This window comes from Lyngbya aestuarii BL J, assembly GCF_000478195.2.
GTDB lineage: Bacteria > Cyanobacteriota > Cyanobacteriia > Cyanobacteriales > Microcoleaceae > Capilliphycus > Capilliphycus aestuarii.
Map to the genome: position 1 here is coordinate 1 of NZ_AUZM01000036.1, position 57,671 is coordinate 57,671.

The 57,671-nt window shown below is 40.6% G+C and carries 48 protein-coding genes, 1 pseudogene and 1 CRISPR repeat array (1 of these 50 running past the window's edge); of the genes and pseudogenes, 27 read left to right on the forward strand and 22 right to left on the reverse strand.

Translation table 11 applies throughout. The features are described from left to right. A pseudogene (locus tag M595_RS15560) lies at window positions 1–588 on the reverse strand (hypothetical protein); the annotation flags it as partial. 50 nt (window positions 589–638) lie between these two features. Next, window positions 639–1,646 carry a LysR family transcriptional regulator gene (locus M595_RS15565; protein ID WP_023067318.1) on the reverse strand — a complete coding sequence of 336 codons (1,008 nt, stop codon included), beginning with the start codon at window positions 1,644–1,646 and terminating at the stop codon, window positions 639–641. Between the two features lie 15 nt (window positions 1,647–1,661). On the opposite strand from M595_RS15565, the gene M595_RS15570 reads away from it, so the two are divergent. From M595_RS15570 to M595_RS15605, 9 genes are all read left to right on the forward strand, one after another. Then, entirely contained in the window at window positions 1,662–1,877 is a 216-nt protein-coding gene (locus tag M595_RS15570; protein WP_023067332.1) for a hypothetical protein, read from the forward strand. Window positions 1,878–1,966: 89 nt separating this feature from the next. Then, on the forward strand, window positions 1,967–3,904 hold the full coding sequence (locus M595_RS15575; protein WP_023067289.1) for a carbamoyltransferase family protein: 1,938 nt from the start codon (window positions 1,967–1,969) through the stop codon (window positions 3,902–3,904). A 174-nt stretch (window positions 3,905–4,078) separates the two neighbouring features. After that, window positions 4,079–4,489 (forward strand): SxtJ family membrane protein, encoded by a 411-nt coding sequence (locus tag M595_RS15580; RefSeq protein ID WP_023067320.1) that lies wholly within the window; start codon window positions 4,079–4,081, stop codon window positions 4,487–4,489. Next, a complete protein-coding gene (locus M595_RS31850; RefSeq protein ID WP_009782541.1) occupies window positions 4,489–4,653 on the forward strand; it encodes a DUF5989 family protein in 165 nt (54 codons plus the stop codon). Before M595_RS15580 ends, M595_RS31850 begins: the two co-directional genes overlap by 1 nt. A gap of 111 nt (window positions 4,654–4,764) precedes the next feature. After that, complete coding sequence (locus M595_RS15585; RefSeq protein ID WP_023067284.1) at window positions 4,765–5,973, forward strand: SGNH/GDSL hydrolase family protein; 1,209 nt, start codon at window positions 4,765–4,767, stop codon at window positions 5,971–5,973. After that, on the forward strand, window positions 5,970–7,202 hold the full coding sequence (locus tag M595_RS15590) for an SGNH/GDSL hydrolase family protein (RefSeq protein ID WP_238987084.1): 1,233 nt from the start codon (window positions 5,970–5,972) through the stop codon (window positions 7,200–7,202). Before M595_RS15585 ends, M595_RS15590 begins: the two co-directional genes overlap by 4 nt. A gap of 6 nt (window positions 7,203–7,208) precedes the next feature. Then, a complete protein-coding gene (locus M595_RS15595) occupies window positions 7,209–8,564 on the forward strand; it encodes a hypothetical protein (RefSeq protein ID WP_023067324.1) in 1,356 nt (451 codons plus the stop codon). A gap of 56 nt (window positions 8,565–8,620) precedes the next feature. Further along, window positions 8,621–9,958, forward strand: a complete 1,338-nt coding sequence (locus M595_RS15600) for a hypothetical protein (RefSeq protein WP_023067326.1) — start codon at window positions 8,621–8,623, stop codon at window positions 9,956–9,958. Window positions 9,959–10,038: 80 nt separating this feature from the next. Continuing rightward, window positions 10,039–11,238 carry a sensor histidine kinase gene (locus tag M595_RS15605; protein ID WP_023067329.1) on the forward strand — a complete coding sequence of 400 codons (1,200 nt, stop codon included), beginning with the start codon at window positions 10,039–10,041 and terminating at the stop codon, window positions 11,236–11,238. A gap of 70 nt (window positions 11,239–11,308) precedes the next feature. Here the strand turns inward: M595_RS15605 and M595_RS15610 are convergent, their stop codons facing one another. From M595_RS15610 to M595_RS15620, 3 genes are read right to left on the reverse strand one after another with little or no spacing between them, the layout of a single operon-like run. Next, window positions 11,309–12,385: an SGNH/GDSL hydrolase family protein gene (locus M595_RS15610; RefSeq protein ID WP_023067333.1), complete on the reverse strand. Its 1,077-nt coding sequence runs from the start codon at window positions 12,383–12,385 to the stop codon at window positions 11,309–11,311. Between the two features lie 26 nt (window positions 12,386–12,411). Next, the gene (locus tag M595_RS15615) at window positions 12,412–13,638 is read right to left on the reverse strand and encodes an alginate O-acetyltransferase AlgX-related protein (protein WP_023067319.1); all 1,227 of its coding nucleotides are present in this window, start codon (window positions 13,636–13,638) and stop codon (window positions 12,412–12,414) included. A gap of 59 nt (window positions 13,639–13,697) precedes the next feature. After that, window positions 13,698–15,026 carry a hemolysin family protein gene (locus tag M595_RS15620; protein ID WP_023067292.1) on the reverse strand — a complete coding sequence of 443 codons (1,329 nt, stop codon included), beginning with the start codon at window positions 15,024–15,026 and terminating at the stop codon, window positions 13,698–13,700. Window positions 15,027–15,100: 74 nt separating this feature from the next. On the opposite strand from M595_RS15620, the gene mfd reads away from it, so the two are divergent. After that, on the forward strand, window positions 15,101–18,559 hold the full coding sequence (gene mfd, locus M595_RS15625; RefSeq protein ID WP_023067323.1) for a transcription-repair coupling factor: 3,459 nt from the start codon (window positions 15,101–15,103) through the stop codon (window positions 18,557–18,559). 261 nt (window positions 18,560–18,820) lie between these two features. Continuing rightward, window positions 18,821–20,702: direct repeats of the CRISPR family, unit length 37 nt; unit sequence CTTTCCAAAGCTAAATTCCCCGCAAGGGGATTGAAAC. A 52-nt stretch (window positions 20,703–20,754) separates the two neighbouring features. On the opposite strand, the gene M595_RS15630 is transcribed toward mfd, so the two are convergent. The 3 genes from M595_RS15630 to M595_RS15635 form a co-directional block, all read right to left on the reverse strand. Next, entirely contained in the window at window positions 20,755–23,001 is a 2,247-nt protein-coding gene (locus M595_RS15630) for a protein-arginine deiminase family protein (RefSeq protein ID WP_040484192.1), read from the reverse strand. After that, window positions 22,892–23,407: a WD40 repeat domain-containing protein gene (locus M595_RS29335; protein WP_023067310.1), complete on the reverse strand. Its 516-nt coding sequence runs from the start codon at window positions 23,405–23,407 to the stop codon at window positions 22,892–22,894. Before M595_RS29335 ends, M595_RS15630 begins: the two co-directional genes overlap by 110 nt. A 192-nt stretch (window positions 23,408–23,599) precedes the next feature. Then, window positions 23,600–24,232, reverse strand: a complete 633-nt coding sequence (locus tag M595_RS15635; protein ID WP_023067312.1) for a VWA domain-containing protein — start codon at window positions 24,230–24,232, stop codon at window positions 23,600–23,602. A 390-nt stretch (window positions 24,233–24,622) separates the two neighbouring features. On the opposite strand from M595_RS15635, the gene M595_RS15640 reads away from it, so the two are divergent. From M595_RS15640 to M595_RS15650, 3 genes are all read left to right on the forward strand, one after another. Beyond that, window positions 24,623–25,807 carry a DUF8738 domain-containing protein gene (locus M595_RS15640; protein WP_023067306.1) on the forward strand — a complete coding sequence of 395 codons (1,185 nt, stop codon included), beginning with the start codon at window positions 24,623–24,625 and terminating at the stop codon, window positions 25,805–25,807. A gap of 50 nt (window positions 25,808–25,857) precedes the next feature. Beyond that, window positions 25,858–26,235: a hypothetical protein gene (locus M595_RS15645; RefSeq protein ID WP_023067337.1), complete on the forward strand. Its 378-nt coding sequence runs from the start codon at window positions 25,858–25,860 to the stop codon at window positions 26,233–26,235. A gap of 151 nt (window positions 26,236–26,386) precedes the next feature. Next, window positions 26,387–26,752 carry a DUF1622 domain-containing protein gene (locus tag M595_RS15650; RefSeq protein WP_023067334.1) on the forward strand — a complete coding sequence of 122 codons (366 nt, stop codon included), beginning with the start codon at window positions 26,387–26,389 and terminating at the stop codon, window positions 26,750–26,752. A 36-nt stretch (window positions 26,753–26,788) separates the two neighbouring features. Here the strand turns inward: M595_RS15650 and M595_RS15655 are convergent, their stop codons facing one another. Continuing rightward, window positions 26,789–28,699 carry an N-acetylmuramoyl-L-alanine amidase gene (locus tag M595_RS15655; RefSeq protein WP_023067322.1) on the reverse strand — a complete coding sequence of 637 codons (1,911 nt, stop codon included), beginning with the start codon at window positions 28,697–28,699 and terminating at the stop codon, window positions 26,789–26,791. 462 nt (window positions 28,700–29,161) lie between these two features. On the opposite strand from M595_RS15655, the gene M595_RS15660 reads away from it, so the two are divergent. The 3 genes from M595_RS15660 (at window position 29,162) to M595_RS31855 (ending at window position 31,368) form a co-directional block, all read left to right on the forward strand. Then, entirely contained in the window at window positions 29,162–29,692 is a 531-nt protein-coding gene (locus M595_RS15660; protein WP_152983585.1) for a gamma-glutamylcyclotransferase, read from the forward strand. 193 nt (window positions 29,693–29,885) lie between these two features. Further along, window positions 29,886–30,944 (forward strand): DNA cytosine methyltransferase, encoded by a 1,059-nt coding sequence (locus tag M595_RS15665; protein WP_023067297.1) that lies wholly within the window; start codon window positions 29,886–29,888, stop codon window positions 30,942–30,944. Further along, complete coding sequence (locus M595_RS31855) at window positions 30,883–31,368, forward strand: hypothetical protein (protein WP_203419090.1); 486 nt, start codon at window positions 30,883–30,885, stop codon at window positions 31,366–31,368. Before M595_RS15665 ends, M595_RS31855 begins: the two co-directional genes overlap by 62 nt. 36 nt (window positions 31,369–31,404) lie before the next feature. On the opposite strand, the gene M595_RS15675 is transcribed toward M595_RS31855, so the two are convergent. Continuing rightward, window positions 31,405–32,844 (reverse strand): FAD-binding domain-containing protein, encoded by a 1,440-nt coding sequence (locus M595_RS15675; protein ID WP_023067321.1) that lies wholly within the window; start codon window positions 32,842–32,844, stop codon window positions 31,405–31,407. A gap of 48 nt (window positions 32,845–32,892) precedes the next feature. Continuing rightward, window positions 32,893–33,444, reverse strand: a complete 552-nt coding sequence (locus tag M595_RS15680) for an NUDIX hydrolase (protein WP_023067311.1) — start codon at window positions 33,442–33,444, stop codon at window positions 32,893–32,895. 173 nt (window positions 33,445–33,617) lie between these two features. Here M595_RS15680 and M595_RS15685 point away from each other — a divergent pair, with 173 nt between their 5' ends. Together M595_RS15685 and M595_RS15690 are read left to right on the forward strand one after the other, a co-directional pair. After that, complete coding sequence (locus tag M595_RS15685) at window positions 33,618–35,321, forward strand: alpha/beta hydrolase (protein WP_052001790.1); 1,704 nt, start codon at window positions 33,618–33,620, stop codon at window positions 35,319–35,321. A 238-nt stretch (window positions 35,322–35,559) separates the two neighbouring features. Then, window positions 35,560–36,318 (forward strand): LmeA family phospholipid-binding protein, encoded by a 759-nt coding sequence (locus tag M595_RS15690; RefSeq protein WP_023067330.1) that lies wholly within the window; start codon window positions 35,560–35,562, stop codon window positions 36,316–36,318. A 34-nt stretch (window positions 36,319–36,352) separates the two neighbouring features. Here M595_RS15690 and M595_RS15695 read toward each other — a convergent pair whose 3' ends face one another. The 3 genes from M595_RS15695 to arsS all read right to left on the reverse strand — a co-directional run bounded on the left by M595_RS15695 (window position 36,353) and on the right by arsS (window position 38,836). Continuing rightward, the gene (locus M595_RS15695) at window positions 36,353–37,042 is read right to left on the reverse strand and encodes a TVP38/TMEM64 family protein (RefSeq protein WP_023067288.1); all 690 of its coding nucleotides are present in this window, start codon (window positions 37,040–37,042) and stop codon (window positions 36,353–36,355) included. 6 nt (window positions 37,043–37,048) lie between these two features. Further along, window positions 37,049–37,726: a TVP38/TMEM64 family protein gene (locus M595_RS15700; RefSeq protein WP_052001794.1), complete on the reverse strand. Its 678-nt coding sequence runs from the start codon at window positions 37,724–37,726 to the stop codon at window positions 37,049–37,051. A 114-nt stretch (window positions 37,727–37,840) separates the two neighbouring features. Then, window positions 37,841–38,836: an arsenosugar biosynthesis radical SAM (seleno)protein ArsS gene (gene arsS / locus M595_RS15705; RefSeq protein WP_040484194.1), complete on the reverse strand. Its 996-nt coding sequence runs from the start codon at window positions 38,834–38,836 to the stop codon at window positions 37,841–37,843. Between the two features lie 402 nt (window positions 38,837–39,238). Between arsS and M595_RS15710 the strand changes: the two genes are divergently transcribed. Then, a complete protein-coding gene (locus M595_RS15710) occupies window positions 39,239–40,585 on the forward strand; it encodes an ion transporter (protein ID WP_023067336.1) in 1,347 nt (448 codons plus the stop codon). A gap of 46 nt (window positions 40,586–40,631) precedes the next feature. Here M595_RS15710 and M595_RS15715 read toward each other — a convergent pair whose 3' ends face one another. Together M595_RS15715 and M595_RS15720 are read right to left on the reverse strand one after the other, a co-directional pair. Beyond that, window positions 40,632–40,919 (reverse strand): hypothetical protein, encoded by a 288-nt coding sequence (locus M595_RS15715; RefSeq protein ID WP_023067291.1) that lies wholly within the window; start codon window positions 40,917–40,919, stop codon window positions 40,632–40,634. A 110-nt stretch (window positions 40,920–41,029) separates the two neighbouring features. Further along, window positions 41,030–42,493 (reverse strand): slr1306 family protein, encoded by a 1,464-nt coding sequence (locus M595_RS15720; protein ID WP_023067286.1) that lies wholly within the window; start codon window positions 42,491–42,493, stop codon window positions 41,030–41,032. A gap of 109 nt (window positions 42,494–42,602) precedes the next feature. Here M595_RS15720 and M595_RS15725 point away from each other — a divergent pair, with 109 nt between their 5' ends. Together M595_RS15725 and M595_RS15730 are read left to right on the forward strand one after the other, a co-directional pair. After that, the gene (locus M595_RS15725; RefSeq protein WP_023067301.1) at window positions 42,603–43,688 is read left to right on the forward strand and encodes a metallophosphoesterase family protein; all 1,086 of its coding nucleotides are present in this window, start codon (window positions 42,603–42,605) and stop codon (window positions 43,686–43,688) included. A gap of 161 nt (window positions 43,689–43,849) precedes the next feature. Beyond that, window positions 43,850–45,868 (forward strand): DICT sensory domain-containing protein, encoded by a 2,019-nt coding sequence (locus tag M595_RS15730; RefSeq protein ID WP_023067290.1) that lies wholly within the window; start codon window positions 43,850–43,852, stop codon window positions 45,866–45,868. Here the strand turns inward: M595_RS15730 and M595_RS15735 are convergent. The 3 genes from M595_RS15735 to M595_RS32375 form a co-directional block, all read right to left on the reverse strand. Further along, on the reverse strand, window positions 45,865–46,809 hold the full coding sequence (locus tag M595_RS15735) for an Hpt domain-containing protein (protein ID WP_023067308.1): 945 nt from the start codon (window positions 46,807–46,809) through the stop codon (window positions 45,865–45,867). The genes M595_RS15730 and M595_RS15735 overlap by 4 nt on opposite strands. A 228-nt stretch (window positions 46,810–47,037) precedes the next feature. Beyond that, window positions 47,038–47,976, reverse strand: a complete 939-nt coding sequence (locus M595_RS15740; RefSeq protein ID WP_275044465.1) for an MATE family efflux transporter — start codon at window positions 47,974–47,976, stop codon at window positions 47,038–47,040. A gap of 12 nt (window positions 47,977–47,988) precedes the next feature. Beyond that, window positions 47,989–48,390, reverse strand: a complete 402-nt coding sequence (locus tag M595_RS32375; RefSeq protein ID WP_023067287.1) for an MATE family efflux transporter — start codon at window positions 48,388–48,390, stop codon at window positions 47,989–47,991. 218 nt (window positions 48,391–48,608) lie between these two features. On the opposite strand from M595_RS32375, the gene M595_RS15745 reads away from it, so the two are divergent. From M595_RS15745 to M595_RS15765, 5 genes are all read left to right on the forward strand, one after another. After that, window positions 48,609–49,577 carry a glutathione S-transferase family protein gene (locus tag M595_RS15745; RefSeq protein ID WP_023067293.1) on the forward strand — a complete coding sequence of 323 codons (969 nt, stop codon included), beginning with the start codon at window positions 48,609–48,611 and terminating at the stop codon, window positions 49,575–49,577. A gap of 277 nt (window positions 49,578–49,854) precedes the next feature. Continuing rightward, on the forward strand, window positions 49,855–51,225 hold the full coding sequence (locus tag M595_RS15750; protein WP_023067335.1) for an ABC transporter substrate-binding protein: 1,371 nt from the start codon (window positions 49,855–49,857) through the stop codon (window positions 51,223–51,225). A 44-nt stretch (window positions 51,226–51,269) separates the two neighbouring features. After that, entirely contained in the window at window positions 51,270–52,178 is a 909-nt protein-coding gene (locus M595_RS15755) for a carbohydrate ABC transporter permease (protein WP_023067309.1), read from the forward strand. 106 nt (window positions 52,179–52,284) lie between these two features. Continuing rightward, window positions 52,285–53,055 (forward strand): carbohydrate ABC transporter permease, encoded by a 771-nt coding sequence (locus M595_RS15760; protein WP_023067314.1) that lies wholly within the window; start codon window positions 52,285–52,287, stop codon window positions 53,053–53,055. A gap of 51 nt (window positions 53,056–53,106) precedes the next feature. Next, window positions 53,107–54,171: an ABC transporter ATP-binding protein gene (locus M595_RS15765; RefSeq protein ID WP_023067299.1), complete on the forward strand. Its 1,065-nt coding sequence runs from the start codon at window positions 53,107–53,109 to the stop codon at window positions 54,169–54,171. A gap of 36 nt (window positions 54,172–54,207) precedes the next feature. Here the strand turns inward: M595_RS15765 and M595_RS15770 are convergent, their stop codons facing one another. The 3 genes from M595_RS15770 to M595_RS15780 all read right to left on the reverse strand — a co-directional run bounded on the left by M595_RS15770 (window position 54,208) and on the right by M595_RS15780 (window position 56,384). Beyond that, window positions 54,208–54,633 carry a hypothetical protein gene (locus M595_RS15770; RefSeq protein WP_023067296.1) on the reverse strand — a complete coding sequence of 142 codons (426 nt, stop codon included), beginning with the start codon at window positions 54,631–54,633 and terminating at the stop codon, window positions 54,208–54,210. A 102-nt stretch (window positions 54,634–54,735) separates the two neighbouring features. Further along, on the reverse strand, window positions 54,736–55,317 hold the full coding sequence (locus tag M595_RS15775; protein ID WP_023067302.1) for a hypothetical protein: 582 nt from the start codon (window positions 55,315–55,317) through the stop codon (window positions 54,736–54,738). 215 nt (window positions 55,318–55,532) lie between these two features. Beyond that, window positions 55,533–56,384, reverse strand: coding sequence for an alpha/beta fold hydrolase (locus tag M595_RS15780; protein ID WP_023067303.1), 852 nt, complete (start codon window positions 56,382–56,384; stop codon window positions 55,533–55,535). 81 nt (window positions 56,385–56,465) lie between these two features. Between M595_RS15780 and M595_RS15785 the strand changes: the two genes are divergently transcribed. Then, window positions 56,466–57,671, forward strand: partial view of a RecQ family ATP-dependent DNA helicase gene (locus M595_RS15785; RefSeq protein WP_023067317.1) — the 5' portion only. Its footprint extends 246 nt past the window's final position; only the first 1,206 of its 1,452 coding nucleotides appear in the window; its start codon is at window positions 56,466–56,468; its stop codon lies off the right edge, out of view.

Sequence of the window (57,671 nt, forward strand, 5' to 3'; positions counted from 1 at the left end):
TGCATAGGGACACCACATCAATTCCATCGTTGCCAGAGGCGGACGTTTGCCAATTTCCCGACGATAGGGAACCAAAGCGGCTGCCTCGGGAAAATGAGCGGGAAGATAGACAAACCCTAAATGAGTCGTCTCTAGAACCTGTTGAACCTGTTCAAAGGTTAGCGTTGTCCAGTCCACTCCCAACCGTTGCCAAATTTCAGTTAGGGTAATCCCTTCTTTGGTTGGCATGGTATCCCCCCCGTGTAATATCACCGGAACGCCTGCTGTTGCCACAATTAACGCGGTTAAAGGAGTAACAGGAGCGGTACGGGAGCGCCCATCGTAGGGACAATTCAAGAGTAAGGGAGGGGTCGAGAGCGGTTGAAGTTTGGACGCGAATTGATCGCAGCCATCTAACATTCCGGCTAATTCTTCGCTGGTGGGTCGTTTGATGCGGTGGGCTATTAAAAATGCGCCAATTTGGGCAGGAGTTGCTTCCTGTAATAGCATCATTTTCATCGCATCTGCGGCCTCGGTGCGATTGAGATTTTCGCCGGTATGAGGGCCACTGCCAATTTTACGAAGTAAGTCTCGAAAGCGATCGCTCATTACATCTGTTTAGAGGTGAAAACAACTAGGAAGTCTCTAGCATATCTGGTTTAAGAGGGACTTTCGGCAGTTATTTTGCCAACTTTTTCGAGAACGGGATCACAAGTTGGCGGAATAAACTCTTGGACTAATTTCCAGAAATATTCTATCGGGGGAATTTGCATTCGATCCGAAGTGGCGACCATAACGACTTCCCGACTCCAAGCCCGATCACAGGCGGATGGGGATAAATCGTTGGGTTTTTTGGTGTTTGTTGGGTTGACCTCTGCGACACCAATTGGACGAATGGCTAAAGTCGAGTCAGTTTGAGATTCAATTAAGGCTGAACGGGGGAGTAAAGCCACTAATTCTCCCTGACGGACGACTCCTCGAAACCCATCTAGGGTGTTGAGTTCGAGAACTGCTTTGAGTTGGGCTTGGGTTTGATTAAATTTTTCTAAGACCCAACGCTGCATTCCATAACCGTCTTTGAACACCACTTGCGGATAAAGAACCAGTTCTGACCAAGGAACTTGGGTGTAACTGGCGAGGGGATGGGTAGCGGCCATCAATACTTCTATCGGTTCCCAATAGAGGCTTTGGACAATCAATTCTCCGGTTGCGGTAAATGAGCGGTTATTCATCACAATGGCGACGTCAACTAACCCATCTCGCAACACCTTGAGCGCCCGATCACTTCCGAGGGAGGTGACTCGCAGTTGAACTTCTGGGTAAGCGTAGCAAAATTTCTGCAACACGGGAGGTAGGTAAGAGGCACAAATTGAATGAATGGCTGCCACACAGAGTTCGGGTTGTTTTCCCGCGAGTAAGGAGGCTAATTCTTCTTTTGCACTGTCCCAGGTTTGACAAATTTTGCGAGCATAGGGCCAAAAGCGTTCTCCCCCAACGGTCAGCTTTGCTTGAGCGGTACGATGGAATAGAGGTAAACCGAGTTCGGCTTCTAATCCTTGCACTTGACGGCTGATCGTTGACTGAGTAACCCCACATTTGTGTGCGGCTTGTTGAAAGCTTCCGGTTTCAGCCACACACAGAAAAGATTGCAACTGCTCTAAGCGCATGAAAATTTGATTAAGATGGCTGTACTCTATCCAAATTTATGGTACTTGATCTACATTTTTAGTTTAGTAGAGGTTGATACAGCGTTTTCTCGAAGAATTATTGACATTCTTCCCGCCGCCCAATCTCCCAATCTCCCAATCTCCCAATCTCCCAATCTCCCCATTTCTCAAGAATTAATCTCTTTTTTCGGAATCTTCCGTCGGAGTCGGGCCGTCGTTGGTATAATCTGAAGATATTTTTGATGAGTAGTGTCAGCGCCCCCCGTGCCAAGCGATCGCCCAAGTCCGGATAGCGCAATTTGTGAGGAGATCTAAAATTTATGCACATACTGGGAATTTCAGCCTATTATCACGATAGTGCAGCGGCTTTAGTCCGAGATGGAGAGATTATCGCTGCCGCCCAAGAAGAACGATTTTCCCGAAAAAAGCACGATGCCCGCTTTCCTGAACACGCGATCCGCTACTGTTTACAACAAGCCAATATTACCCTTCTTGATGTTGATCATATTGTTTTCTATGACAAACCTTTAGTCAAATTTGAACGACTTTTAGAAACTTACCTCAGCTACGCCCCGAATGGGTTTCGTTCGTTTATAATGGCGATGCCTGTTTGGTTGAAAGAAAAACTTTACCTGAAAACGATCTTAAAAAAAGAATTTTCCAATTTACTCGGTGTTAAACGGGCAAAATTGCCAAAATTGATGTTTTCTGAACATCATCAGTCTCACGCGGCTTCTGCCTATTTTCCCAGTCCTTTTGAACGGGCGGCGGTTTTGTGTCTCGATGGTGTGGGGGAATGGGCGACAACAACGGTATGGTTAGGCGAAGGCAATACTCTAACTCCGCAGTGGGAGATTGACTTTCCCCATTCCTTGGGTTTGTTGTATTCTGCCTTTACTTATTATACCGGATTTAAAGTCAATTCTGGTGAGTACAAACTGATGGGGTTGGCGCCTTATGGTCAGCCGAAATATGTTGATACAATTCTCACCCATTTAATTGATTTAAAAGACGATGGTACTTTCCGGTTGAATATGGATTATTTCAACTATACCGTCGGCTTAACGATGACAAATAAAAAGTTTGATCAACTGTTTGCAGGGCCGCCTCGTCAACCGGAAACCAAACTCACTCAACGAGAAATGGATATCGCCGCTTCAATACAAGTGGTGACAGAAGAAGTGGTTTTACGGTTATCAAGAACGGTTCAAAAAGAACTGAATGTTGATTATCTTTGTATGGCGGGAGGGGTAGCGTTAAATTGTGTTGCAAACGGTCGTATTTTGCGCGAAGGGCCGTTTAAAGACATTTGGATTCAACCCGCAGCCGGAGATGCAGGCGGAGCGTTAGGGGCGGCTTTGGCGGTATGGTATCAATATCACAATCAACCTCGAACTGTTGAACCCGAAAAAGTATTTGCCGTGAGTACAACTGTAGAAAATCCGGCGATTAAAAACTCAACAATTGCGACGTTAGAACCTAAAATAAAGACGGTTTCTGCCCCGAAAGATCGGATGAAAGGAGCTTATTTAGGGCCAAGATTTAGTGATGAGGACATTCTACTTTATCTCGACTCAATTAACGCGGCTTATGTGCGATTAGAAGATGCGAAATTAATGCCCCGTTTGGCGGAAATTTTAGACGAAGGAAACGTTGTTGGGTGGTTTCAAGGTCGGATGGAATTTGGGCCGCGATCGTTGGGTGGACGTTCAATTATTGGCGATCCCCGCAACTCTAAAATGCAGTCGGTGATGAACTTAAAGATTAAATATCGGGAATCTTTTCGACCCTTTGCACCGTCTGTTTTAGCCGAACGAGTGTCTGATTATTTTGATATGAATTCAGCCAGTCCTTATATGTTGTTAGTGGCGCCTGTTAAAAAAGATGTTCGTATTTCCATGACGGCTGAACAACAACAATTATTTGGAATTGATCAACTCAAAATTCCGCGTTCAGAAATTCCTGCAATTACTCATGTCGATTATTCTGCACGGGTACAAACGGTTCATCAAGACACAAATCCTCGCTATCACGACCTGATTTCTCACTTTGAAAAACGAACCGGATGTGGTGTAATTGTCAATACTTCCTTTAACGTGCGAGGTGAACCCATTGTTTGCACACCGGAAGATGCTTATCGCTGTTTTATGCGAACCGAGATGGATTATTTAGTATTAGAAAACTATCTTCTCGCTAAATCCGATCAAACACCCTGGGAAAAAGATGAGTCTTGGAAACAGGAATTTGAGTTAGATTAATTTGAATCCCCCGATCATCCCGCGCCCCCGTGACCCCGAAAAAGAGGAACTTAGAACTCTAATTCCCCCCAGAATTGGGGGGCTAGGGGGGCGCATAATTGGGGGGCTAGGGGGGATAAAATGGGGCTTAACGAGACAATTTCAGCTTAGTTTTGTACACTCAATCAACAAACAATGGATCACGATATTCCTAAGCTTGATAAAAAAGGTTTGCGAGAGTTCGGACTCACAACAGGCGGCATATTTGCGGGGTTGTTTGGGTTCGTGCTTCCCCTCGTATTTCGACACTGGCCCCCTCCGGTTTGGCCCTGGATATTGGGGTCAATTTTGGCGGTGTGGGCGTTGATTATTCCCGGTACCCTTGATCCGATTTATCACGGTTGGATGCGGGTTGGTTTGGTTTTAAGCGGGATTAATACCAGGATTATTCTAGGGATGGTGTTTTACGTTATGATGACACCGATGGCATTGATTAAACGAATTTTCGGCAGCGATGCCATGCAGCGGGAATTGAACCCCAATCTCTCAACCTATCGGGTTGGAAGTCAAGTTAGAAATCGTGAAAGTATGGAGCGTCCTTTCTAGTGTTTGAAGCAACATTAGACTTTTTAAAAGATTTGTGGGCGTTTATGAAAGAACGCAAAAAGTATTGGTTATTGCCTCTGATTATTACTTTGGTTTTGTTGGGGGCGTTAATTGTTCTCTCTCAAGGTTCTGCGATCGCTCCGTTTATTTATACGTTGTTCTAAACTTGAACACATTGAAGACGGAAGCTATAAAAAACCAAGAAGTATTCTTGTAGAGATGTTCCTAATAATGTCTCTACAGAGCTTTATTTTTTTGAAGATAAGTAGACGAGAATGGGTAAACGCAAGGCTTGGATATTGAATCTAGGTTTAACACTAGGAAGTGTTTTATTTGGCGTATTGATGGGGGAAATTGGATTGCGTTTAGCTGGAATTGAAGGGTTAAAAAAGTTGCCTCAACCGGGTCATGGTAATTTTTCACCTTCTTTTTATACCATGTCTCATCCTGATTTGGGCTGGACAAATCGACCGGGGGCTTCTGGGTTATGGGAACAGGAAGGTGAAGCTTATATTAAGATTAATATTAATGGATTTCGAGATCAAATTTACTCTAAAAACAAGGCAAAAGATACAGTCAGAATTGCTGTTTTAGGGGATTCTTTTACGTTAGCGGTGCAGGTTGACGTTGAACAAACTTACTGGTCTACCATCGAAAAAGAATTACAAAACTGTGCCGGATTGAAAGGTAAAAAAGTAGAAGTGATGAATTTTGGGGTGGATGGTTATGGTACCGCCCAAGAATTATTAATGTTGCGTGAAAAGGTGTGGGACTATAACCCAGATATTGTGATTCTTTCCTTTTTTATTGGCAATGATATAATTGATAATTCAGCACAACTTGAAAGTAATCATTATCGACCGTTTTTTGTATATAAAGATGGGGAATTAGTGCCGGATTATTCCTTTAGAAACTTATCGCTTGAACATAGCGATCGCTATTGGATTACGGCTGTTGATCGGCTACCCAGTGGATTGGTTAATCATTCGAGAATTTTACAAGTTGCTAAAAAAGCAGAACGAGATTTAAAGCAAAAAAATTTACTGCAACATTTAAACAAACTTAATGCTAAAAACTTTCAAGAACCCACCGATCTTGTTTGGCAAGAAGCCTGGAATATTACTGAAGATTTAATCACTCTGATGAATCAGGAAGTTCAACAAAAAAATGCCGAATTTTTGTTAGTAACGATTGCTGATCCGATACAGGTTCATCCCAATCCAGCTTTTCGTCAATCTTTTATGAATACTTATCAAATAGAAGATTTATCTTATCCTGATCAACGACTCCAAAGATTAGGCGATCGCAAACGTTTTCCCGTGTTAAATTTAGCCGAACCCTTTCAAGCCTATTCAGAAGAAAATAACATCTGTTTACATGGGTTTGAAACAGCAGTTCCTTGTGCGGGACATTGGAACCCAGACGGACATCAATTTGCCGGAAAATTAATCGCAAATCAGTTATGTCAACAGGTGAAAAAATGATCAAGAAACTTAAACCTTTAGCTATTAATTTGGGCTTAGTTTGTGGAAGTTTTATCTTTGCAATTTTGATCGGTGAAATCGGTTTACGGCTAGCGGGAATTGAGGCACCATTACCGCCCGATCCTGAGTCAGAAACCCTCGCTTATCGGGTTGATGATCCCCACCGGGGTTGGGCGCCTCGGGCGAATGCAGTGACGGTGTGGGCGGGGGAAGGGGAAAGAACCGGAGTTCAGATGAATAGTAGCGGAATGCGCGATCAAGAACGAACCGTTAATAAGCCTGAAAATACCTATCGAATTGCGTTTTTAGGAGACTCATTTGTTGAGGCGATTCATGTTCCGTTAGAATATACCGCAGCAGCAATTATGGAACAAAAATTAGCCGAATGTTCAGCGTTAAACGGGAAGAATGTTGAGGTTTTAAATTTTGGAGTTCAGGGTTATGGTACCGCCCAAGAATTGATGACATTACGCCATCACGTTTGGCAATTTTCCCCAGATTTAGTATTGTTGGGTTTTTATCCAGGCAATGATATCCGTAATAATTATAAACCTTTAGAACATGATCATTTTCGTCCTTATTTTACCTTAGAAAATGGTCAATGGGTGATTGATAATTCTTTTAAAGATTTAACTCAACTGGAACGGGATTACTATTCAACTTCTAGACTCGATTATTTACCCCGTTGGTTGTTAGAAAATTCCCGAATTTTACAACTGATTCGACAAGCGGAAGCGACAGCAAAACAGCGTCAATTTGAACAAGATTACGAACAAACGAATATCAATTTCTACAAAGAACCCCCCGATGAAAATTGGGAAGAAGCTTGGAATATTACTGAAGGATTAATTTCGTTAATTCAGGATGAAGTTAAACAGCAAGGTGTTGATTTTATGGTGTTTACGATTAGTGATTCTTATCAAGTTCATCCCAAACTAGATAAACGCCAAGAGTTCATGGAAAAATACGATATTCAAGATTTATTTTACCCCGACAAGCGTATTCAAGCGTTAGGTGAACGAGAAGATTTTACTGTGTTTAGATTAGCCGAACCTCTACAAAAAGTAGCAGAAGAAAAAGGCGAGTGTTTGCATGGTTTTGAGAATGCGTTTCCCTGTGAAGGTCATTGGAATCGAGACGGAAATCGAGTTGCGGCTGAGTTAATGTCGAATCAAATTTGTCAGCGAATTACATCTCAGCAGGTACAAAAAACAAACCAAACACCCTAATTTTTTATGAAATTTTATCAGAGTCTTAAAAAATTACCTGTTATCAAACAAGTTAAACCTTGGGTAACTGTGGGTTTAGTTAACTTAGTTCTATTGTTTGTTTTAACAGAAGCCGTATTATTTTTATTGATTTGGATTACTGAAAAACGTATTATTTATTTTTCTCCTAAAAGAGTTGGTAATCATCCAGAATCTTTTGTTTTAACAAAATTATCTCAGAAAAAATCAAACAATGAATCTATTCTTGTTCGCTTTCATCCATTTTTTGGCTATGTTCTGAAACCCGGAGTCTATAACCATGAAAATTCTGGGTTAAAAGTGAATAATTATGGCTTTTTCTCGCCTTATAATTATCCCTATACCAAAACTCATTCTAATCAAGTTATTATTGGTATTTTTGGGGGTTCGGTAGCGAGTGATTTTAGTGTGAATGAAACGATTGATCCTTCTCATCCTCGAACTCTGATTCAAAAACTCCAATCTTTACCCCAGTTTAAAAATAAAGAAATTATTGTTCTAAACTTTGCCAACGGTGGATACAAACAACCCCAACAACTTTTAATTTTAAGTTATTTTTTATCGATGGGTCAAGAGTTTGATTTGGTGATTAATATTGATGGCTTTAATGAACTGGCATTATCTCCCTTAAATAACCAAGCAAAACTTAATTTTTCTATGCCAAGTTTTCAACATTTTCAACCGTTAACGAGTTTAGTTAATGCAGATTTATCGGCGATTGTTTCCATGGGAGAAATAATTAAAACTAAACAAAAATTAACTCAAGTCAATCAACAGTTAAATCAATGTCAACTGGCTTGGTGTTATGGGGTTAATCAGCTTAGAATAAAACATTTATCCAAAAGTTATCAGCAGCAAGTCAGTGATTTTGATCAACGTCAAATCCAGAAACAATCCACAGCAGGTCATTCTGAAAAAAGTCTGATTGCATTATCTAAAACATCAGAAGTATTAGAAGATACCGTTGCGGTTAATCAAGCCGTTAATAACTGGTTTGAATCTTCTCTGATGATGTCTCATTTACTTTCAATGCGTCAGATTCCCTATTTTCATTTTATTCAACCCAATCAACATTACCCAACTGAACGAATTTTTTCATCAGCAGAAAAGCAAATGATTCGGGAGAGTCCCTATCATCAAGCTGCTCGAAAGAACTATCCAGTTTTGATTTCCAAAGCTGAACAGATGCAAAAATATGGTATAAACCTATTCAATGCTGTTAAAATTTTAGATGAGACTTCCGAAACGGTTTATCGAGATAGTTGTTGTCATTATAATCAACTTGGACAGGATATCCTAACCGATTATGTCGCTCAGTCCATTATAAAAACTTTTCATCCCTAACAACTCTCAGATCGGTTTTGATTGCCTCTCAATATTACCTTAAAAAAAGATAAATGATGAAAAAATTAAACGTTAAATTAATTCAAGAAGGACTCAAGCTAACAGTTATTAATCTAGTGCTTTTATTTGTCTTTCTTGAACTGGGTTCTTTGGCGTTCTACTTAATTATAAACAAACAGTTTTTTTATACTCGTGAAAAATCAGAAAACTATCAAGATTTGGGGATTAATTTAGAAGGGGTGCGAGTCGGAGGAGAATCGATTGTCGAACGTTTACATCCTTTTTTCGGGTTCGTACAAAAACCTGGCCCTGATTTTAGACCGGGTTTTAAATATAATAATTATGGGTTTATTACTCCCTATGATTATCCTTTTGAAAAAACAAATGACAATCAAGTTATTGTTGGAGTTTTTGGAGGTTCTGTTGCTTCTAACTACTCAATTTATGAAGTCAAAAATAAACTTTTAGAAAAAATCCTTCAGCAAGTTCCCCAATATAAAAATAAGGAAATTATTATTTTGTCTTTTGCAATTGGTGGATATAAACAACCCCAACAGTTATTAATTTTAAACTATATGTTAGCTCGGGGTCAAAAGTTTGATTTGATTATTAATATTGATGGGTTTAACGAAGTCGCACTTTCTAATCTTAATAACCAACGTCAACTCGATTTTGCCATGCCAAGTCCCGCTCATATCGAACCTTTAACCGGACTTGCCAATAATAGTTTATCAGATAAAGCCCTAAGAACACTGCTAGAAATTAAAGAAAATAAAGAACAGTTAAGTGATAATCTTGAAACGTTACAAGACTGTAAACTTGCATCCTGTAATGCTATTATGTCAGTTTACGTTCAAACCTTAGTTAAAAACTATCGAGAAAATCTCCAAAGATTTGAGAGATACAGAAATAAACCTCTAGATGAAGATCAAGAAAGTGTAATTTTCTTTTATAACCAAGATGAGGTTTTACCGGATGCGGTATTTTTTGAACAAGTGGCTGATTATTGGGCGAAAACCTCTATATTAATGCACCAAGTTGCAGCCGCTAATAATATTCCTTATTTTCATTTTTTTCAACCGAATCAATATTGGAAAACCAACCGAAAATTTAGCGAAGCGGAAAAGAAAATTGCTTTCATTGAGTCGAGTCCTTACAAAAAAGGAGTAAAATTTGGCTATCCTTTGTTAATTAAACAAATTGATGAGTTGAAAGCAAATAATATTAATATTTTTAATGCCCTAAATATTTTTGATGACGTTGCTGAACCCGTTTATGGAGATAACTGCTGTCACTATAACGCAAGGGGAGAAGAAATTTTTTCAACTTATATTGGCAGTTCAATTGTGGAGACGTTAACGGATAAATCTTTTGAGGCTAAAACTCAAAATTAATCAGATAAATGAATTTAAAAATATATTTTGCTGATCTTTATGTTAACATTTAATAGAGACTAAATATATGATTATTTGAGATGAAAGACCTGGGACAAAGTTTATCAAGCCAATTAGAACTGATTGTTGAACGATGGGTTGAAGCTGTTCATCGTGATAGAGAAATAGAGAGTGCAAAAGATATTGCATATCAAGCGGTAAAAAATAGTTTACCCGACGTTCTTGCTGAGGTGGCGAGGCTACTTTCAAAACAATACTTGGGTGATCAAGAGCAACTAGAAGAAAAAAGTTTACATCATGGATTTGTACGAGCGGAACAGGGGTATGATACAGCAGAAATCATGCGAGAATATCGCCTCCTAAGAACGATTATTTTAGATATTTTACATCCGGATTTACTCACAGGTTCAGTTGATGAGGTACTACAAGCTATTAAAATTCTAGATAGTGTTTTAGATGCAATTATCGCGAATAGTCTAGAGAGTTATATCGAAGCAAGGCTCACTGAACTCCAACAAATGCAAGGTCAATTAACATTAACGAATCAAGAGCTAACTCGCCTTGTTCAAGTTCAGAAAGACAACCTAGCTTACCTCGCTCATGAACTTAAAACCCCCCTTAATTCAATTATTGGTTATTCTGATTTATTAATTCGAGAACAACAAAAGCGCTTAAAGTCTCAAGATAAAGTCACAGCTACTAACCTAGATTCAATTGAACGGGTACTTCGCAATGGACGACTGCTTTTAAAAATCATTAATGATGCGTTAGAAATCTCACGTTATGATCAGGGGTGTATGCAACTCAACTTAGAAAGAATTAATGTGGGTTCTTTGATTGAAGAAATTATAGAAGAAGGATTAAAACCCCAAGCGAAAGCGAAAGAACTTGAAATTTTTATCGATGTTAAACTTGCTCCCTTACAAGTTCTTACTGATCCACTTCGTATCCAACAACTGATTAATAATTTAGTCACTAATGCTATTAAGTATACAAAAGAAGGAAATATTACCGTGATTTGTCAGCAACTTAATCAGCAAGAATGGTCTATTGTAGTTTCCGATACAGGAATTGGGATTTCCGAAGAAAATAAAGTTAATATTTTTGAGTCTTATTTTCAAGTCGATCCGATTGACAATCCTCTAGAAAGTATAGGCTTAGGACTAGCAATTGTGAGTCTAGTTGTCAGATTGTTTAAAGGAAAAGTTCAGGTAAATTCAACAGTAGGAGAAGGATCTGTTTTTACAATTACATTACCTTTTATTTTAGAAAAAAACTAATTTTGTCTTCTATTTTTAAAGAAAAATAATTAACATATCCAACTCTCTATTTGAGTAAAATGATATTAAATTATTTTAGTTGATTTGGATATTTTTCTAAAATATTTCTAAATAAAACTTCTGCGGCGAGTTGATTTCCCGCAATATTCCAGTGAGTATCGTTGGGTTTGTAGAGTCGGGTTTGACGGGAAGCGGAGATAAATTCATCCATTAAATCAATGTATTCAATATTATTTTCTTGAAAGGTTTCTTTTAACATTCGGTTGGGAAGTCGAAAATCCAACTTATCAGGATCATCTGAATCAAACATTTTGACTATTTTTGATTGTAATTTTTGATTGACTTGAACTTCATCGGGAATAATCACTACCACTAACTTAATATTGCGATAGTCGCAGATTTCTTTAATTTTGAGAATATCACTCACCGCATCTTTCACGTATCCCTCAAAGATGTCATCCGCCGGATTTTTAACGAACATATTACTTTTATTTTTGGTATCGTTTAAATAAAATTCATCGTTGTGGGTTGGTGCATTGTCAATGTATATTAAACTATTACTAGGATTAAAAACTAATCCTTCGTATTGGGTTTGAAGTTTAATTAGCGATCGCACAAAAGAAATCACATAAGACTTATCCCATTGTCGTTCTTTGGCTTTGAATTGATTATCCATAAAATCATTGCCAATATAAAAGGAAAGTAACACCATATCCGGTTGAACTTCTAGCCCTTCATTGACTAACAAAGAGAGATAATCTTTTGGCCCCATTCCAGGAATTCCCATATTAATCAATTCAATTTGTTGATTGTTTTGATTGAGTTTTTCTTCTAACAATGTGAGATAATTGTATGGGTAGGGAACAATTCCAAAGCTGAAAGAATCGCCAATTCCAATAATTCGATAAACGCCCTCGGGTTTTTCTGCGGTAAATTCCACATCTTTAAAGCCTTTGGAATTTAACGTAAAGTTAAAATCTTGAGAGTTGGGTTTTCCTCGCCAACGGTTGTAGGAACGGTCTGTAAATAGGAAGGTAGGGTTAATTTTGTGGTAAATTCTGAAGGTAATTTCTGATAAAATTAAAGTGATTGTGGTGATGATTAAGGTTTGGAGAAAGAAAGATTTAACTTGTTTGAGTTTAAGCATTTTGATTGAAATTATTTTAAAAGAAGTTATTTGGAAGCGGAAGGTTTAACTAAAGACTGAAAGTAATTATCTGTTTTCGGTCGCAAATTATCAAACAAAATATCAGCCGCGAGTTGATTTCCCGCCGAGTTCCAATGGGGTTCTTGAAGTAGATATAAATGCTGTTTTTTTTGTTCGGCTTTGAACCGTTCTAAAAAGTCAATATAAGCAATATTTTCGGCTTCTAAATGTTGTTTGAGAATATCTTGCATACAGGTCACTTGATACTTTTCGGGCTTCAGGTTAAATTCTTCAATAATTTGATTAAACAGCTTAGGGTTCACCTGAAATTCATCAGGATAAATTGCGACAACAAACTGAATATTTTTTTCTTGTAGAATCCGATTCATTTCTGAAATAGCATTGAGAATATAGTTAATATTTTTATCTCTTTCTCCTTCTGCTAAGTCATGTTTTCGGCAAAAACTCAAGCGACTTTTCTCAACTTCTAAAAACGTTTCTAAGGAAAGAATCCCCGGAGACTGTTCAACAGTAGAGTTATAATTTTGAGTAACAAGTTGAGGAGTTGAAGAAGCAATTAACGTTTCCCCAGACTCTAACGCTTGTTGAGATTTTGCGGCTTCTTGAAAGATTTTATATTTTTGTTGGATAAATAGCCATAACCTTGACTGTCCGATAATCGGATAACCAAAGATAACCAATTCTTCCCGTTTATCAATATCAATATAAATATCATTCACAATAATTCGCTTACGGTGGGGATCAGCATCAATAAAATCATTTCCGACAAAAAACCCCAAAACTACTAAATCCGGATGATATTGCAAACCGAACTTTTTCAACATTTCCAACTGTTCCCCCGTATGGGTTCCCGGATAACCCGTATTAATCACTTCAACTTGATCAATACCATAATATTCTGTAAACTGATTCTCTAACAATGTCGTGTAATTTTCCTCTTTTCCCCCTGCCCAATTAAAAGAATCACTAACAACTAACATCCGAAATTTACCCGCTTCCCTTTCTAACGGATAATCTTTATCATTGAAACCAAATTGATTGTTTCCATTGGCATAGGGACGAATTTTAAAGCCCAAATCTTGATCGTATTGATACAACCCTTTAAACAAATAAGGTTCTAAAACAATCATCAAAACTTCCACCAAAACCAACGGTACAACCGTCCAACAAAATAGTAAAATTAAAGTTTGACGAATTTGTTTAAAAGAAAGTGACTTGAGTAATTTTAACATAGACTTCAGGACAGCAAATCATTCAGTGTTTATACAAAATCAATCTTACATTTAAAATTTTAAGGCTGTAAATTTGTTGGCATTCGGTCTAAAACAATCGGCATTACCAACACTTTATCCACCCGATTTCCATCCATATCAACCACCTCAATTCTCAACCCATTCCATTCAAAATGATCCGCTACCGAAGGAATTCGACTCAAATGAGTAATCACAAAACCGCCAACCGTATGATAACTTCCTCGAGACTGTTGGGCAAACCTTTCTAATTTAAATAATTTAAAAAAGTCCTCAACCGCTAACATTCCATCCAACAACCAAGATCCATCTTCGCGCTGAATCACTTGCGGTTCATCCAAATGATCAACTGCGGGAATATCACCGACCAATTCTAACAAAATATCATTCAATGTTACTAACCCTTGAATCACCCCATATTCATCGACAATTATCCCGAGATGGGTTCCGGTTTGTTTGAACATTTCCAAAATTTTTAACACCGAAGTGCTTTCGGGAACAAACAAAGGACGTCGCAACGGACGAGTTAAATCTAGGGGATGATTTAATAAGGTTTGAGATAATAAATCCGTCACCCGGACAAACCCCAATACATTATCTAAACCCCCCTGACAAACTAACACTCTAGTATAAGAACTATTATTCAGTTTGTGGCGATTTTGTTCGGGAGTTTCTTCTAAATCCAACCAAACCACTTCCGGCCGAGGTGTCATTAAACGATGCACCGGACGATCTCCCAATTGAAACACCCGATCTACAATATTTTGTTCGGCTTCTTCGACAATCCCCGATTGTGTACCTTGTTCGATTAACACCTTAATTTCTTCTTCGGTGACTTGCGGTTCATTCGGAACTTCACTGCCCAACAAATGTAAAATCAACTCTGTCGAACTACTCAGCAAATAAACCACCGGAGAGGCGACCGTAGATAAACATCTCATCGGTTTAGCAACCATTGTAGCAATCCGTTCAGGGTGATTTAAGGCTAACCGTTTCGGTACCAATTCCCCTAAAATCAAAGACAAATAAGCAATAAAACAAACCACAATCCCCAAACTAATTGCCTCACTATACGGCGCCAAAACAGAAATTTTATCCAGTTTTCCAGCGAGTTTCTCCGCTAACGTTGTCCCCCCAAACGCCCCGGCTAAAATCCCAATTAACGTAATCCCCACTTGAACCGTCGATAAAAAGCGATTCGGTGTATTCGCCAATTCTAGGGCGGTGTGGGCTTTTTTGTTTCCCGCATTCGCTAACTGTTGCAAACGCACCCGACGAGATGAGACAATAGCAATCTCAGACATGGCAAATACACCATTCGCCAAAACCAACAACAGTAAAATTAAAATTTCATTAAAGACCGCAAGCATTTTATAATTCCCCAATAACAAATCGCTAAATTCTCTAAAATGGTAAGAACGACAACACCATTCCTGAAGCATCTATGACATTTTCTGCGATTGTTCGGGCGACTGCGCGATCGCCGTTGACCCGCGAACTCCTGACTAAACTCAATCAACATCAATCACTTTACCTTAACGGGGTTCCCCGCTTACCGAAAGGATTGGTCGCCTCCGCCCTCGCCCAAGAAGCCGGACTGAATTTGTTTGTGGTCACTGCAACCCTCGAAGAAGCGGGACGCTGGTCAGCCCAACTCGAAGCAATGGGTTGGTCTTTGGTTCATTTTTATCCGACGTCAGAAGGTTCGCCCTATGATCCCTCTTTCTCCGAAGAAATGATTTGGGGACAAATGCAGGTACTCGCAGATTTAGTCAACCCCGACGCCCGTGAAAAAGCCGCAGACAAAAAAAGCGCGGAAAATGGGAAAATTGCGATCGTCGCCACGGAACGATCGCTACAACCCCATCTTCCCCCCGTTGAGGATTTTCAACCCTATTGTCTGACTCTCAAACAAGGAACAACTCAAGACTCCAAACAACTCGATGAACAACTCGCAACTCTCGGTTATGAACGGGTTTCGTTGGTCGAAACTGAAGGTCAATGGAGTCGTCGGGGCGATATTGTTGATATTTTTCCCGTCGCGGCTGAACTCCCCGTTCGGTTAGAATGGTTTGGGGATGAACTCGAACGCATTCGCGAATTTGACCCCACAACTCAGCGATCGCTAGACAAAATCCCCCAATTAGTTCTCACCCCCACCGATTTTACCCCCTGGGGAATTGGAACCGAAAACTGGAAAATTGACAAACCCGCCTCGTTACTTGATTATTTATCCGAACTGACTTTAGTTGCTGTTGATGAACCCGATCAATGTGCGGCGCATGGCGATCGCTGGTATGATCACATCGAACAGAGTTTATCGGAAGAACAAGATTCAAACCCATATCCCCAACTCCATCGTCCGTTTAGCGACTCTTTAGCCGATATTTCCGCCCACTTTGATCGCCTCTACCTCTCGGAACTCACCGAAGTTCACCCTTCTCCCCTGGTTGCAGGTTCGCCCAGTCTCAACCTGTCGAGTCGCCCCGTCCCCATTACACCTCATCAATTTGCCAAACTCGCCGATCTGATCCGCCAAGAACGAAATCGCCATTTTTCGATCTTTCTGGTTTCAGCCCAACCTAGTCGATCTGTAGCCCTCCTCTCTGAACACGACTGTCCATCCAAATTTGTTCCCAACCCCCGCGACTATCCCGCCATTGATGGGTTAATCAAAGATACCCCCGTCGCCCTCAAATATACCGGACTGGCTGAACTCGAAGGCTTTATTTTACCGACTTTGCGGGTCGTTGTCATTACTGATCGAGAGTTTTATGGTCAACATTCCCTCGCCACTCCTAGCTACATCCGCAAACGGCGTCGGGCGGCGTCTAAACAAGTTGACCCGAATAAACTCCGTCCGGGGGATTATGTGGTTCATCGTCAGCATGGAATTGGCAAGTTTTTAAAGTTAGAAAGTCTGACAATTAATAACGAAACTCGCGATTATTTAGTCGTTCAATATGGAGATGGGTTATTGCGAGTTGCAGCCGATCAAGTCGGAACCTTATCGCGGTTTAGAAGTACAGGGGCGAAAGTTCCCCAACTCAATAAACTCTCGGGTAAATCTTGGGAGAAAACGAAAAATAAAGTTCAAAAAGCGATTAAAAAGTTGGCGGTTGATCTCCTCAAACTCTACGCCCAACGCGCCCAACAAACGGGTTATAACTATCCCCTCGATACACCTTGGCAACAGGAACTTGAAGATTCTTTCCCCTATCAACCCACGCCCGATCAACTCAAATCAACCCAAGACGTGAAACGGGATATGGAAGCCGAACGTCCGATGGATCGTTTAGTGTGTGGAGATGTTGGGTTTGGGAAAACAGAAGTCGGAATTCGGGCAATCTTTAAAGCAGTAACAGCCGGAAAACAAGTGGCATTTCTCGCCCCAACTACCATTTTAACTCAACAACATTATCACACCATCAAAGAACGATTTGCCCCCTATCCCATCGAAATTGCCTTATTAAACCGCTTCCGAACCGCCAGCGAAAAGAAAGAAATTCAACAACGGTTAATAACGGGCGAAATTGATATTATTGTCGGCACCCATTCGATTCTCAGCAAAACCATTCAATTCAAAGATTTAGGACTCTTAGTCGTAGACGAAGAACAACGATTTGGAGTTAATCAAAAGGAAAAAATTAAAACCCTCAAAACTCATGTCGATGTTCTTACCTTAACCGCCACGCCCATTCCCCGAACTTTATATATGGCGCTGTCAGGTATCCGAGAAATGAGTTTAATTACCACACCCCCACCCTCTCGTCGCCCGATTAAAACCCATTTATCTCCCTACAATGACGAAACCATTCGCACTGCTATTCGTCAAGAATTAGATCGCGGCGGACAGGTTTTTTATGTCGTTCCTCGAATCGAAGGGATAGAGGAAAAATCAGCTAGAATTCGCGAAATGGTGCCGAGTGCAAGGATAGCTACCGCTCATGGACAAATGAATGCAGCAGAATTAGAATCAATTATGCTGACCTTTAATGCTGGAGAAGCGGAAATATTAGTCTGTACAACCATCATCGAATCGGGGTTAGATATTCCTCGGGTGAATACCATTTTAATCGAAGATGCTCATCGGTTTGGTTTGGCTCAATTGTATCAGTTAAGAGGTCGAGTTGGGCGATCGGGAGTACAAGCCCATGCCTGGTTATTTTACCCCGTCACCGCAGATGGACGGGCGGCATTATCCGACGACGCCCGCAAACGATTAAGGGCTATTCAAGAGTTTACCCAGTTAGGTTCCGGTTATCAACTGGCGATGAGAGACTTAGAAATTCGCGGCGCCGGTGATATACTCGGGGCAGAACAATCGGGTCAAATGGATGTGATCGGGTTTGATTTGTATACCGAGATGTTGGAAGAATCAATTCGAGAAATTAAAGGTCAAGAAATCCCGCAAGTTGATGATACTCAAATTGATCTGAATCTGACTGCTTTTATTCCTTCTGATTATATTCCCGATATTGATCAAAAAATGAGTGCTTATCGAGAAGTGGCGTCTTGTAGTAGTCGGGATGAATTAGCAAGATTAGAAGAAGATTGGTGCGATCGCTATGGCCCAATACCAACACCCGCCCAACAGTTAATTCGGGTGATGGAACTCAAACAAATTGCCAAAAATCTGGGCTTTTCTCGGATTAAACCGGATACGGAAAATAAACAGCATATTCTCCTGGAAACTCCGATGGAAGAACCCGCTTGGAATTTACTCAAGGAAAAGCTACCCTCTCATCTCCATTCTCGGTTTGTCTACAGCAAAGGAAAAGTCACTGTCAGGGGTTTGGGGGTGATGAATGCCAGCAAACAACTTGAATCTTTAATCGAATGGTTGGATAAAATGCAGGATGTTCTCAGTGAAAAGCAAGAGGAAGTGTTGACCGTCGGTTGATTTTCTGGTTGGGGCTAGACAATTATGCGATCGCTGTTTTATTATGTCTGTAGTTAGATTTTTCGCGAACCTAAGCGGAGGCAAAAACCCCAGGGGGTTCACGAAAATCGCCAGAACCTCGACAAATGAATAGTTTCAACGTTTCAATCTTTGGAAAAGATGTCGGAGTCGGGAAATTTTGAGGGCTGAAATGAACCTAATTTTGAGGTTCACGAAAATCGGTTCTAGAATTCCCTCCCAGACTCAGTTTCAATCGGCGGACTTTCCAAAGCTAAATTCCCCGCAAGGGGATTGAAACATCGACCGCTTTACTTCGCTTGCCTTTGCAAAGGACTTTCCAAAGCTAAATTCCCCGCAAGGGGATTGAAACACTCAACGACATGGGAAAGAGTTTGTCCCAGGCGAGGCCTTTCCAAAGCTAAATTCCCCGCAAGGGGATTGAAACTTGATGCGAGACTTCATCTACGACTCAGACGACTTCCGCCAGCTTTCCAAAGCTAAATTCCCCGCAAGGGGATTGAAACGAAAGACTGTCTTTCATGTTTGAATTAGTCAGAAACTTTCCAAAGCTAAATTCCCCGCAAGGGGATTGAAACTTCTAAGAATACTTGCACATAATTCACGGGTTTTTCTTTCCAAAGCTAAATTCCCCGCAAGGGGATTGAAACAAACCACAAGAGACACCCTGGCTTAATGTATTTTGGCTTTCCAAAGCTAAATTCCCCGCAAGGGGATTGAAACGAGAGCAAAAATCGAAGAAGAGCAACCTCTTTCCGAAGGCCTTTCCAAAGCTAAATTCCCCGCAAGGGGATTGAAACATCTCTTGCATCGGCTTGGATACACTGAAGAAAAATACTTTCCAAAGCTAAATTCCCCGCAAGGGGATTGAAACCTTTTCCGATCCCCTTAACTTCAAAGGTTTTTTGAGGAGCTTTCCAAAGCTAAATTCCCCGCAAGGGGATTGAAACAACTGTTTTCGAGTCTGAGCTGAACAATGGATTGTCTTTCCAAAGCTAAATTCCCCGCAAGGGGATTGAAACTATCAAGCTGCTAGTATAATAGCTTTTGCCTTCATACTTTCCAAAGCTAAATTCCCCGCAAGGGGATTGAAACACTCAATGTCGTCACCAAAGAAGAAGAATTTGGTGGATACTTTCCAAAGCTAAATTCCCCGCAAGGGGATTGAAACGCTGAACTCATAGTCTGAGGCGAAAATGTTAAAGTCTTTCCAAAGCTAAATTCCCCGCAAGGGGATTGAAACATCAAAATGAATACCTGGCAAAGTTTCGTTCATGCTTTCCAAAGCTAAATTCCCCGCAAGGGGATTGAAACTACTAAGAAAGAAGCGGATTGACAATTCCTGATACTTTCCAAAGCTAAATTCCCCGCAAGGGGATTGAAACCTTAAAACATCGTTAGAAGAACATTTAGCGGGGATCAAGGATAGCTTTCCAAAGCTAAATTCCCCGCAAGGGGATTGAAACATAATATCGACTTCGACATCGGGAAAAATTTCATGCAACTTTCCAAAGCTAAATTCCCCGCAAGGGGATTGAAACCAGCAAGAGTGCGTAGACGTGCTTACACGCTACCTGATTCTTTCCAAAGCTAAATTCCCCGCAAGGGGATTGAAACCGAACCGGAACTACTGGATTGCTAAGTCAAGGCTTTCCAAAGCTAAATTCCCCGCAAGGGGATTGAAACAAGGGAAGAAGGAATCAGAAGCACCTTCTCCACCCAAATCCTTTCCAAAGCTAAATTCCCCGCAAGGGGATTGAAACATTATGGAATGTGTTTGGTTGATGCGATCGCCGGACTTTCCAAAGCTAAATTCCCCGCAAGGGGATTGAAACAATCAGGCAATGCTAGTTTAACTTCTTCAATCACTAGCCTTTCCAAAGCTAAATTCCCCGCAAGGGGATTGAAACGAATAAAGAGGGTTTGTTGTCTCATTCATGCGTGCTTTCCAATGCTTAATTCCCCGTAAGGGGATTGAAACTAATGCGTACTGCGCGATCGCTAACTTCATCAACTCAGCTTTCCAATGCTTAATTCCCCGCAAGGGGATTGAAACATCGCCTTGTAATCTGATTGCATCTTCTGAAGCTTTCCAAAGCAAAATTCCCCGCAAGGGGATTGAAACACGGTTTTCAGAACCTTTTTTCAGGGTGCAAGCCTTGCACCCCTACAGATGTTTATTTTAAACTTGTGGGTAACGCATTCCAAAACGGTTGTTGTGAACCCTCACGAGTTGTATTAGTTCCGGTATACAAATCCCCCTTGAGTTCCTGATAATAACTATCATCAAGGAAATTCACATTTAACCCCGCTACAACCAACCGTCTTTTAAAATCTTCCTGTGCATAATCTCGCCCATCAATTAACGCTCCCCGAGGATTGGGTGCCAACAATTCCCCATTGACAGAAACCACATTAATTAAATTAGGCCACCAAGCATACCCACTATATCCAAATAATACCGGAACTTCTACAATTTGATCCTCATCGAGATTCAATTCTCGCTTCAGTTTCTTTAACAACGGATCAATTTTTTCTCGCTGTAACTGTAGATTGTGCTGCACCAATAACCGATTATTCAAAGCCGCCCTGACAGTTGTTTGGGTACTCAAACCCCGATTAATAGCCGCTCCTTCATAGCCCTTTTCTGCCAATTCTTCAATCAGTTCAACCCCCGCTTTTGGGCTAACAATTAACAACAACGGTTCACCCGTTTGACTGGGAATAAAATTAATAATTTCACTCACATGACGAACCATCAACCAAGACGTATCAATCTCAATCGGTGGCCCTTGAACTTGCTGCGCTTTCAGGAATTGTACCACATTGGGATGTAACGTTTCTTCTTCGGCTTTCCCATAATAAATCCGCCCCATCGGATAGTTTGAAAGGGGAGGAGTCACTTCTAAATTACTATACCAATCTAACCCTTGATTCACCACATCCAGCGAACGAGGTTCACCCACTTCAAATGAGCCAAAATTACGAGTCATTAACGATTGAGCATAATCATCACTTTCCCCGGAACGATTGCCTTGTAACGCCACTGGATAGCTTTTTAACGTATTTTCATGGGGAAACTGTACATAACCAATTTCAGTTGTATCTTGCATCCACGCTGTCTCACCTTGAGTCACTTTTGTGGTCGCGCCACTGGGTTCAACCACTTGTTTCACCTGTGTGATAAACTCTCGATTAGCACCGCGATCGCTAACATGAACTTCAGACACCGCAGCAGTATTAGGCGACATCATCCAAGGTGCAACCCCAATTTGAATACTATCAGAAGCAATCTCTTGATTTTCTCGACGAGCAACTGCTGTTAACCGCACTAAACCCGTCCAATTTTGATCGGCAAATTGTTTTGCTTCTACCCCTAAAATAATATCTTGATTATAGGTTAAAGCCTTTTCGCCAGTTAAATCTACCGGAACCCAACCCCCGGCTGTTTTTTGAAAGATATTGACAAACGGTTTAGCCTGGGTATCGGTACTAATAAAAATCTCTGATCCTTGGTATTCTGGAGAAACTTTAAAGTGAACTTCAGCTAAATCCTCACTGTCATATTTCCCATTCACAATCTGATCTTTCCAATCGGGAAAACCATCGCGATCGTCATCATCATTATTAAACAACATTAGCGGCCCGGTTGACAATGACCACTGAGTTGGGCGCACTTCATCTGATTCTGAAATCATCCCATCTCGGTTGGTGTCGGCGTACATTTCAAACCCTGGAAATTGAGGAACATCCACCGAATATTGAGAGTCTTTTTGAGGCGTGGGTTGATCTTTGATTTCTGATTGAACAATCGCCCGTTCATAAGTTGCGATCGCTAAATAGCCTTGATATTCTACAATCTTTTCAATGGCTTGTTGAGTCAGAAAAGTCTCAGAAGGAATTTGTCGCAGCGTATCAATTGCTTGTACCCAGAAATTTTGGGCGGTTTCCCAGTCGGGAGGGGTTTCTTTTCCGGTGGCTACCGCAAGTGAAGCCAGTTGAGTCACTTGTTCCCAAAGTTTGGCGGCTTCTTCTTCGCGTTGAATACGGATTTCTGTTTGACGTAATGCCCGCAGTCGAGTTTGATATTGTTGGAGTTGAAGTTCATACTGCCAAGCTTCTAAACTGGAAATATCGGGAGAACCCGAAACTTTTTCTAAGTTGGCTTTGAGTTGCTCGCGCAGTCGATATAAATCTTCTAATGATTGTGGGGTTGGGAGTTCAGTCGATGTAATGTTAGACTCTGGAGAGACAACTTCTGAGGGTTCGTCGTAGAGGCTAGACTCATCAATTCTGTATTCAATCTCAGGAGTATTAGGAGACGATTGAGCCAATACCAATTGAGGCGTTGGAACCAAGATAATTCCGACTACAACTCCAACTGTATTGATCAATGCTACCGCAACGTATCGCATCCAACTCATATCGTATCCTCAAACGTTGAGATTGATTGTACAAAAAGATAATACCGCGATTGAGTAAGATTGAATAGAGGAGACGGAGAATTTCACTTGTTCGCTGCAACCGCCAAATTTTAATCGTATTATCACTTCCCCCACTGACTAACAGTTTACCGTTATTGGCGATCGCAATCGTGTTAAAATCTTTATTGTGAGCCATCAAAGTTTCTAAAATCCGACCTGTTTTGACCTCCCATAATTTTAGGGTACTATCATAGCTGCTACTGATCAAAGTCTTACCGTCGAATGCGATCGCCAGTTCAGAAATTGACCCCAAATGTCCAGTGAGAGTTTGAGGACGTTTGTACTGATGAGGTGTCAGAATAAAATTGTTTGATTGTACAGAGAGATTGTTTGCCTTAGTGTTCATCAACCGCCAAGTCGGTTTTACCAAAACTTCCTTGACCGAGTAATTTTAGAAGACAATAGTTTTCAAAAAAAAGCAGAAAAATATTAAATTATTCTTGTTATTTCTGCTTTTCCCTGCCGATAAAATTACACGTGAACAAATCTAGATTCAGTGAAATCGATGTTAGAAAACTGAGAACAACTGACGAAAGCTTTAATTGGCGATCGCTCGCAGTAAAACATCAGTTAAACTCATTTCTTCCATATCTTCAAACGTCACGGTATTACAAATATCATATTTCGCTCCTGCCATTTGTAATTCTCGATCTAAAACCTTAAAAAACTGAGTCACCCCCGTATCATCTCCAACTTGAATTAATTCAATCCCCAATTCCTCATCTTGATTGAGTTGATTAGCCGCATTAATTGCAATTTGTTTAACGGCTTCCGCCCCTTCTATTTCTCCTCCCGTGACAATCAGAATCATTTCTCCATTCGGCTTAGAAATCTCCATCGCCCGTCGTTCAAAATAATTATCAGTCGCATCTTTCAAAACAGCGGCTAAATTCGCACGTCCAATCGGTTCATGATGTTTAAAAATCTGAGCAACTCGTTGGGAAGTCACCTGATCGTATCGTTTAAATTGGTCAGAAAATAAATAAACCGTAATTCCATCCGGGTCAAAATGTTCACAGAGAGTTGCTAATGCTAGAGTAGACTCTTGGATCATTTCCCAACGACGTTTTTGTTCAAAACGATCAAAAATCGACATACTCTGACTCTGATCAATGATCAAAGTATAGTCACGTTGCTGTAAAACCGATCCCCCTTCCAACAAAACATCCATGCGTTGATTCTCCAAGTAAAGAATATAATTTGACCCTTGACGCGATTAGGAATCGATACTCCAACCTAAATAGTTAGGCAATCGTGAGATATATCAGTTATAATGAAATAGGCTTTGATACTCTGGAAAAGATAACCTCAGTCGGCTTACATAGGCTCTAAATTAGATGTATGGCTTTCCATACGAGAGTGTAAAGGTATACAAATTAACCTAGAAATATCCCTCGACTGTTTAACTTTTTGTTACGTTTATAGCATTCTCCGTAAAAACGAGAAATGCTACAGTTCAATTAACCGACTCAGTTGTAGTGTAAGTCACATTCAACTGAGGAAACAATTCACAGGGTATCCAAGTCTGTCGTTGGTATAACTGCGATAGCGGATGCTTTTCATGAAAACTAGCCCTCCCAAACAAAAAGGGACTCAAACTTTCCAAAGCGAGAAGCGCCCCCGTCCATTGATTTTAGCATTGATGTTGACTGGGGTCTTGGCAATGGAAGCCTACCCAGCTTTTCTCAAAACAGCAGTTGAGAGTGCTGGTTTACTCGTTTCTCCTTCCTCTGTATCAGTGGCTAGCACAAGTCACTTAGTTTATTCTCAATCTGACTCATCTGTTCGTGAACAACCGATCAATCAGATTGATCCCAAAACTGATCTTAAAGCTGATCTGATTAGTAAAACCAAAAGTTCAGTTTGTCAATCGGCCGAAGCTTGTAATTATCCCCAAAAACCATCAATTTATAAAGTCTTACCGAGTCCAATATTTGGAACTCACGTCCACAAACCGACAACCAAAACTCCTGTTGAACTTCAGGTCAAGCTGGTCAACTATGATCTTCATAGCCAAGCCCAACCTCCTGATCAAATTAACTCATTACCTCAAGCGGTTGCGGAAGCCGTGCGCCAAGATGTATCAAAACAGACGGGAGTTTCTCCAGAAAAATTAACAATTACCGATGTTGAGCGTCAAACCTGGCCAAATTCTTGTTTAGGACTGGCTGAATCGGAGGAATTTTGTGGTCAAATGTTAGTGGAAGGATGGCGAGTTGCTCTTTCCAATGGTCGTCAAACTTGGGTTTATCGAACCGACTTAAAAGGACAAGTCCTTCGTCTAGAAGGGAATCAAACGTTTTCTAACTTACCCCTTTCAGTCGCCAATGCTCTGTTTAAAGATGCAGCGAACCGCTCCAGTTTACCTCATTCTGCCTTACGAATCGTCGAAGCCCAATCTCAAATGTGGCCGGATGGGTGTTTAGGACTGGGTGAACCTGGAAATTTGTGTACACTCGCGTTAGTACCCGGATGGCAAGTTAAAATCGCCAGTGGACGAGAACGTTGGGTTTATCGTACAAACGAATCGGGTTCCTTGATTCGATTAGATCAAAAAGCGAGTCAATTTAAAAATTCAGCGAGTTTGAGACTCCTGAATATTACCGATAGTCAGCTTCTTTCTCCACGAACCCAAAATTGGGTTTGGCAAGCGATTGCTTTTTGTGGGATTACAGATACCACCTATGAAACTTTATTTGGTAAAACCTGTAATGATCGACTCCCACAAAACTCAAAATTATTTTAAATAATCTTGAGTTGGGGTCGTCTGAAACGAATAAGATTGAACATGATTTTATGGCAGATTTAAGTGGAACTTGGCTCGGAACCTATTGGCAAGAAGGAGTACCAACTCGCTTTGAGGCTACATTTGTTCAAAGTGGAAATACTCTCAGTGGTAGTATTTTAGATGATAGTGATTTAGGAGAAGCGCGTTTGAGTGGTACGGTAACCGGACGAAATGTCAGTTTTACCAAACGCTACTTAATGACATCTTCTAAATCAATCAGCTATGTTGGTACCATCTCAGAAGAAGAAAACTATATCCAAGGACAGTGGGATATTGATACCCGTTTCTCGGGTCCTTGGGAAGCCCATCGCAGTGGAGACAACCTGGTTGCTGAACTCAAAACGCTCAAAAGCGAACCCGTTCCCGAGGCTGTGAGTTTAGGATAATCATTAATCTTGAGGAGGATTCTACTCTAATTATTCGTCCTGAACACTCTATTTTCAACAACGATTTCCGAAAAAAATAGTTTAACCCTTTGACATCAACCTCTCTCTGGCACTACTCTCTGAATGGAAATTTAATGAGCAGAGTCGAACTATGGGAATTGAGTTGCTTGAAAATGGGTTATCTGTTCTCGTCTCCCTGACCAAACTAATACTAGAAGCCATTTCAGTTTTATGTATTATTATTGGTTTGGGATCAACGGTAAAGTTAGTGATTCGTCAGCCTTCGGTATTGCGAGATTTACCTTTTTTTAAATTGCGATTGTGTTTAGGTTCTTGGCTAGCCCTCGCCTTAGAATTTCAGTTAGGAGCCGATATTTTAGCAACTACCGTTTCCCCTTCATTACAATCCTTAGCGAAGTTAGGTGCGATCGCCATAATTCGTACCTTTCTGAACTACTTTCTCAGCAAAGAACTCGAAACTGAGCGAGAACTTCAAGATAAAAATATAACCCGATAACTCCATTTTATCAGGTTAAATTAGAGGCTTGAACGATTAATAACCGGCCGCTTTTATATATTGTAAAATTCCCTGAGCGATCGCTTGAGCCATCCGACTGCGTTGGGCGGGATCGGCTAAAACACTGGCATCATAACTATTGGTGAGAAAACCCACTTCTACCAACGCTGAAGGCATAGAAGTATTTCGCAACACATAAAACCGTGCCTGTTTTACCCCTCGGTTGGTCATATTAAAATTCGCCAAAATACTATTTTGAATGTATCCCGCTAAAGAATAACCCGATTGATAATAAAACGTTTCAATGCCAGTTGCACCTGCCCGATAAGCCGCATTCGCGTGAATACTCACAAACAAAGTCGCCCCCAAACGGTTCGCCATCTGAACCCGAGGTTCCAGTTCAACTGTACGATCATCAAGACGAGTCATCACCGCACTCACCCCATTTTGCTCTAAAATTTGTGCCACCTGCTGAGAAATGGGCATAACAATATCTTTCTCTCGCAACCCGCCTACACCCACAGCACCCGGATCACTACCCCCATGTCCGGGGTCAATCATGACCACAACCCGTCCTTGAGGAGTTCGAGGGAGAGTGGGCTGACCCGAACCAATTGGTCGAGGCGGAAACGGTAGGGGACGACGAGAGGGGGGAGATTGACGACGAGGCGGTAAAAGCGGTCTAGGACTACTTCTCGAAGGTGTTCTAGTGTTTGTAGGCGGTTGAGGCGAGGGTTGAGAAGGCGGAGGAACAGGCGGAACAGAAGCCAAATTCATCCCCATCGGGAAAATAAGCTGTTCGGCACTATTTTGGCTTGGTTGTCCAATTTTCACCCGAGTGGCAGGTTCCACCAAAAGAGTAAAGGTTTCGGGGTCTTCTTGACGAATGCGGGTAGACAGAATCGGGCCACCGATTTCTCGTTGAGGAAGTTGAATATTTTCCGGGAGTTTAGCCGAGAAAAAGGTAATCCCATAGGCACCGGTTTCTCGATCCCAACCGTGAGTGTAGTTAAGCGGTTGGTCGGCTTTGACGACAAAATAAGTCTGATCTTGTAGCTCAACCGATTCAATCGTCGCTAAACCTGTCGAAACTTGAATCGCTGGAGGTGTACTGCCTTGGGGCCAAATCGCCACCCCTCCGGCGGAAGGTCGAGCGTCCCAATTTTGACGAGTATTAGGGGTACTCATTGTCACCCGCACCACAGGCGGCGAGTTCGATAATTGCGTGACTTGGGTAACACTGACCCCATCTTTACTCACCCGTTGACGAAAGGTACTCGACTGCGAGGTTAAAGTCGCTCCCAAGACATCAACCGTCATCCAGGTGCCATCTTGACTGCGCTTAAATTCGATCTGGGGCATTTGACCGCCAGTATGCAGTACAATTCCATCATCGCGCACTTCTACGTCATCTACAGATGTTTGGCTAGTGGTGGGTCTAGGTTGAACCGCAGTTTGTGTCGAAGGAGAGGGAGTCGGATAATTTTGGCGGTTAACGTTGACCGAACGACTGGCTGTTGGGGTGCTTGCGGAGGTTGAGCCACCAATGGGTTGCGGAGAAGGAAGCTGTACCGTCCACTCCGTCGGAGAAATTCCCCGAAACTGAACCCTTTGGGGATCGAGGGTGTATCCATCAGCGAGTTCAACAACAATACGAGCGGTTTGAGCATCGAACTGGCCCAACCGAATTTCTCGAATGGCTCCCCCAAATGACTGTTTGCGAGTGACACTTCCCAGTGTTGTTCCGGGTAAATCAATCACTAAACGAGTCGGGTTGGAGAGTAGAGAAGCACTGGGTTGTACTCCTCCTTGAGTTGTAAAGGAGAGTCGATTCTGCGAAGTCTCATATCGCCAGTATTGCAGTTGAGCAGCTTCAGCCGGAGAGACGAATAAAAATAGACTGACTAAACTGGGGAAGATCCAGCGCAGCAATAGTGTTTTTCCCATGCCTAACACAGTGAGGAAGTCGAACGAACCTTAAGAAGTCGATACTTAGCCATAAGCTCAAGAATCATATCACAGATTATGCCTTCTGACAGCGGGACTGCATAACGGATAACCTGAGTTGGAAATAAATCTGTATCAATTGAATCTCCACAACGATCTCTCAAAATTGTATTCTAGAGAATGAACTTGCTAGAATAACACAAGTTCCTAAAGACAGAGATATCGACAAAATGGATATCGCTATCGAGTCGTCATTGCTTCACTGTTCAATCAATGATTTGTTATTCCCATACGGCTTGTTATTGGGCAAATCAGCAAAGTTGAACAAAATTTTTGATTTTCTAGGGATCGTCGGGTTGATTGCAGAAGGAGGTTAAGTTGAGTCTCAATTCTAAGCTGAGATTAACAAATCAATTGGAGTTTTGTGCTCAGACCAAATCACAGCTATCTCCAACCGAGGAGATGTTTTATTATTTTGCTTATGGTTCTTGTATGTGTCCAGTAGACTTACAGCGAACCATGGGAGAATTAACCTATCAATATGTGATGGGGCCTGCGATTCTTCAAGGGTATCGACTCGGCTTTTATCGGCGATCGCAACGTCGAAATTGTGGGGTGCTTGATATCGTAAAAGACCCTAATTCTGCGGTGGAAGGGGTTCTTTATCAGCTTCCTCAACGGATGAGTGATTTACTCGATGAACGCGAAGAAGTTCGTTTTGATACTCATCAAGGGATTCATATCGGTGGCTATCAACCTGAACGGATTGAAGTTTTTTATTTGAATCAATTATACACGAATGTTCGCACCTATACTGTAATTAATAAGTTACCGGAAGAACTCGCTCCCAATGATTGGTATTTTAACGTCGTTTTACGGGGTGCGGTGACTTGTGGACTCACTCAAGAATATTGCTGGAAATTGTTTGAACATATGCACAAACTTCAACAAAAACAAATTCAAATTTCATCTCCTTTATTACGTTCGGCGTAAATTAGTAACTGGAAAAATTGTAGAGACGTTGTATCTAGCATCTCTACACCAATATTAACACCAATTATAGAGAGATTAAGTACAACGAGAATCTGGCTCTTGCATAAATAACTTTTTTCAAGTATGATCATCAGCTTGGCTATCACTAAAATCAAGAGTTGAGATTAAGTTGACATGAGGCTTTAAGGAGGGAATGATAGACAACTCTATCACTTTTATAGATTTATTTGCTGGTATTGGTGGTTTTCGTATTGCTCTAGAAAAAGCTGGCTATCGCTGCATTTATTCTTGTGAAATTAACCCAGCTTGTCAAAAGGTTTATGATCAAAATTTTGGAGAGATTCCGGAAAACGATATCTCTAAAATAGAAATTAATAAGATCCCTAATCACGATATTTTAACCGCAGGCTTTCCTTGTCAACCCTTTAGTATTTGTGGGAAAAGAAGTGGGTTTAAAGATACAAGAGGAACACTTTTTTTTCATTTATGTAAAATAATAGAAGCTAAAAAACCTCAAGTTATTTTTTTGGAAAATGTCAAGCATTTACTCCATCATGATCAGGGTAAAACTCTAGATACTATTTTGTATTCATTAGAAGATCTAGGGTATTTAGTAGACTATAAGATTTTGAATGCTAAAGATTTTGGAGTTCCTCAAAATCGAGAACGGATTGTTATTTTTGGCACACTCAGTAAAAAATTTAACTTTAATTTAGTTAGAACTAAATCACCTTTCCCATCATTACTTAGTTTTTTGGATAAAAAGGGAGACTTTGAATATTTGACTCCTAATGAATACACTTTAATTGATCATCCTAAATGTCAAGATTCTGGATTATTATTTGTAGGTTATCGTAATAAAAATATCTGGAAAAAAGGAGTTAGACCTAATACAGAACATCTTTCTAGAGTTCATCGACAACCCAATCGAATTTATTCTGTTGAGGGTGTTCATCCTACCTTACCTTCTCAGGAAACATCAGGAAGATTTTTTATTTACTTACCACAAGAAAATGCGGTTCGTAAATTAACGATTACTGAGTGTTATAAGATTATGGGATTTCCCTCTGATTTTAAAATTCACCCGAGTCTAGCAGAATGTTATAAACAAATTGGTAATTCTGTTTGTATTCCTATGGTTTATGAACTGGCAGTTCAACTCAAAAAACAAAATTTAATCAACAATAGTCATGATGATATTAGTTCCAAAAATACTTTTAACAATTCATCTCAAACTATTCAAAGGGAGTGATACCGCTTCCGATCAAACATCTCAGAGTGCAGGAGATCTAGAAATTTTAGATAAAAATCAAAACTTAATTGAAGCAATAGAAATTAAGCATGGTAAAGAAATTGATTTACAAATGATTCGTATTGCCAAGGATAAAATCATTAAATTTAATCCAAGAAGATATTATATATTTTCTTCTGCCGATCCTGAAGTGAAAACATCTGAAATCAGTCTCATTGAGAATGAAATGGCTAAAATTATAAAAGAACACGGATGTTTTGTAATCACCAATGGAATTCTTCCGACTTTAAAATCTTACTTGCGATTAATTAACTCTATCGAAGATTTTGTCATGAATTACTCGACCTTAATTGAATTAGATCCAGAACTTCAAGCGATTCATAAGGTCAAATGGAATGAAATTTTGTCTTCTTTAGATAACTAAAAACACACAATTTCACCCCAAATACTGTTCACTGATTTAAGACGCTTCTTTTTGTTCTTTGTACAGAGACTTAAATTGTTTTTGTTGTTGTTTGTGATCGACAATGGGTTCGGGATAGTCGCAAGCTTCTCGATCTTGTGATGAGATTTTTCCGCTGACTAAATCTTCTGTTTCTAAACTACTTAATTCCGGCAACCATTGACGAATATATTCCCCTTCAGGATCATATTTTTGGGTTTGAGTTGTGGGGTTAAAAATTCTCAAGGGTTTGGGGTCCATGCCACTGGATGCACTCCATTGCCATCCCCCATTATTAGCCGATAAATCCCCATCAATCAATTTTTGCATAAAATATTTCTCGCCCCATTGCCAATTAATCATTAAATCTTTGGTGAGGAAATTAGCAACAATCATCCGACAACGGTTGTGCATCCATCCACTTTCATTGAGTTGTCGCATCGCTGCATCAACAATCGGATATCCGGTTTTTCCTTCACACCACGCTTGGAAATGTTCTTGATTTTCACTCCAAGGAAAGTCTTTAAAATGATCCCGATAAGGGCCATTTGCTAGTTCTGGAAAGTGATACATTGCTTGTTGATAAAATTCTCGCCAAGCGAGTTCCTGTTGCCATACTTTAATATGATTTCTCGCTTCATCACTGCGAGTATTTTCCATCGCTTCCAGGGTTTTTGCCCAAACAGTACGAATCCCAATTACTCCAAATTTCAACGCTGCACTCAGTTGAGACGTGCCATCATTCGCCGGAAAATTGCGTTGTTCGTCGTATTCAAATAAAGCGCGATCACAAAACTCCTCTAAACGATTTTGAGCCGCTTCTTCTCCGGGTTCTAAAACTAACTCATTCTCCCAAACAAAGCCTAAATCTTTGGGAGTTGGTAAATCAATTATACCATTTTTTCGAGCCGTTTTCAATTGTTCTTCGTTCAGTCCAGTTGGATTTTGAGAAAAAGTATGAATTGGTTTTTGCTTCTTTCTTTTGCTCCAATTATTCCAATAGGGCGTGTAAACCTTATAAGGTTCATTTGCAGATTTTGTCCGAATTTCATCCGGTGTATGAAGTAACTGATCCCAAACCGTTTCAACTCCAATATTGACTGATTTTAAGGCTTCAGAAACCTGTTGATCGCGTTCTTTTGCATAGGGTTCGACATCCAAATTCCAATAGACTGCTTTTGCCTCTAATGCTTTGGCAAGTTTGGGTATGGCTTGACTAGGTTTATCCTGTAAAATCAACAGTTGACTGCCAAGTTTTTGATACTGTTGTTGCAGCTTTTCTAAACAGCCTATCATATAAGTGACTCTAGCCGGAGCAACATCATCTTTCTCTAGAATATTCGGATCAAGACAAAAAATACCCACGAGTTGAGAACTTTTTTCTCGGGCTGATGCTAATCCTTTGTGATCAGAAATTCGCAAGTCACGACGATGCCAAAATAAAATTAAATCAGACATAAAAAATCAAACAGGAGACAGTTAACAAGTTTAGCTGAATTTAAACAATTAGTTTTTGAGAAAGGGTTTAGCCAATAATAAACTAGAAATCGATTTCGAGTCTACAGGCTCACCGTCTAGGATAGCTTGTTCTAACTCTTGCGGAGTCATTAATACCACCTCAATATCTTCATCCTCATCCTGTGCGGGTGGTTTTTCAAGTTTTTCTAAATCTTCGGCGAGAAATGAATAGATAATTTCATCAGAATAACCGGGTGCGAGAATAAATTGTCCGAGTTTACGCCATTTGTGGGCGCGATAACCTGTTTCTTCTTCAATTTCGCGCTTAACAGTGTCTGCGGGATTTTCATTATTATCAATCGTTCCGGCAGGAAATTCTAGAGTGCGTCCCTGTATTGCAAAACGATATTGTCTAACTAGCACTAATTTTCCGTCTGAAGTCACGGGAATAATCAAGGCGCCACCCGGATGACGAATACATTCCCATTCTCCAACAGCGCCGTTGGGAATGCGAAGACGGTTGACTTCGTAGCTAAAGCGACGTCCCTGATAAAAAAGACGGTGTTGGAGAATTTCGGGTGGTTCAGATCCAAGTGTCATAGGATTGAAGATTAAAAATTTTAGATTAAACAGTTGGTCATCTCTAGAATATCCTACACGATTTGGAGAATTCACGATTTTTAGTTCTTCGCAAAATTTAATCTCTTGAAATTGTGTACGGGTTAGATTTCAAACGATAGAATGAATTTTTAGAGAACAATGAGCTGGAATCAATGATGCAATATTTGAATAAGTCTGCTTTGAATTGGTGTCAATCTTCTGGGGTTGTTGCTTTGCTTTTGGGTGTATTTTCCACTCTTGTTACTGCTTTTCCTTTGAACGCCGCAGATGAAATTAATTTTGTGTTTGCTACGGCTCGGGTATCGGTTCCCATTCGTTCTTTAGAAAACTTTGCTCGAACAGGAGAAATTGATCGTCATCTCAGAACTTATTTTAATTTAGCCAGGGCAACACCCGCAGAAAAAGCTAAATTTCAGGAAACTCTAAGTCGGCGAATAGATGTCAATACGATTCAACTCTCTCGCATTTTAAACACAGCCATTGGTGCAGATATTCTCTCAATTCTTGGGCTGTATATTACCGTTAAAACTGGAGAAGATGAGCAATCGGCTTTAAAGACAGCCCTAATTGAATCTGCATCGGATTCTCAAGGATTAACCGTATTAAATTTTCTCGATCATCTCCCCAGTAACCTACAGATTAATCTGGATCAAATTCTTAGGTTAAGAAATACAATTCAAGTCGTTATTAATGCAACTCGTGTTCTCAATGAAGAAGTGGCGAATTTATCGAGGGAAGCGACGCTTTTAGATCAAACGGATTTTTCATCTTTAGCCGATCTCCGTCAGCCCGGAACTTACGGTGTCGAGGAACCTCAACGGTTATTCCTGTATGATGCTCAACGCAACCGCAGATTTTATGTCGATCTTTATCAACCGCAAATCTGGCGAACAGGCAAAACTCCTGTTGTGATTATCTCTCATGGTTTGGCTTCAAGGCCTGAAGATTTTGCCAGACGGGCTAGACATTTGACCTCTTACGGCTATGTGGTTGCGCTTCCTCAACATCCGGGTAGCGATCTCCGTCACGTGGAAGACTTGTTAGCTGGTCGAACTCAGGAAGTTTTTGAGGTGCAAGAATTTATTAATCGCCCTCAAGATATTAGCTTTGTTTTAGATGAGTTGGAACGACGAAATGAAAAGTATTTTGAATCCCGACTTCAACTAGATCGGGTGGGAGTGTATGGTCATTCTTTTGGGGGATATACAGCCTTAGCAGTGGGGGGTGCAGAAATTGATTTAGAAAATTTACAGCAGGAATGTGAGGAAGAATTTAGCTACTTAAATACATCTTTACTGTTGCAATGTCGCGCTCTTTCTTTACCCAATTTACCCACTCAATTTCGTGATCCGAGAGTTCAAGCGGTGATTGGTGCTAATCCGGTTAATCGAAGTATTTTTGGTCAAAACGGTTTAGTGGCTGTCGATATTCCGGTTTTGTTGGGGGCGGGTCTTTATGATCCGGCAACTCCAGCGATTTTTGAACAGGCGGGTTCTTTTATTTGGTTACAATCTCCGCAGAAGTATTTGATGATTATTGAAGGACAGGCCCACGTTGATTTTTCTCAACTCGATGCTGGAATAACAGACGCGATTAATTCCGTTGAACAGTTGATTCTTCCAAGTCCCGAGTTAATTGATAGTTATGCCAATGGTGCAGTTGTTGCTTTTTTTGAGATTTATATTGCCAATAATCAAGAGCTAATCCCTTATCTATCTTCGGCTTACTTTGACTATATTAGTCAAGGACAGTTATTCAAAGGTTTTTTGATTGACGGCTCGGGGGCGGAACCCTTAAAACAAAAGTTGCTCCCTTTCAAACAAGAATTCCTCAGACAGAGATCTACTCCGGACTGATCCAATGGCCAAAATTACTCGGCATCTGTTCCCATTCAGAGCCTTTTTCTAAACCGAGAGACAGATTTTGTAAATTAGTGTAAAATACTATGAAGTTATCAAAATCCCTTGCTACTCTACAATAGAGGCATATTTCAAAGCGTCTTTAGCTCGGGTTAATCATTCCTATCAGGACAACTAATGTAACATTACTTAATATTGCCGCTATAATGATTCGTGTGAGCAAGCGAGCAAAGGAATGGTACAAGCTTTGTTTGGAAGCACTCCTTTTCAGACCCAAGGTGGCGATCGCATCGTCAGCAAAGCTGTTGGTGCAGCAATCGCAGCACTATTCAAGCGTTCTGAAAAAGTTGAGGCAAACGTCCGTGCTGAACCCGTAGCCAAGCTGTTACAGGGCAGTGTAGATGGCTTTGACTTCATCGGCCAAGGAATGCTGATGTATAACGGGCTTCGTATTGCGGTGATGGAACTCTACCTAGAAGCAGTATCGATTGATTTCGGTGCAATCTTCGCAGGTCAAGTGAAGTTACGGCAACCCACGCAAGCCACGATGCGAGTCGTCTTAACAGAGGAGGATTTAACGTCTTCGTTCAATACTCCTTTTATTATCGATAAGCTACAACGACTGCAATATCAAGGACAACCGTTAAAGTTTAGCGATACCGAGATGCGGATTACGCCCGAGAAAAAGCTGCATCTGCAATCTCAGGTACGAGTTGGTGATTCTAATCAGCCCATTTCGCTTAACTTTACGAGCCAAGTTGACATTGAGGAACGTCGTAAGATTCAGTTTACCGATGTCTCCTACGAAGGGGACTCTGAAGCAGTAAGTCTCGGTAAAGCATTGATTGATCATGTTAACAACTTGCTGGACTTAGACAAATTCGCGCTCGATGGCACACTTTTGCGGATAGACCGATTGCGAATCCAGAATGAATCTTTGATCTTTTATGGAGCAGCTCAAATTAACCGATTTCCGCAAATGAAGAAACGTTAGTTCAGGATTTTAACGGAATTGAAATTTATCGCTGCTACTCGGTTTCCTCGTTCAAGTGTAATTTTTTGCGGGTTATACTCGGCAGTACACATAATCCTCCTGCTATTGCCAAAGCGAGGAATATCGAGAAGCGATCACTTCCTTCTATTGCCTGTTTTCCGCTAACGCCTAACCAAGTGTAAGTCAAAGTACCGGGAATAATTCCCAAGAAAGTGCCGATTGTATAGGATTTTAACTCAATGGCGGTGAGTCCAAACAAAAAGTTGGATAAGTTAAAAGGAAAAATCGGGGCCAACCGCACAAATAACACAAACTTCAATGGGTTTTGAGCCGTAGCTCGATTAAATTTTCTGAATATTCGCTGGCGACCAAAGATTTTTTGCGACCAATTTCGCAGTAAATATCGAGAGACTCCAAAGGCTGCGATCGCTCCAATTGTAGCAGCAATCACTGACCAAACTGTTCCCCAAACTAAACCTAAAAAGATTCCTCCTGCCATAGTTAACGGAATTACTGGAATACCGATAACAGTTAGGAGGATGTAGAGTAGAATATATGCAAAAATCGCCCAATTTCCCCATTGTTTAATCGAATTCGTCAGCAAAACCGGATCGAGATGATCGAGTTTCCAAGGACTGAAATAAACCACCCAGAGAAGGCTAACCAGACCCAGAGTTAACCAAAAACGCCGACTTTTGAGTAACTTTTTGGGGAAAATAGGCATTATTTTTTAGCCTTGTTCTTCTGCTATTTTTTCATTTAATGCTTTACGAGCAATTTTTGTAACATAAACGGTCACGGCAACAGTAGCCACTAAACCCACACCATAAAGAATCCATTCTCCTGTGGTTTTTGAGCGTTCTTCTAAGGCTAAAGTTGCTAATTCTCCTGCGAGAGAACCGATATAAACATACATAATTGTTCCCGGAATCATACCAATCCAAGACGCAACGACATAATCCCGGAGAGAAACTTTAGTTAATCCAAACGAATAATTGAGTAAGTTAAAAGGGAAAATGGGAGACAGTCGAGTTAACCCCACAATTTTCCAACCTTCTCGGGCTACAGCTTCATCAATCGCCTTAAATTTCTGGTTTCCCGCGATTTTTTTAGCCACCCAACCTCGGGCTAAATATCGACCGACTAAAAAGGCACAAGTTGCCCCAGCGACAGAACCGATTGAAACATAAATTGAACCCGTAAAAATACCAAAGATTGCACCGGCTCCCAAAGTTAAAATTGAACCCGGAAGAAATAACACCGTTGCCAGAATATACACCACAATAAATGCGACTGGCCCCCAATACCCAAGATTAGCAATCCAGTCTAAAGTCTCTCGCAGATAATCTTGGATAGAGGAGAAAGAATCAGAGAGATTAAACAATTTTCCGGCTAAAATAATCAACATTGTGACTCCAATACCTAACAGTATTAATTTTAAAGGTTTGGAGATTTTTTTTCGTGAGGTTAGAGATTTTTCTGAAGAATTCATCTGAAAGATTTTGACTCCGCAATTTTATATTCAGTCATCGGAAATTAAGGCACCACCACAGCTTGAACCGCATCCAGCCGTACACCCATAACAAAAGGGTGCGGTTTGGATTTCTCGAATCACATCTAAGTTCTCAAACTCCAGTAATTTTTTGATGGTTAAAAGTTCACCTGTTGAGGTCTGAGCCGGAATATTTTCCATTTGATTGAAGTCACAATCATAAATATTTCCGAGATAATCAATCGAGAGTTGATCGCGACACATTAAATGTTCAGTTGTCTGGGAGTTATAGTTGTCTTCGAGAAATTGTAGGTAAGGTTGATGAATATTTTTATTTTTTAGATAAAACTTAGTGCGGCCAATGGGTAAGTTAGTAATCGTAAAAAGTTGATTAAAATCAAGATCAAAGTGTTGTTTAAGATAGTGTTTATAGGCGGGGTCAAGCTGTTGTTGTTCTGGAGGCAAAGAAAAAGATTGAGGCTGAGGCAAAGGAGGATTATACACTAAATCTAATACCAAATTTTGTTGCCTACCATACCCAAGCTGATTCAGCCTTTGAATAGCGGCAATGGAATCTTGATAAACACCTTTACCTCTCATTTTGTCAACGTTATCTTCCAAATAACAAGGCAAAGATGCTATAATTCTGACCTGATGTCGAGCGCAATACTCTGGAATCTCTTGAAATCCATCAACAAAATAAATCGTGAGATTGGAGCGCACAATCACTTCTTTTTCACATAAACGAGCAGCTTCTACAAGAGGTTTAAACCCATAATTCATCTCGGGTGCTCCTCCAGTCAAATCAACGGTTTGAATTTGGGGAAAACGATGAATGAGTTCGATCAATTGATCGCAGATTTCCGGAGAAAGTTCTTCGGTTCGTTTGGGGCTAGCTTCGACATGACAGTGGGTACAAGCCAAATTACATCGCTTACCCAAATTAATCTGTAACACAGAGATGGGCTGCTTAGTTAGAGGAGAACCTAATTTATGATCAAAGGGTGTCAAAGTTGTTTTCAGCATGATTTATCCCGGTTTGGAGTTAGAAGTTATGAATGATGGTAGCAGCAAACTTCCATCCGCTTCAATCTAAACGCTTTGATCTTGATTGCTTTTCAAGTCATGTTCGATCCGATTGGTGTTTCCCATTGCTATTGCTCTTGTTGATGTCCTGTTGCTGTTGTTTCTATTCTTATTCAAAGCCGAACGACTGAATTTATCCTGAGAAAAAGCTGAGTATTCGATAATATAGAGTGAGATCAGATGTCAAAATCTAAAAACAATAAATTATAACGAGCATGGATAGTCTTGAACTTTTTCAGTATTATGTTGCTTGTCATTGATTTTATATCTCTTTTTAATCTATGGCTTTTAAAATGATAGTAATTTTTTGTGATTAAGTGCCATTTGTTGTTGACTTTAAATATGCAAATTATCCATCCAGAATCAAAAGTGGTCATCATTTGGGAATCTCTAATTGTTTTAGTTACTCTCTACAATTATCTGGCGATTCCATTTCGGATTGCTTTTAAAACGAGTAGTGGTGGCATCTGGCTGATCTTAGATATTTTAAGTGACTCTATATTAATTACTGATATTTTTCTGCGGTTTCATATGGGATATATTGATCAGGGAGCATTTATTAATGATCAACAAAAAATTCAACAACATTACCGCGCTAACGATTTTAAAATTAATTTAATTGCCAGTTTTCCTGTTGATATTCTGATCAGAGTTTTGTTTCCTAGTCTTCCTGGCTATGTCATTGGTATTGCCAGACTTCTTCGACTTTTACGAGGTTTTCAATGTTTAGGAATCTTCAGACGATGGGAGAATAATGTTAATGTTAATCCGGTGGTAATTCGGATGATTAACTTAGTGATGATTATTTTTCTCATCGATCATTGGGTGGCTTGCGTATGGTTTTTTATTGGAGAAACAACAAAAATTTCCAATGAATCTTGGTTAACCAGTGCTTCTTTAGAAAATGCACGTACTACTACCCAATATATGAAATCACTCTATTGGTCAATTACCACTTTAACAACTGTCGGCTATGGAGATATTACCCCAACAAATGACTTGGAAATTGCCTTTACTTTGATTATTATGTTTTTAGGAGTGTCCATGTATGCGTTTATTATTGGTAACGTTGCTTCGTTAATTGCCAATTTAGATGCAAATCAAGGACGTTTTCGAGAAAAATTGGATCAAATTCAAGCCTATATGCGTGAACGTCGAATTCCTTCACCCTTACAACAGCAAGTTCGAGATTATTATCAATATATGTGGGAATATAGCCATGATGCTTCTATGGAATTGGACTTTTTAGATGAACTTCCCCACTCTATAAAAACTCGTATTTATCTTCATCTCCATCAAGAACTCTTAGAAAAAGTACCTTTATTTAAAGAAGCAGATAAAGGCTTTATCGAAGACTTAGTGATTAAATTAAGACCTCGGATCTTACCCCCAGAGGACTATATTATCCGAGAAGAACAGTTAGGCCATGAAATGTATTTTATCAAACGAGGAGAAGTGATTGCTTTTTCTGAAAAAACAGGTCGAGTTTATCGGACAATGACAGCCGGAATGTTTTTCGGTGAAATTGCGCTTTTATACTCTAGTCGGCGAACAGCTTCGGTGAAAACCCAAACCTACTGTGAACTTTTTGTGTTGTACAAAGATGATTTTGATCAAGTCTTAGAAAACTATCCTCGCTTTTGGGAAAAAGTAAAAGAAATTGCTGAACAACGCTTTCAAACCAAGTAACTCTTTTGAGTTTTGAGTTTTGAGTTTTGAGTTTTATTGTCGAGTTTTATTCGACTTGTTCGATAGGCGTTTGAGAAGGTTGACCTGTAAGATCAAATCGATTCATAAGATAGATCACTCCAGTCGCGACAATTGTTCCTAATACTAACCCAATAATCACTAAAAAAATAAAAGAACGACGAAGAACTTTAATCGTCTCTGGATGGGGTTCTTGATGTTGTACATCATCATCAATCGAGTCTGTATCTGGATGATGATTATTAAGTGTATTTAAAGCATCATCAGAACGATGACCATTCTCTGAATCGGGATTTGAATTGGAAAATAAATTCATTGTAATTTCCTGTTTGGGATTGAGATCAAAAAAACAATCGATTAATGTAATTTTTTAATTAACCAATTGTTTTCAGTTTGAGAACGCTCTAAACTCTCCTCTGTGAGCTGTTAAGAGGCAGAAGATTGACTGGCTTGTTTTTGTTGAATTTGGGGAGACAGACGATTCATCGCTTGTTTCACAAAAGATTGCAATAACGAAAGCTGTTGGTTTTGCTGAAACACAGTTTTCAAGGTTTGATTGAGCGCGTTAAGATTGAGGGCAAACTGACCCGACTCCTGCTCATCTATCTCTAACGTTTGAAAATATTCCACTAAACTTAAACCCGCAATTCGAGTTAAATAGGCTGCACTCACGCCTTGAACCACGCCACCCGCGACAAAGGTCATTGTATTACTTTTTAACATCGAGGTTAAAGTTTGAGTGGTCAGTTCTACAAACCCTAATTTCAACATCTGACTTCCCACCGTTTTCGCCACTTCTTGGGCTTGGTCTAGAGAAAACTTTTGCTGATAAATTCCACCCAAATCAATCACTAACTGAGCATTAATTGCCGCAGTTGCTAATACATCCAACGCCGGAACCGGATTTGCAAAAGCTGTCGCGGCAGCGATCCATTGATATTGTTCAATGATCGGTAAAGCCTGTTCCCGTCTAACTTGATTTAAACCCGTTTTTACTTGGGCTTGTAAGGCTTTGGCTTGTCGATAAGTCGTCGCCCAAACTAAAGATTGTTGTTCTTGTTGTAAAATCTGACTGAGCCGTTGAGTTAGGGGTAGAATTTCCGGTTGTTGCGCTTCCATCCATTCTTTAACTGAACCATCGGCTTGATGTTGACGGACTTTCACGGGACTCGGAGAAGCGGCGATCGCCATCACATCTTCGGGTTCTAACAATCCCTGCATGGTTTCTCGCAGGCGTTGGAGGATAACGGGTTGTTCTTCCTGGGAATGTTGATCTTGCTTGTTCCAAACGAAGATCACCCGCTGACTTTGCAGTAAAAGTTGAGAAATGGTTTGATATTGGGGATCGGTGACATCCCCACTGATGAGAAAGAGGACAATATCACAATTTGTTAATCCATTTTGCTGTCCTTCGGGAATTTCCACCCAGGTTAACGGTTGGCTGTATTGAGGGATATCATAGTTAGATAAGACCTGCATTAACAGGGTTTTTCCCACCGATTTTCCCCCCATAACCCCAATCGATAAGGCTTGACGTTCGAGTTGAGAGGAGAGTTCGGTAAGCTGTTGTTGGAATTGAGCAATGTTGGCGGTAAAATCCTGTGGAGAGCGGCTTTGTTGAGCAATGGTAGTCAACTTTTCGATCATCGTTCCCGTTTGAGCGAGTGCTTGATCGACGCTTTGGCGATCCACAATTTTGGGAGTCAGGGCGGGGGTGGTTTGGGGAAACTGTCGCTGTAGCCACCAAAGCCCGGCTCCGATGGCCATTGTCCCCACTAATGCGGTTTCACCCAATTCAGCGGCCGAATGCGCCATACTGTTGACTAACCAGAGTAAAAAAGAGAGTCCGATTCCCCCAACTAGAATGGGGCGTTGTAATTTAGCCGTCATAATAAAAAATTGTGATAACTGATTGAAATAACGTTACATTCAAGCTTAGATCAAAACTGAAGCTATGCTTAATATTGTACCGGGATCAACGTCATACGCTGATAAGACTATGAGCTTAAATTTTCGATTTGCCATTGTTAGCGATCTCCATATTGCCCTTTCTCACACGATTTGGGATCATCCTACACGGTTTCATCTGGTTGAAGTCAGTATTCCGACGTTAGAACTTGTTCTTGAACATTTAGCCGAATGTGACTTAGACTTTTTGCTGTTACCGGGTGATTTAACCCAAGATGGGGAGATTGATAATCATGTTTGGTTGAGTAAACGTTTAGCTAAACTTCCCTTTCCGGTTTATGTGGTTCCGGGAAACCATGATGTACCGCTCTCGGTGGGAAATGACAAGGTAACAGGTTTGAGTGATTTTCCCCGGTATTATCATCAGTTTGGCTATGAAAACATTGATCAGTTGCACTATACCCATGAGATTTTACCGGGAGTGCGGTTGATCGGGTTAAATTCTAACATTTTTGATCAAACGGGAAGACAAATCGGTTATCTTGATCAACAGCAACTTGACTGGTTAAAAGCAGTGTTAGCAACGACTGAGGATGAGTTGGTGATGGTAATGTTACATCATAATGTGATTGAACATCTTCCGGGTCAAGCGACTAATCCTTTAGGTCGTCGGTATATGTTAAAAAATGCACCGCAATTGTTAGAAATACTGGATCAAGCTGGCGTAAAGCTTGTGTTTACGGGTCATTTGCACGTTCAAGATATTGCTCAATGGCAAAATATTTATGAGATTACAACAGGTTCTTTAGTGAGTTATCCTCACCCTTATCGGATTGTCAATTTCCGAACAGAATCGGATGGAAAACAGGTATTACAGATTGAGTCTCATCGTATCACTTCTGTTGCCGGCTGGCCGGATTTAACCGAACAGTCACGGGAGCGGATTGCCGATCACTCGTTTGCATTTATGACAAAATTGTTAACCAGTCCTCCTTTAAGTTTACCACAGGAACAAGCGGTTCAGTTGGCTCCTGATTTGCGTTATTTTTGGGCTGATGTTGCCGGAGGAGATGCGGAGTTACATTTTCCCACGTTACCGACTCCGGTTCGAGATTATTTTGAGGCATTTAGTAGTGAGTCTGCAATTGATAATCAGGCAACGTTATTGCTGAGTTAATTCTGTTTTAAACGAGACATTATGGGGCTGATAAAATTTAATTTTCGGCGAATTGTTTGATAATAATATTGTACCGTTAAGAAAGCGATGGCGTGTCTCAATGAATTTGTGAATAGTCTGGCTCTCTGAAAGACTTCCCCCTAACTTGCTTAAGATTCCTAATGAGCAACCCTAATTCTTTACTGGATAATCTACTCCCAAATTCTACACGAACAGACCTGCAAATCCAGGTTTATTTTAAATCTTCTCTGACGGCTTTATCCCACGCGATCGAAGATTTAGTGCTAGCGAGATCAGATCAACCTCTAGTAATTGCCAATTTTCAACAAGAGCGTTTTTATCGGCAAGAAATTCGTCGCTATCGTCAAATTGCTCAACAAAGTGATCAGGTTTATGTTTTAGCAGTACCGGAAGTTTCATCCAACTTGAGTTTAAATTCTGAACCCTATGAAATCATTCCCCTAAACCCTGATGATGAACTCGCACAAGAATGGCATTTAGTGATTGTTGCGGCAGATTATACTGCTTGTTTGGTGTGTCGAGAACACCCGGAAGCGGGAAATATTGTCGATCAAGCCCGACGATTTCAAGGATTGTGGACCTTTGATCCTCAAATCAGTCGCTCGGCGGCTCGCTGGCTCTTAGACTATATTGTGGCTGATTCTCCCCAACTCAAACCCAAAGTCGAACAGGCTTACCAACAATACCAACTAACCCCTGAAACCTCTCAATCCGTTTCTCTACAGAGCCAACAAGCCATTAATACGGAAATCTTTGCGACTCGACTCGTCACCTATTTACAGACCAATCAGTATAAACTCCTCAAAGCTTACCGGGCGATCGCCGAAAAAGAACGTCGAGAACGTCTGATTAATGTGATGGCGACGGCAATTCGCAGTTCCCTCAACTCCAGTGAGATTTTCAGCATTGCAGTGCAGGAGATTGGCGAAACCTTTGAAAACTGTCGCTGTTTACTCTATCGTCTCAATCCTCGGGCGCGAGAAGCCGAAATAGAATATGAATTTCTCCCCTCGGGAATGGTGTCCTTAAAAGGACAATCTTGGTCTTTAATTGATAATCCCTTATTTGTGGCGGTTCAGGCTCAAGATCGGGCGTTAGCAGTTGATGATGTCTCGAAAAATTCCTACTTGTTGGAAAATGCACTGTTGAGGACAAAGATTGAAAAAGCGAATATTCGGGCTTGGCTGTTGGTTCCTATTCGTTACCGAGGAAGCTTGTTAGGGATGATCGAGTTGCATTATGGGGGGGTGCAAGCCTATCATTGGCGGGGTCAAGATATTGCGTTACTCGAAGCGATCGCGACTCAAATTGGTGTGGCGCTCACTCAAGCGACAGCTTATGCAAATTTAATCTCACTCAACGAACAACTCGAAGCCCTAGAACGGATTCAAAATAACTTAATAGCCATTGTCGGTCACGAACTGCGAACCCCCCTTTCGACGATTCAAGTTTGTCTCGAAAGTCTAGCAAGTGAACCGGATATGCCGATTGAATTTCGCCAAACCATGCTGGATATGGCATTAACCGATTCGGAACGACTGCGACGGTTGATCCAAGATATTCTCACTTTGTCTAAGTTGGAAAGTGGTCAAACTTCAAAACGTCCAGAACCGCTACAACTCCAAGAAGTGGTTGAGTTTGCTCTGGCGGGTTTGAGAACGATTTGGGGAAGTGAGGGCTTACCCCCGATCAAGATCGAGTTATCCCCGCAATTGCCTTGTGTACGGGCAGATGGAGAAGGATTGGTGGAAGTGTTAACGAAATTGTTGGATAATGCCTGTAAGTTTACCGGAACGGCTGGACAGGTGACGATTCAAGCGAGAATCATGCCCCCGGTCGCTAATCAAAAGCGTCCCCGACATTCACTCCCAATGTTAGAAGTGGTGGTTGCCGATACTGGACGAGGCATTGAACCGAATCAGTTAGAAACGATTTTTGATCGCTTTTATCAAGAGGAAGATTCTCTTAAACGTTCAGTGGGGGGAACGGGTTTGGGTTTAGCGATTTGTCGTCAAATCGTCCAAGGCATGGGCGGACAGATCTGGGCAATTTCTGCCGGACGCGATCGCGGCAGTCAGTTTCATTTTACGGTTCCGGTTGAATTATCAATCGGGGAGAAAGGCAGAGGAGAAAGAGCGAGGAAGCCGAAAAGGGCTTAGGATTTGATGTGTTTGATCAAGAGTTGAGCGATCGCTTGCAATTGTTTTTTATTAAAGGTTTTCAGCAAGACTTTTACGACTTCTTTGGGATCGGCCGGAATCGTAATTTCTTGCGCCGTCGCGGCGGTCGCGGTTCGGCCTGTGAGTTGTAATAAGGCTGGACTGGGTGCGATAACGTTTGCTTTTCCGACTTCGAGAAACTCCGATCCCTGCTTTAATTCTTTGATGACGGTGTTCGCTAAGTCTTTGTAAGAATTTTTGGGGTTCGCGATCGCTTGGTAAGCTGTTTTCACCAGGGTTTGCCAAGGCTCTACACCGGGGCCAACTTTGGTCAGACGCCCACATAATCCCGCAATTTGTTTGCGAGAAGCGGGAGATTCCGGCTGTTTTAAGCCCTGTAACATGGGTTTGAGAACGGTCATAACTTGAGCGGCAGCTTTTGGAACCTTTTGAGCGGTTGCAGCCGGGGGTTGAGCCGCAGGAGCCGCTTTGCCGCTAACCAGGAAGAGTAGGTGAGCTTCGAGTTTCTCAAAGAGGGGTGTTGAGGCGGTGACGATTTTTTCGCCCATTTGCGGGGACAATCCTGCCGGACTCTGAGCGCGGGTGATCAGATTTTTTAAGACTTCATAGGCTTTATTGGCCAGAGATTGGGCCGTGGCATCGACTTTAAAGGGGGTGTCTTTGACGGGTTTAAAGCAGTCTTCGAGACTTTTGGCTACTTTGTTAATACTGACTAAATTGGGACTTTGATTCATGAGCATCGCCGCACCTCCCTTGATGGTATGAGCAGCACGGTAGATGGCGATCGCCTCTTCGCGATCCGGGTTCGCCATGACAACGCTCAGGCGTTTTAGCCCTTGCTCCATGATTTCGAGGTGTTCTCCGGCTTCTTCCATGAAGGCGACGAAAATTTTCTGGTACTGCTGTTGATCTGGGGGCACGGCTATCCTCCTAATCTATTCAAATGCCAAGCCGAGTTGACTGTTCGAGCGAGGTGATCCCGCGACCAAAGAAAAGGGCTAGGCTTTTATGATTAAAACCGACATGACAGGCAACGGACTGATCATTCAAAACAACTTTAACCCATCAATTGTAGGTTGCCCAGATCTAAATCAATTCTTTTCAGGTATGATCTCTAGTTTTTTCTGTGACCTTCTCCCCTGCTTCCCCTATTTTCCGATCTCCGGCTCTCGGGAAACACTGAGTTTATCCCAGGTTAAGGGGACTTTTAATCCTAAAGTTAATACTCGGGTTCCCATAAATAAGGATAAGGCTAGCCACAACAAATGAGAACTATGAAACTGCCACGCATTGATCGCCATCGCAATACAACCAACAAGAGTGGCAATTAGAGCGCAATCTCGTAAAATTCGCCCTTCTGTTAATCCTAAGAAATAACCATCAAGCATAAAGGCAATTGAACCTAAGCCTAACACGGGGAGTAACCAAAATACATAATGATCAATTCCAGAAATGACATCACTATGATTGGTTAACAAACCAAATACAAATCCGGGAATGAGTACGAAGATAATGGCAAGTCCGAGTCCCATTCCTAAGCTTAAACTTCCTGAGAGTTTGACTAAGCGAATTAATTGTTGTTTTGACCCTTCACCTTTATAACTTCCGGCTAAACTTTCAGTCGCAAAAGCGAGTCCGTCTAGAAAGTAAACAGAGAGTGTTACTGCTTGCATTAATAAGGTATTGGTTGTCAGAACCATAATTCCAAATGCTGAACTCAAGTTGGTAAATAAGGCAAAGGTAGAAATCAAGGCAAAAGTTCTGATTAAAATATTAGTATTGAGGAGAAAAGAGGCTTTTAAAGCTTCTCGGTTGAGAATTCTTCCAGCCAGAATTTTTATCTGTGGAAAAGGTTTTTCCCAAGCGACTAATAATAAACCGATCAGTAGCATCAGGTATTGACTTAAGGCCGTTGCAGCACCTGCCCCCGCACTTTCCCAACCCCATTGTCGAATGAAAAAATAGTCTAAAATCACGTTACTGCCATTGCTAACGGCTGAAAGTAAAAAGACTTTTCCGCCCTGTTCCCGGCCTAAAAACCAACCCATGAATACAAAGTTTAAAAGTGTAGCAGGCGCACTCCAGATTAAGGTATTGTCTTAGTAGTCTTGTCCAGCAATTTTGACTTCGGCTGTCGCACTGATCAGGGTAAAACCGAGTTCACGTAGGGGATATTGTAAGAGAAGAATTGTGAGTCCAACAATTAAGGCAATTAAGCCATTTCGGAGTAAGATTAATAGGGTACGATCATAATCTTTTGCTCCTAATGCTTGAGCGGTAGTGCCTGTCGTTCCCATCCGGAGAAAACCGAATGTCCAATAGATATATTTGAACAGTACCGTCGATAAAGCAACCCCAGCTAAATGACGAATTTCGGTTAAATGTCCCAAGAAAGCAATATCGACTAAACTGGCGAGGGGAACCATTAAATTAGAGAGGATATTGACTGTCGCAAGCTGTAGGAAACGATGGTGTAACTGATCAAATTGAGGTTTGAACATTGAGAATAATTTACTCTGAATGAGAGATAACTTAAAATCTCTTAATATTTAGATTAGTATAGCTTAACAATCGTTCTTCGATCAAGGGAGCATAAATTTTGCTGTGAATGATTTTATTTTTAGATTATGAATTAAAATCAAACAGGGAAGTCTTCAACATGATTATTTTTGAAGTCAAAGATTAATCGATAATTATCCAAACAAGATAGGAGAGTATTATGCCACTGGGAATGTTAGTCGATGGAAAATGGACAACGGAATGGACCGAACAAGATAATCAGGGTAAATTCAACCGAATGCCAACCCAGTTTCGCAACTGGATTAAAAAAGATGGTTCGAGTGCATTTACAGTTGAACAAAATCGTTATCATCTTTATGTAAGTTTAGCTTGTCCCTGGGCGCATCGAACGTTAATGATGCGGAATTTAAAAGGGTTAAAAGATGTGATTTCGGTTTCAATTGTTGATCCGGAAATGGGAGAAAATGGCTGGAATTTTTCCGAAGAACCGGGATGTATTCCTGATATTGTTAATAGCTGTAATTATTTACGTGAATTGTACTTAAAAGCCAATCCTCAATATACTGGACGGGTAACGGTTCCGGTACTCTGGGATAAACCGAATCAGCATATGATCAATAATGAATCTCGGGAAATTATTCGGATGTTGGATGTTGAATTTGAAGCCCATTCAAAATCAGGTTTAAATTTATATCCTAATGAACTCCAAGAGCAAATTGAACAAACAATTGATGCCATTTATCAGCCGATTAATAACGGGGTTTATCGTTCCGGATTTGCGGCGAGTCAAACCGCTTATGAAGAAGCCGTTACTGAGTTATTTAAACATCTTGATCATTGGGAACAGGTGTTAGAAAGTCAACGATATTTGTGTGGAAATAAACTGACTGAAGCGGATGTTTGTCTGTTTACTACACTATTTCGTTTTGATCCAGTTTATCACGGTCATTTTAAATGTAATTTACGGCGAATTGTGGATTATCCAAATTTATGGAATTATGTCAAAGATATCTATCAAACACCAGGAGTTAAGGAAACTTGTAATTTAGATCATATCAAGCGTCACTACTACAAAAGTCACACTCAAATTAATCCAACGCGAGTGGTTCCAATCGGGCCAATTATTAACTTTGATGAACCTCATGACCGCGAAAAGTTTAGTCAGTAAACGCCGGGTAAAAGATTAGATTTCTATCTAAAGAGAGGGGAAAAACTCCCCTTTCTATGTTAAAAAATGAGCGGTTATCGTGAAAATTAGTCCTGTATTCAAGAATTACTCTGGTGTTTGCGATCGTTTGAATTCTAAAGCGAGACAGGATATAGTATAATGACATTGAATTTAGAGTGGCTCTAGATTGAGTTCACTCAAAAAGCAGAATAAAATATTAATTGATAACTCTGATTGTGTCGGGTTTGCGAATGGTCTGTTTCGGCAAAACATAATAATGTTTAAGAGTCAAAAATTAAAAGATTGGTTAAAACTTTTTGAACGGAGAGGGGTGATTCTCTCATGGTTTTCTTTAGTGTGGAGTCGGCGAGTGTTTCGTGGAATTGGATTAGCAATTGTAACACTGTTCAGTATTGGGCTGTTCAGTCATTTTCCCTCTTTTTCTCAAGATCCTGTTACCGTTAGATTTTTAGTGCAAGCTGGAGAAGCAACACAATTACAATCTTTTGCTGAAGATTTTAACCAAAAAAATCCAAATATTACCCTAGAAATTGTCAAAGGGCCGAATAACACAAACCTGGTCGAAGATCTTTATACTTCGGCTTTTTTATTAGGAGATTCGCCCTATGATATCGTTTATATGGATATTGTTTGGGTGCAAAAATTTGCAGCCGCAGGTTGGTTAGCCGATTTATCCGAGTGGGTGGATGCCGATTTACTCACTCCCTATTTAGAAGGCGTAACAGAGGGAGGACGTTATCAAGGAAAATTGTATAGAATGCCTTTGCGGGCTGATGGTGGAATGCTGTATTATCGTACAGATTTCTTAAAACAAGTGGGTGCTGACCCCCCAGAAACCTTTGAAGAATTAGTCGAAATTTCTCAACAAATTCAAGACCAAGGATTAGCACAATGGGGATTTATTTGGCAGGGAAAACAATATGAAGGATTGTCTGCTTTATTTACGGAAATTTTAGAAGGATTTGGGGGATTTTGGGTTGATCCAGAAACGAATGAAGTCGGACTTGATCGCCCAGAAGCAATCGCCGCCGCCGAATTTTTGCGTCAAACGATTACAAAAGGGATTTCTCCTCAAGATGTAACCACTTATTCTGAAGAAGAAACTCGACTCTTATTTCAAAGTGGAAATACAGCTTTTTTACGCAATTGGCCTTATGTGGTTCCTTTAGCCAATCAATCTAAAATTGCAGGTCAATTTAGCATTAAACCGATGATTCATGCTCCAAGTTTCAACAGTGGAGCTTGTTTGGGCGGTTGGGGGTTTGGGATTTCCAGTCGTTCTCCCCATCAACAGGAAGCTTGGAAAGTGATTGAATATTTTAATAATATTGATGTGCAGCGTCAGTATTTTCTAATAACAGGCTTTGTTCCTGGACGACGCTCGCTGTTTTTAGATCCAGAATTAGTCTCAAAATATCCTCATTATCCCCAACTTTTAGATGTTATTAATAACTCCGTTCTACGTCCACCCATTGCTCAATATGCTCAAACGTCTGATATTTTACAGCGTTATCTTAGTGCAGCATTAACAGGCTCTCAAACTCCCAAAGCTGCTCTAGAAGCTGCTGCGACAGAAACCCGTACTTTATTAGGAAGACAACAGCGAGTTATAAGTTTAGAACAATAGTTTTCAGTCTCAATTAATCGGTTTAACTTTAACAACGTAGATGAATGAAACAAAAAGACATTGAACAACAAGAAAAACGCACGGGTTGGCTGTTAATTTTACCCGCTTTATTGGTTTTAGCCTTGGTGTTTATTTATCCAATTGCTAGAGCCTTTTGGTTGAGTTTTTTCCGCGAAAACTTAGGAACTCAGTTAGAACCCATTTTTTCGGGATTTTATAATTATAATCGACTGTTGGGAGATGGACGCTTTTGGCAAAGTTTGTGGAATACCAGTGTTTTTACCGTGATTTCAATTACGATAGAATTAGTTCTGGGAATGGGAATTGCTTTAGTTCTCAATCAAAGCTTTCGTGGACGGGGATTTGTACGAACTTCGGCGTTAATTCCTTGGGCGTTACCAACGGCTGTGATGGGGTTAGCTTGGGCGTGGATTTTTAACGGTCAATATGGTGTCGTCAATGACCTTTTACAACGGTTAGGATTAATGGAAACCAGTATCACTTGGTTAGGAGATCCGACCCGAGCGATGTTTGCTTTAATTGTCGCCGAAGTTTGGAAAACAACGCCTTTTATTTCTATTCTTTTATTAGCCGGATTACAATCGATTTCGGTGGATTTATACGAAGCTCATTCTATTGATGGGGCGAACCCGTTTCAGAGTTTTCGTCAAATCACTTTACCGTTATTAATGCCCCAAATTATTATCGCTTTACTATTTAGATTTGCTCAGGCTTTTGGGGTGTTTGACCTGATTCAAGTTATGACCGGAGGGGGGCCAGCAGGCTCCACAGAAACCGTTTCTATTTATATCTACGCAACCGTTAGACGTTATTTAGATTTTGGCTACGGGGCGGCGTTGGTTGTGGTAACATTTTTACTATTAGTTACTGCCGTAGTTATTGCAGCATTTTTGTTATCAAAAAGCCGTGTTAATCTTACCGGAGGACAATAAAATATGGCCAATATTTCCAAAGCTGAAACGACTCCAAAGCAAAGCTCTAGAAGTTTAAAATCCGTTTTTCTATTTCTCGGAGTCTTTTTCACCGTTATCTTTTAGTTTGGCACCAATTTTATGGCAAATTCTGACTTCATTTAAAACAAATGAAGCGATTGCTTCAATTCCGACGATTTATTTCCCAAGTTTCAATCAACTGACCCTCGAACATTATATCAGTTTAGGCTTACCTTTTCTTCAGTACGTTCTCAATAGTGCCTTTGTTTCTTTTACCTCAACCCTTTTTTGTTTAGCCATCGGTGCGCCTGCGGCTTATACATTAGCACGGTTGAGAATACCGGGGGAAAATATTATTCTAGCTTTTGTTTTAATTGTGACGTTATTTCCCTATGTCCTATTATTTTTGGGACTCTTGGAAGTGGTCAAATTTTTCGGACTGGGAAACAACTACCTGGCTTTAATTATTCCCTACACGGCGATCAACTTACCGTTAACGATTTTAGTTTTACGGAGTTTCTTCCAACAACTCCCCAAAGATTTAGAAGACTCGGCAAAAGTAGATGGTTATAACACCGTATCGATGTTATTAAATATCGTCCTCCCGATGACGACTCCCGCTTTAATTACCACCGGAATTTTAACCTTTATTTTCGCGTGGAATGAGTTTATTTTTGCCCTAACGTTTATTACCCGAGAAAACTTATATACCATCCCGGTTGCAGTCGCTCAACTGGGAGGCGCTTCCGTTTATGAAATTCCTTACGGCCCAATTGCTGCGGCTACAATTGCCGGAACATTACCGTTAATTATCCTCGTTTTAATCTTTCAAAGACGCATTGTGCAGGGAATTACCGCAGGTGCAGTCAAGGGTTAAATTGTTCGATTTGTAACTCAATTTTTCACTCATTTAAACTCACATTTTATTATGGCTAAACTCGAACTTCAAAACCTCCGCAAACAATTCGCCCCCTCGGTTGTTCCGGTCAAAGATATCACTATAGAAGTAGAAGATGGGGAATTTCTGACGTTACTCGGCCCTTCTGGATGCGGAAAATCAACGTTACTGAGATTAATCGCCGGACTCGAACAACCCACCCAAGGAAAAGTAACTATTGGCGGCAAAAATGTGACTTCCGTTCCCCCCGGAAAACGCAATATTTCGATGGTTTTTCAAAGTTATGCACTCTATCCTCACATGACGGTTTTTGAAAATATTTCGGCTGCTTTAAAACTGCGAAAAATACCCCGGGAGGAGATAGAAAAACGGGTCAATGATGTTACCCAAAAATTGGGTTTAGAACATCTGTTAACCCGCAAACCCGGTCAACTTTCCGGGGGTCAACGTCAACGGGTGGCGCTGGCTCGTTCTTTGGTCAGAGATCCCGATATTTTTTTATTAGATGAACCGCTCAGTAATTTAGATGCGTTATTGCGAGAACAGGTTAGGGCGGATTTAAAACAGTTATTTGAAACACAAAATAAACCCGTTGTTTACGTTACCCACGACCAAATCGAGGCGATGACGCTATCGGATAAAATAGCGGTGTTGTGCGATGGTTATTTGCAACAATTGGCTTCCCCGCACGAAATTTATACCGCTCCGGCTAATAAGTTTGTGGCGGGTTTTGTGGGCAGTCCCCAAATGAATTTAATCACCCTTGACTGTCAGGGAAACCATGCAGTTTTGGGAGATTATAAAATCTTTTTACCTCAGTTAAAAACTCAACCTCATCAAGTCATTTTGGGAATTCGTCCCGAAGATATTAGTTTAGGAGACATTGAAACAGGTGAAACCATAGCCGGTCATCTGTTTTTGGTGGAAGATTTTGGAAAGGAAAAATTGCTGAGTGTTCGGGTAAATGGTTCCGATCAAACCTTACGGGTGATGGTGCCTGCCGATCGCACTTGGGAAGGAGAAATGATCACTATTTCTCTAATTAAAAAACAACTGCATTGGTTTTATGTAGAAACGGGCGATCGCTTGAATTAAATATTAAATAAAGATGGGGGAATGTTGGGTTACTTATTATTGGTTATTTAACCTATATACTAATGCTTGCCATCCCTTAGCGGATATACCATAAAACTCTTTAGCTTCCTGAAAGCTTGAGAATCTTGACTTCAAGTCGTTCACTGTATATCTATCTGAGATATTATGATTGCTTCTGAGTTGGCTTTGAGAATCATTTTGTTGAAAATCATTTGTTTCATCTAAATCTTTGTGTATTTTTTCTGCTAAATCCATCCAATTGTTAGCATCTATATCAAAGTTAAAGCAGGCGTTCTCAAGAATAAGATACTCTTCTCTTAATTTCTTCGCCAACTCATTAATGACATACATTTCAGAAGTATCAGATTCTTGATCATTATCTGCAACTGCTTTATCTTCAGATTCATCATTGAAATTTGAAACGAAATTAATTGAATCTTGTTCTTCTTGAGTCTTCTTCATTTTTAGATCTCTAATAGAAGACTGGGCATTCTCAAATCTTTCTATTCTTTTAGTTAAATACTTGATCAGGTAAAATGCAATGATTCCCCAGATTACAGAAACTCAAATTACAAATAATATTAAGAGAAATAAATTGATAGCAGCATTTGCAAAAATTTTAATAGCAACTATTGGAACAGCTACTACAGAGATATACAAGCCTATTCTTACTTCTTTGAGCGACTTGTGTTTCTTGAGCTGCTCTTGCTCTTCTATATAAGTGGCTTCATAGCTTTTTATGTCTGACATTGTTGTGTAGTCTAGACATTTCTTCAGGCGCTGCTTGGCGCAATCCATATTAGAGTCTATTATGCCAAGCATTAAATCAATATTATTCAATACTTGATCATTTATGTTACTGATCGAAGCATTGATTGAACCTCTTGTCTTAGATGCACCTTTATACCTAATTAATCGCCCATGATTTCTAGCAGAATTCCTTGCTCCTCTAACCCATATCCTCAGGTTAGATTTCTCCCTACCAATATTATTTTGTGTTTCCTGGTAAATCTGGATAGCCCTTAAACAAATTATTCCAACCTTCTTAGCATTTTCAGTCGATATCTTTACATCGTTTGTTCTACAGAACTCTTGATTTCTACGAGAAAGTTCAGAAGGGTTGAGATATTTGTATGTATACTTCATAACATATTATGAGGACTACTACTGTGCTATTAACGGGACACTGCTTGTTCTCATAATTATACAACTCTATTGTTAATAATAGCACTTTATTATTTATTATGCAACTCTACTATCATTCTACAGAGTAAATTGCCGACTTAGAAAGCTTGTAGTTGGGGTTCAGCCCTTGCTTTATGTGCTAAATTATAACTATGAACTTACTGTTTTGATCTAAACTAATTTGTTGCTAAAAATTCGGCAACGGTTTGATTGAACATATCGGATTCAACCAGAAACGGCCAGTGATTGCCCGGAACTTGTTTAATGTTGAGGTTGGTTAAATATTTCTGATAGGGTTTGAGTTGCCAGTCCATGCGGTTGACTCCTCTTTCTGGCTGTATAAATAATGTGGGTATGTCGATTTTTTTGGTTAAACCCGCAACTTTCATCACGTCTGAAAAAATCTGATTTCGGGCGGGAATGATAAATTTACTTCCCCATTTTCCATCGGGTTTTTGTTCGATTCCTTCTTGAAAAACCTGCTGTTGTAGCGAACTCCAACCTGCATATTGACTGAGTTGACTTGCTTGTTCTTCGGCGTCTTTGTAGCTGGAAAACGGCCCCATTCCTTTTAAACAGTCTAATTTTCGATAAACGATGGGTAAACTCAGTTTAAAAATAGCGGGCATTTTAGTAATAAAAATGGGGTCTACTAAAATCATGCTGCGAAAATATTTTGGATTTTGTTTTGCCCAAATGGGTAGTAATTTTCCCGTCCAAGAATGACCTAAAATATGGGCGTTTGACCAGTTTAGATGCTGCATCAACGCTTCTAAGTCTGCGATCGCTTCTGAAAAACTATAACCTGTATTGGGTTTGCTACTGTTGCCGTGACCTCGCATATCTGGGGCGACAATATGATAGTTATCGGCTAAAAAGTTTCCTAAATTTGTCCAAACCAAAGCATGATCGGCCAACCCATGTAACAGCAGTAAGGGTTGAGTATTTTCTGAGGTTTGGGGCGGGTTCCATTCTAAATATGAAATTTTGATTTGAGAACATTCTAGTGTTTTGCGGATGGGGTTCATATAAAAATCCAAAAAATTATGACAAAAATTTTATCTTTGATAGAATGATAGTATAAAAACCAGGGATATCTGTCAACTACAATGAATACAAAAGATTCTCACTCTATCTCTTGGGATCGAGTTAAAACAGAATTTCAGCGCATTTGGGGATATAAAGACTTTCGACCCCCACAAGGAGAAATTATTCGCAGTTTACTCTCCAGACAAGACGCACTTGTTGTCATGCCGACAGGAGGGGGAAAGTCGATTTGTTTTCAACTTCCGGCCTTGTTACAAACGGGTTTAACGCTGGTGGTTTCGCCATTAATTGCATTGATGGAAAATCAAGTCCAGGAACTCCGAGAAAAACACCTTCCGGCGGCTTTATTACATAGTCAACTTCCTTCTCAACAGCGACGACAAACCTTAAGATTGCTCGAACAAAATCGGTTAAGATTGTTGTATCTTTCCCCGGAAACGTTGCTGAGTTCCTCGGTGTGGAGTTTGATTGCTCATCCGCGTATTTTAGTGAATGGTTTAATCTTGGATGAGGCGCATTGTTTGGTACAATGGGGGGATACCTTTAGACCTGCTTATCGGCGTTTGGGTATGATTCGATCTACACTTTTGCAGCTAAAACCCACTCAGAAAAAGTTTGCAATTGCTGCGTTTACAGCTACGGCAAATCCAGCGGCGCAACAAACTATTCAAACCGTTTTAAATCTAAATAATCCTCAATCTTTTGTTGTCAATCCCTATCGCCCTAACTTAAATTTAAACGTTAAAACTGTTTGGACTCCGAGAGGGCGGCGATCGCAGCTTTTAAAGTTTATTCAAACTCGCAAAAAACAAACGGGTTTGGTGTATGTTAGAACTCGAAAAGATAGCGAAAAATTAGCAGATAGCCTGAAACAACAGGGTTATCAAACCTCAGCTTATCACGCAGGTTTAAGCGGTGAGGAACGTCGAGAAATAGAACAAGCTTGGTTAAAAGGTTCGCTGAAGTTTGTGGTCTGTACTTCGGCATTTGGGATGGGAATTAATAAGGCGAATGTGCGTTGGGTGCTGCATTTTCAAGCCCCATTTTTGTTGTCTGAATATTTACAAGAAGTCGGACGGGCGGGACGAGATGGGAAACCTGCAATGGCTTTAACATTAGTCAGTGAACCGACAGGTTGGCTGTATCCCGAAGACAAACAACGCCGTGAATATTTGCAGGAAAATTGGCGACAGCAATATCAACAGGCAAATCAACTGATCAAAAAATTACCGAAACAGGGAGAAATAAAAGAAATATCGGATCAGTTT

Coding starts and splice junctions, on each gene's coding strand:
- M595_RS15685 (WP_052001790.1), top strand. CDS start 33,618: ATGATGCAATATTTGAATAAGTCTGCTTTGAATTGGTGTCAATCTTCT.
- M595_RS15615 (WP_023067319.1), bottom strand. CDS start 13,638: ATGTTAAAATTACTCAAGTCACTTTCTTTTAAACAAATTCGTCAAACT.
- M595_RS15720 (WP_023067286.1), bottom strand. CDS start 42,493: ATGACGGCTAAATTACAACGCCCCATTCTAGTTGGGGGAATCGGACTC.
- M595_RS15765 (WP_023067299.1), top strand. CDS start 53,107: ATGGCTAAACTCGAACTTCAAAACCTCCGCAAACAATTCGCCCCCTCG.
- mfd (WP_023067323.1), top strand. CDS start 15,101: ATGACATTTTCTGCGATTGTTCGGGCGACTGCGCGATCGCCGTTGACC.
- M595_RS15590 (WP_238987084.1), top strand. CDS start 5,970: ATGATCAAGAAACTTAAACCTTTAGCTATTAATTTGGGCTTAGTTTGT.
- M595_RS15750 (WP_023067335.1), top strand. CDS start 49,855: ATGTTTAAGAGTCAAAAATTAAAAGATTGGTTAAAACTTTTTGAACGG.
- M595_RS15650 (WP_023067334.1), top strand. CDS start 26,387: ATGGGAATTGAGTTGCTTGAAAATGGGTTATCTGTTCTCGTCTCCCTG.
- M595_RS15665 (WP_023067297.1), top strand. CDS start 29,886: ATGATAGACAACTCTATCACTTTTATAGATTTATTTGCTGGTATTGGT.
- M595_RS15710 (WP_023067336.1), top strand. CDS start 39,239: ATGCAAATTATCCATCCAGAATCAAAAGTGGTCATCATTTGGGAATCT.
- M595_RS15715 (WP_023067291.1), bottom strand. CDS start 40,919: ATGAATTTATTTTCCAATTCAAATCCCGATTCAGAGAATGGTCATCGT.
- M595_RS15680 (WP_023067311.1), bottom strand. CDS start 33,444: ATGACACTTGGATCTGAACCACCCGAAATTCTCCAACACCGTCTTTTT.
- M595_RS32375 (WP_023067287.1), bottom strand. CDS start 48,390: ATGTTCAAACCTCAATTTGATCAGTTACACCATCGTTTCCTACAGCTT.
- M595_RS15755 (WP_023067309.1), top strand. CDS start 51,270: ATGAAACAAAAAGACATTGAACAACAAGAAAAACGCACGGGTTGGCTG.
- arsS (WP_040484194.1), bottom strand. CDS start 38,836: ATGCTGAAAACAACTTTGACACCCTTTGATCATAAATTAGGTTCTCCT.
- M595_RS15725 (WP_023067301.1), top strand. CDS start 42,603: ATGAGCTTAAATTTTCGATTTGCCATTGTTAGCGATCTCCATATTGCC.
- M595_RS15745 (WP_023067293.1), top strand. CDS start 48,609: ATGCCACTGGGAATGTTAGTCGATGGAAAATGGACAACGGAATGGACC.
- M595_RS15610 (WP_023067333.1), bottom strand. CDS start 12,385: ATGCTTAAACTCAAACAAGTTAAATCTTTCTTTCTCCAAACCTTAATC.
- M595_RS15580 (WP_023067320.1), top strand. CDS start 4,079: ATGGATCACGATATTCCTAAGCTTGATAAAAAAGGTTTGCGAGAGTTC.
- M595_RS15700 (WP_052001794.1), bottom strand. CDS start 37,726: ATGTTGATTATTTTAGCCGGAAAATTGTTTAATCTCTCTGATTCTTTC.
- M595_RS15635 (WP_023067312.1), bottom strand. CDS start 24,232: ATGGATGTTTTGTTGGAAGGGGGATCGGTTTTACAGCAACGTGACTAT.
- M595_RS15655 (WP_023067322.1), bottom strand. CDS start 28,699: ATGGGAAAAACACTATTGCTGCGCTGGATCTTCCCCAGTTTAGTCAGT.
- M595_RS15640 (WP_023067306.1), top strand. CDS start 24,623: ATGAAAACTAGCCCTCCCAAACAAAAAGGGACTCAAACTTTCCAAAGC.
- M595_RS15775 (WP_023067302.1), bottom strand. CDS start 55,317: ATGAAGTATACATACAAATATCTCAACCCTTCTGAACTTTCTCGTAGA.
- M595_RS15630 (WP_040484192.1), bottom strand. CDS start 23,001: ATGAGTTGGATGCGATACGTTGCGGTAGCATTGATCAATACAGTTGGA.
- M595_RS15600 (WP_023067326.1), top strand. CDS start 8,621: ATGAAAAAATTAAACGTTAAATTAATTCAAGAAGGACTCAAGCTAACA.
- M595_RS15730 (WP_023067290.1), top strand. CDS start 43,850: ATGAGCAACCCTAATTCTTTACTGGATAATCTACTCCCAAATTCTACA.
- M595_RS15660 (WP_152983585.1), top strand. CDS start 29,162: ATGTTTTATTATTTTGCTTATGGTTCTTGTATGTGTCCAGTAGACTTA.
- M595_RS15690 (WP_023067330.1), top strand. CDS start 35,560: ATGGTACAAGCTTTGTTTGGAAGCACTCCTTTTCAGACCCAAGGTGGC.
- M595_RS15645 (WP_023067337.1), top strand. CDS start 25,858: ATGGCAGATTTAAGTGGAACTTGGCTCGGAACCTATTGGCAAGAAGGA.
- M595_RS15620 (WP_023067292.1), bottom strand. CDS start 15,026: ATGCTTGCGGTCTTTAATGAAATTTTAATTTTACTGTTGTTGGTTTTG.
- M595_RS15595 (WP_023067324.1), top strand. CDS start 7,209: ATGAAATTTTATCAGAGTCTTAAAAAATTACCTGTTATCAAACAAGTT.
- M595_RS29335 (WP_023067310.1), bottom strand. CDS start 23,407: ATGAACACTAAGGCAAACAATCTCTCTGTACAATCAAACAATTTTATT.
- M595_RS15575 (WP_023067289.1), top strand. CDS start 1,967: ATGCACATACTGGGAATTTCAGCCTATTATCACGATAGTGCAGCGGCT.
- M595_RS15570 (WP_023067332.1), top strand. CDS start 1,662: ATGGCTGTACTCTATCCAAATTTATGGTACTTGATCTACATTTTTAGT.
- M595_RS15695 (WP_023067288.1), bottom strand. CDS start 37,042: ATGCCTATTTTCCCCAAAAAGTTACTCAAAAGTCGGCGTTTTTGGTTA.
- M595_RS15565 (WP_023067318.1), bottom strand. CDS start 1,646: ATGCGCTTAGAGCAGTTGCAATCTTTTCTGTGTGTGGCTGAAACCGGA.
- M595_RS15605 (WP_023067329.1), top strand. CDS start 10,039: ATGAAAGACCTGGGACAAAGTTTATCAAGCCAATTAGAACTGATTGTT.
- M595_RS15675 (WP_023067321.1), bottom strand. CDS start 32,844: ATGTCTGATTTAATTTTATTTTGGCATCGTCGTGACTTGCGAATTTCT.
- M595_RS15780 (WP_023067303.1), bottom strand. CDS start 56,384: ATGAACCCCATCCGCAAAACACTAGAATGTTCTCAAATCAAAATTTCA.
- M595_RS15770 (WP_023067296.1), bottom strand. CDS start 54,633: ATGAAGAAGACTCAAGAAGAACAAGATTCAATTAATTTCGTTTCAAAT.
- M595_RS15585 (WP_023067284.1), top strand. CDS start 4,765: ATGGGTAAACGCAAGGCTTGGATATTGAATCTAGGTTTAACACTAGGA.
- M595_RS31855 (WP_203419090.1), top strand. CDS start 30,883: ATGATGATATTAGTTCCAAAAATACTTTTAACAATTCATCTCAAACTA.